The following is a 49,065-nucleotide window of genomic DNA, read 5'->3' as shown; positions in this document are numbered from 1 at the left end:
TTGGGAAGACGTCAGCGCGGCCGTCGGCGTGGACGGCTTGCGTCTCGGGCGGGAGGTGGTGGCGCTCGACTTCGACGCCGACGGCGATCAGGATCTCTTGGTGGTGCCGCACGAGGGCCCACCCGCGCTGCTGCGAAACGACGCGCAGGCTGCGACGGACTGGGTGGACGTCAACGTGCGCGGCTCCGCGCCCGCGCTGGAGGCCATCGGAGCGTTCGTCACGATCACCCCGTCGACTGGTCCGACCCAAGTGCGCGAGGTGGGCACCCGCGCACACTTCACCGGGCACGGACCACGCGCCACGCACTTCGGTCTGGGCGCGGGCTTCTTCGGCGGGGGCGGGACGCTGGACGTGCACGTGGCCTTCCCGGACGGGGGCGAGCTCCTGCACGCGGGGGTCGCGGCCGCGGGCACGGTGACCCTCACACGCGCCGCAGCGTCGCCACCGACACGCACGGCGCTGCCGATCCCACCCGCCGCGGACTGCGACGGTGACGGCTTCCCGGACGTGTGCCAGCCCGACTGTGACGGCAACGACGAGCCGGACGTGTGCCAGCTGGATGCACATCCGGAGCAGGACTGCGACGCGGACCGGCTGATTGACAGCTGCGCCATCGGGCTCGGCTTCGTCCTCGATTGTGACGGCAATGGTGTCCCCGACATGTGCGGCGTGCCTCCCTCGTGTGCGCCGATGGACGCGGGGGTGCGGGATCAAGGGCCACCGGACGCAGGCCCGTCCGACGCGGGCGCGCCCGTCGACGGCGGGTCGGTCGATGGTGCGGTCGACGACGCGGGCGACGCGGCGATGACGGATACGGGCGGCGGCGACGACGCGGCGATGGCCCGCGACATGGGGGCACGGAGCGACGCGGGGCCACCCGGGATGCAGGGCGGCGGGGGCTGCGACGTCAGCGCGCTCGGCACCGTCAGGTCGCGTGAGGCGCACCCGTCGAGCCCGTGGCGCACCGCGCTCACCGCCGCGGGGCTGCTCGCGTTCGCCGCGCTGCGCGTGCGTCGGCGTCGCCGCGTGTGACACGGCCCCTGGAGCACGATCCGGGTTGGGGGAAGCGCTGGCTCGTTCGAAGGCCCGCATGCGGCGTGCTAGTGCGCACAACGACGCCCACTGGCGCGACGAGATCCGTATGATGTGCGCCCCATGGACGACGTCCTCCCTCGCAGCCTGCGCACGCTGATCGCGATCCACGAGGACACGAACGGCGCCTGCGTGGCGTATCCGGTGATGCGCCCCGACTGGGCGGCGTATGGCCTGCGGGACGACTGCGTCGAGGAGCTGCGCCTGTTCCTGGAGGCGCAGCTGCTGGAGCTGTCCGCCCCCGACGTCGCCAAGCTGCACCTGCCGCCGGAGTGCGAGGGGCGCCTCGTGCACGTGCCCATCGCGCGTGAGGACCTCCCGCACGCGCTGCGCCGCGAGCACCAGGTGGTGTTTCCGTGCGCGCTCATCCCGCGTGGGCGCTCGCACTGGGCGGTCATCCTGCCGCTCAACCACGCCTTCCACGTGGAGCACGACGAGCCCCTCGAAGAGACCATCCGCGCCGAGGCGCGGCGCCTGGTGCACGCCCTCGAGCCCACGCCCGCGCAGTGGCTGGACCTGCTTCCGTCGGCCGTGGTGGAGGTCGAGGTGCTCACGCTGACCCTGGCCGAGCGCGGGCAGCAGCGCGGCGCCGTCGCCAACCTCACGCGCAGGCTCACGCAGCAGGCCGAGCGCCGCGCGGCGCGCGAGATGCTCGACCACGTGGGGCGGGCGCTACACGGCGGTCATCGTCCCAGCGCGCCCTTCGTCGGCCGGCGCCAAGAGCTGGCGGGCTTGAGCGCGCTGTTGGCCGCGCCCAGGCGCAGCGGCGTCGTGCTCGTGGGCGCGGAGGGCACCGGCAAGAGCGCGCTGTTCGACGCGTGGCTGCGCGGCGTGGGCGCGCAGGAAGGGCGCCTGGTGTGGGCCACCTCGGGCGCGCAGCTGATCGCCGGGCAGAGCGGGCTGGGCCAGTGGCAGGAGCGCCTGCGGCGCGTGCTCACCGCCGTCGAGAAGCTCGATGCCATCCTGTACTTCGACGACCTGGCCGATCTCTTCGGCGACAAGGCGGGCGGCTTCGTCGACCTCGCGTCCGGGGTGAAGCCCTTCGTGGACGACGGGCGCGTGCGCATCGTGGGCGAGCTGACCAGCGAGGTGTTGGACGAGCTGCGCCAGCGGGACCCGAGCTTCCTCGCGCTGTTCCACGTCATCTCGCTGCCCGCCATGACGCGCGACGAGACGGCCGCGGTGCTCCATGCTCGCGTCGAGCACGACTCGCGCCGAGCGGGGAACGTCGCAGACGCGCCGCTGATGGGCCCCGAGACCGAGCGGGTGATCCTGGCGCTGACGGAGCGCTTCGTGCCCTACCGCGCGTTCCCGGGGAAGGCGCTGCGCCTGTACGAGGAGGTGGTCTCCGCCGCGCGGCGCGTGGATCCCTCGGGCGGGACCTCCATCGACGCGGAGCAGGCGTACCTCACGTTCAGCGCCGTGACGGGCGTGCCGCGCTTCCTGCTGGACCCAGGGCAGGCGCTCGGCGCCGACCGCCTACGCGACCGGCTGCGGGCGCGCGTCATTGGCCAAGAGCCGGCGGTGGAGCGCGTGCTCGAGACCCTCGGGGTGCTCAAGGCGTCCCTCTCGCCCGGCGAGAAGCCGCTGGCCAGCTTCTTGTTCGTGGGACCCACGGGTGTGGGTAAGACCGAGCTGGCGCGCGCGCTGGCGGCCGAGGTGTTCGGCGACGAGGCCCACATCATCCGCTTCGACATGAGCGAGTACGCGGACCCGAGCGCGGCCGAGCGGCTCATCCGCGGCACCGACTCGCGCGAGGGGGCGCTCACGCGCGAGGTGCGCCGCAAGCCCTTCGGCGTGGTGCTGCTGGACGAGCTCGAGAAGGCCGACCCGAGCGTGTTCGACCTGTTGCTGCAGGTGTGCGGCGAGGGGCGGTTGACCGACGCGCGCGGGCGCACGGCCTACTTCCACAACGTGATCCTGATCATGACCAGCAACCTGGGCGCGCAGCATCGCGCGCGGGCGCCGCTGGGGCTCGGTGCGCGGGCGCCGGCTGCCGACGAGCACTACGACGCGGCGGTGGAGGCGCGCTTCAGGCCCGAGTTCGTGAACCGCATCGACCGGGTGGTGCCCTTCGCGTCCCTCGACACCGAGCAGATGCGCGCCGTCACGCGCTTGATGGTGCGCAAGCTGGCGCAGCGGCGCGGCTTCCGCGACGCCCGGGCCACGCTCTGGATCAGCACACGCGCGCTCGAGAGCATGGCCAGCGCGGGGCACGACCCGGCCTACGGCGCGCGGGGCATGCGGCGTTTTCTCGACGAGTCGCTGGCCGCGCCGCTCGCGCGGGTGATCGGCGAGCTGGGCGAGGCCTGGGAGGGCGCCACGCTGTCCATTCGCCTCGAGGACGACAGCGAGCCCGCGAAAGGCGTCGGCGCGAGCGAGCGCATGGTGGCGCACCGTGCTGGCGAGTGGCTGATCGAGGTCTATCGGGGAGACCACGGCGCCGCGCGCCACGACCTGAGCGTGATCGACGCGTTCTCGGCGCTGCGGCGTGAGGCGCACGCGTGGATGGTGTCGCCCGCCATCGAGGCCCTGACGCAACGGCGACGGTTCCTGACGATGCAGCTGGCGCGTCGCTCTTCCCGGCAGGCGACCGCCTCTTCGGCCAGCGTGGCGCGCGACATCGGACGCCTGGAGGCGCCGCTCGCGGAGCTGGAGGCGGCCGCCGAGGAGACCCGCATCTACGAAGAGCTGCTGCTGGGCTCCCTCTGGGCGGGGGAGACGTCCGCGGACATCGACCACGCCCTGGCCCGGGCGCTGCGCGACCGGCTCACGCGCGCGGGTGTCCGCGCCAGCATGACGGACGAGCCGGTGGACCGTGCCTCGGTCTACGTGCAGGAGCGCGACGCGCACTGCGGCGCGGGTTCGTGGCTGCTGGGCCTGCTGCGGGAGACCAAGGAGCGCGGCTGGAGCGTGTGGGGCTTCCCGGCCCGCGCGATGACCGGCGTCGAGGTCACGCAGACGCCCAGCGACTGGGGCGCGCACGCGTTCGCCCCCGCCCACGGTCCCGACGAGCTGCGCGCCCTGGTGGAGCGCGAGCCCCGCGCGCCGCTGTCGCTGGTGCTCAGCCTGAGCGGACCCCTCTCGGGCAGCTACCTGTACGCCGAGCGAGGCCTGCATCGGGTGCTCGCCGACGCCGACGGCCCGCCGCGCCGGCACTTCTCCGTGTCGTTCGTGATCGCGGAGGCGCCCCCCAAGCAGACCACGCTGGCCCGCGTCACCCCGGCGCCCTTCGACCCGCGTGGTGCGCTTCATCTCGAGCAGGCGGCGCGCGTCGTCGACCCGCGGCGGGGGCGCGTGCGCGTGGGCGAGAGCGAGCTCGAGGTGCCGGCGGACGCCTACTGGGAGCACATCGACCGCATCGTCGGCACGGTGCTGCGCGACGCCCAGCGCGCCCGGGCCGCGCGCCGCGAAGCCGAGACGTCCGTGGAGGGGGCCTCGTGAACTTCAGCATCGCCGTCTATCAGCGGCGCCTCGGCGGGGGCACGCTGGAGTGGAACACGCTGGGTCTCGGGGAGGGGCGCGACGTCACGCTGCGCGGTCAGAGCCCCATCAAGCTCGAGTCGCAGCTGCGCGAGCGCCTGCAGGCCATCTTGCTCACCCAGACCCCGCGCGACCTGGCGCGCTTCACGCTGCGCGAAGGCCTGCGCCTCGAGCGGCCGCAGCTGGAGCTCACGCTGCGCGGTGAGCAGCGCGTCAAGACCTCGGGGCGCTTCCCGGTCGTCATCGAGCCGCGTCACCGGGGCCCCGACGCCCTGCTCTACGTGGCCTACCACCCACGGCGCCCGCACGAGTGGTTCGCCCTCGACGGAGACGCCCCGGTGGCCGAGCAGGCCACGCGCTTCTTTCGGCACGCGTGGGCGGGGCTCACGGGTGAGCTCGTCGAGGCGCTCGAGACCGACGGTCAGGACCTCATCCGTGCCGTCGCGTTTCGCGCGCGCGTCCCCAGCTTGATCGATGGGCTCAAGCGGCGCCGCGGCCCCTTCGACGACCTGGACGAGGACCCGGCGCGCCGTGGTGGCAACAAGGCGGAGGAGGGCAAGCGCAAGGGCCTCGGGCTGCTGGGCACGCTCGGCACGGACCTCACGCTGCGCGCGGCCGACGGGCGGCTCCCCAAGGGGCAACCTCGGCCTGTCGTGCGCGACGCGCTCGGGCGCCTGGTGGGGGCGCAACAGCGCCTGCCGTTGGTGGCCCTCGGTCCCAGCGGCGCGGGCAAGACCACGGCGCTGCATCAGCTGGTGTACGACCTGCTCGACGCGGAGGACTACCCTGCGCACGGCAACCTGGACCAGGTCACGCACGTGGTGTCGCTCAGCGGCAAGCGCATCATCGCGGGCATGAGCCGGGTGGGCGAGTGGGAAGAGCGCGTGGTCACGCTCCTGCGCGACGCGCGGCGCAGCCGCGTCATCGTGTGGCTGGAAGACCTGCACACCATGGGCAAGCTCGGTCAGTCGCGCGACAGCACGCGCGCCGTCGCGGACCTCTTGCGTGGCCCCATCGCCCGCGGCGAGCTGTGCGTGATGGGCGAGGCCACCCCCGCGCAGTGGGACAAGCTGCGCGAGGACGCGCCCGCCTTCGCCGACTTGTTCGCCGAGGTGCGCGTGCCCGCCTCGAGCCCGCGCGAGACGCTGGGCATGATGCTCGAGCGGGCGCGCGAGATCGAGGCGTCGACCACCACACGCTTCCACCCGCCCGCCTTCCGCACGCTGCTCGAGCTGGCCCAGACGCTCTTCCACGGGACGGCGCTGCCCGGGGCCGCGCTCAGCTGGATGAGCCGCCTGCCGCGCTACGCCGACGGGGGTGGGGTCATCGACGAGGACTCCGTGGTGGACATGGTCAGCGAGCGCACGGGGCTACCGTCCGAGCTGCTGCGCCCGACGGAGCCGCTCGTCCCCGGGGCCGTGCAGGTGCGCCTCGAGGATCGCGTGGTGGGGCAGCGCGAGGCCGTGAACGCCGTGGTGGACGTGGTCATGCGCATCCACGCCGGGCTGACGGACCCGGCGCGCCCCTACGCCACGTACCTGTTCACGGGGCCGACGGGCACGGGCAAGACCGAGCTGGCCAAGGCCCTGTCCGACTACCTCTACGGCAGCCGTGGGCGCCTGCTGCGCTTCGACATGGGCGAATACAACGCGCCCGACGCGCCGGCGCGTCTGATGGGGGACCGCTTCCGCCCGCGCGGCGCGCTGACCGAGGCGGTGCGGCAGACGCCGTTCTCGGTGGTGCTCTTCGACGAGATCGAGAAGGCGCACCCCAGCGTGCACTACCTGCTGCTCCAGCTGCTGGACGAGGGGCGCCTCTCGGACGCCGAAGGCAACGAAGCCGACTTCACACACGCGGTCATCCTGATGACGTCCAACCTGGGCGCCGAGCCGCGTCCGCAGGTGGGCTTCGGGGGCAGCCGTAGCTCGAGCGAGGGCGTCGCGCGCGAGGTGAAGGACTTCTTCCCGCCCGAGCTCTACAACCGCATCGACCGCGTGGTGCGTTTCCACCCCTTCGACGTGGACGTCGCGGCGAGCGTGGCCGAGAAGGAGCTGGCGCAGCTCCTGGCGCGACGCGGCCTGCTCGAGCGGCAGGTGTTCGTGTTCGCGACGCAGAGCGCCACCGAGCGCATGGTGCGCGAGGCGTTCGACCCGCAGCTGGGCGCCCGCTCGCTCAAGCGCTATCTCGAGCAGAACATCGGGCACGTGCTGGCCGAGGAAGTGGCGGGGCACACGCGCGCCGAGATGCGCATCGTGCGTGTGTACGACGCGGCGGGAGAGTACCGCTTGCACGTGGATACCCTGCGTGAGGCCGAGCCCAGCGGCGGTGAGCTGCGCCTCCTGCCGTTGCTCCAGCGCGGTCCCCACGAGCTGGTGGAGGAGCTCCCCGACGCGCTGCGCATCATCGATGGTCTGCTCGACGGACCGCTCGTGGAGCAGGCCGTGAGCGAGCTGCGACGTCACTTGCCCGAGGCCACCGAGGGCGAACAGGGCTCCGCCGACCACGTGCACCGCGCCGAGCTGGTGCGCGGCGAGCTGCTCGCGTTCCGCGACCGCCTCGAGGCCTGGGTGCGACACGACGACTGGATGGAAGAGGGCCTGCAGGAGCTGGCGCTCGAGACCTACCGCGAGTCGAACACGGACTGGGGGCGACGCGTGCGCCTGCTGCACCCGCGCTACGTGCTGCCCGACGCCCCGCGTCTCTCGCGCAAGGACACGCTGCTGGCGCTGGCCGAGACCTGGTTCCTGGAGCGGGCCACACGCGCTGCGCACGATGCCGCGCAGCACAGCGCCCTGGTGGAGCTGCTGCGCGTGGGGCAGGGGCGCCGCCGCCGCGTTACGGCGCGCGACCAGGACCTGTTCGGATGGCTGATCGAGGCCTATCGTGCTGGGCGCGGTGTGCTGGTGGCCGCAGCGCTCGCGATGTCCGACGGCACACGGCGCGAGCTGGCCTTCGAGGACCTCGACAAGCTGGGCCTGCCCGAGAACCATGGCGCCGCGCGCGTGGTGCTCAAGTTCGTGGGGCTCGGCGTGACCGACTTCTTCGCCGGCGAGGAGGGCTGTCATGTGCGCACCTCCATGCTCAGCGGCTCCGAGGTGGTGCGCGTGCGCGTGCTGCCCGACACGGACGATCTCGCGCCGCTGTGTGTGATCGAGGAGGCCGACCAGGCGCGGGCGCGCTTCGAGGACGCCCTCGAGCGGGGCGAGGAGCCCCTCCCGCCCGACCCGGACGGCCTCCTGCCGTGTGTGCGACGCGTGCGCTTCGACCCGCCGCTGCGCCCGGGTGAGCTGGCGCCGATCGAGATCGAGGACTTCCGCCTGGGCACGTCGGGCACGCACCAGTGTCGCCGCCTGGCGGACGTGCTGCCGCACTACTGGGCGCTGCGGGCCAGCGAGCGCCTGCCGGAGGACGCATGAGCGGCAAGCCCACGCTGCGGGTCTACCTGGTGGCGCACCCCGAGGGGCACTGGTCGGGCTACCTGATGCGCCTGCGCGCCGGTCCGTTCGACGCGCCGCCGCCGTCGGCCTACGGCTTCTCGCGCGAGGAGGTGCTGGGGCTGATCGAGCAAGAACTCACCGAGCGCTTGGCGACGGGCAGCGAGGCCCTCGAGGCCTACCTGTTCACCGAGATGTTCGAGGTGGGGGTGGCGCGCGTCGTGGTGCGCCCAGCCAGCTTGGTGGACAAGCAGGCGGTCGTTGGGGCGCGCACCATCCCGCTGCGCGTCTCCTACGCGTGGTCGAAGCTGCCCACGGGGGGCTACCGCGTCATGCTCCCGCGCTTCGGCTGGTGGATCCTGCTGGAGGAGCTGGAGCTGGCGCCCGACGCGCTGCGCACGGCCATCGGTGCCGCGCTGATGGGCGGTCAGCAGAGCTGGGTGTACGACTTCGACCAGCAGGCGGCCGACAGCGTCGAGGTCTTCGAGCCCGGTGAGTTCGCGCGCAGCCGTGCTGCCGCGAAGGGTCTGTCTGCCGCCGAGCAGCTGCGGCTCGACTTCCCGGTGGCGAGCGCGGTGAGCGAGGAGTGGGTGCAGCGCAGCGCCGAGGGGCGCCTGCCGCGTCGGACCGCGTCCCAGGGAGTGCTCTCCGAACTGATGGCGCTGGTGGACGAGCGCCCGCTGCCCTCGGTGCTGGTCGTGGGCGAACCCGGCGTGGGCAAGACCACGCTGGTGCAGGCCTTCGCCCGCGAGCTGCTGCGCAAGCGGCGCGCGCAGAGCCGGCACGTCCCGCGTCTGTGGGCCACCTCGGCCGACCGCTTGATCGCGGGGATGATCTACCTCGGCCAGTGGCAGGAGCGCTGCCTCGAGCTGATCGACGAGCTGACCGACGAGCGCGACTTCCTCTACGTCGGGGGCCTGGCCTCGTTCCTCAAGGAGCGCTCCGCAGGCTCGTCCGTGGGGGACCTGTTCGCGCCCGCGGTGCTCTCTTCGTCGCTGCCCATCATCGCCGAGTGCACGCCCAGCGAGCGCGAGTGGGCGCGGCGCCATGCGGCAACGCTGCTTGACGCCATGGACGTCGTCGAGCTGCCCGAGATGCCCCGCGCTTCGGTAGCGCGTCTGGTGCTGCAGCGCAGCGGTCGTTCGGCGCAGCGCGAGGGGCGGCCTGGCGCCGTCATCCACCCCGACGCCGTGGAGCGCGTCGTGCATCACCTCTCGGCCTTCCGGCGCGACCAGCGCTTCCCGGGCAAGGCCGTGCACTTCCTCGACTGGCTCGACGCGGACGATGCGCGCCCAGCGCTGCTCTACCCGGCCGACGTGAGTGTGGCCTACTCCCGCTACAGCGGGCTGCCCATCACGGTGATCGCCGACGAGCACCCCGTCACCACGCGCGACGTCGCGCAGGCCCTCAGCGCGGGGGTCATCGGACAGGACTCCGCGTGCGAGGCGTGCGCGCGCGTGGTGGTGCCGTTCAAGGCGGGTGTGCACGACCCCGACAAGCCCCTCGGCAGCCTGTTCTTCGTGGGCCCGACGGGCGTGGGCAAGACCGAGCTCGCCAAGCAGCTGGCGCGCTACCTGTTCGGCGACGCCAAGCGCCTGATCCGCGTGGACATGAGCGAGTACATGGTGCGCGGCGCGGCCCAGCGCCTGCTCGAGGTGGGGGAGGGCGTGACCAGCCTGGCGCAGCGCGTGCGCGCCCAGCCGCTGTGTGTGGTGCTCTTCGACGAGATCGAGAAGGCCCATCGGGAGACCTTCGACCTCCTCCTCGGGCTGCTGGGCGAGGGGCGCCTGACCGACTCACGCGGCAGCCTGGTGGACTTCCGCATGACCATCGTGGTCATGACCAGCAACCTCGGCGTCAGCGAGCGCGCCGCACCCGGGTTCGCGCGGGAGCGCGACAACGACTTCGCGCGCGGTGTGCGCGACCACTTCCGCCCCGAGTTCTGGAACCGCCTGGACCACGTGGTGTCGTTCCGCCACCTGCAGCCGGATGACGTGCGCCGCATCGTGGACCTCGAGATCGCCAAAGTGCGCCAGCGAGAGGGCTTCGTTTCGCGCGCCGCCGAGCTGCAGGTCTCGTCCCGCGCCCGCGACCGGCTGGCCGAGCTGGGCTACGACGAACGGCGCGGTGCACGACCGCTCCAGCGGGTCATCGAAGAGCGCGTGGTCACGCCCATCGCCGTGCGCCTGGCCGAGGCCCCGACGATGGAGGGCGTCACCTTCGCGGTGGTCTGCGAGGGCGAGTCACCTCTGCCGGTTCGCGGCCAGGTGATCGCCGTCCAGCTGTGAGCGCGCACGGCCCATGGTCGCGCGGAGCTCGGCGAGCAGACGACTCGCGGTGTACGGCTTCGCGAGAAAGCGCGCATTCTCCACGTGCGACTGCCGCTCGCTCGCGTCGGTGAAGCCAGAGACGAGCAGCACCGGCAGCGCCGGGTGCGTGGACCAGAGCCGAACCGCGAGTTCGAACCCGTCCATCCCGGGGAGCCGGACGTCCGTCAGTACGACGTCGAAGTCCGACTCTGCCGTCGAGAGCGCTTCCATCGCGAGCTCGGCGGACTCGCACGAGGTCACGCGGTATCCGTGCTGCGTGAGGATGGTCTCGGTCACGGCCCGGAGCCCGGGCTGGTCCTCGACGAGCAGGACCCGCTCCGAGCCCTCCTGGAGCGGCTCGAGCGACTGACGACTGGAGATCGGCTCAGCCCGCTCGGCGAGGCGGAGAAAGATCGACGCCCGCGTGCCGCGACCAGTGACGCTCTCGATCTCGAAGACGCCCTCGACCTGCTGGACGATGGCCTCGACCGTGGACAGACCGAGGCCGGTGCCGCGGCTGCCCTTCGTCGAAAAGAATGGCTCACGTGCGCGTGCGAGGGTCTCGGCGTCCATGCCGACCCCGTCGTCGACGACGCGGACGATGGCGCACGCGCCAACTGCGAGCCCACCGTGTCGCCGCGCGTGCTCCTCGTCGATGTGCGCCACGCCCACCTCGATCGCCAGCGCACCGCCTTCGTTCATGGCGTCTCGTGCGTTCACCACGAGGTTGAGGAGCGCGACCTCGAGCTGGGATGGGTCGGCGTACACGGGTACGGGATCCTCGTCGTAGACGAGCGAGAGGTCGATCCGCGGGCCCACTGCGTGGCGGACCATGCGCTCGTTGGCTCGCACGAGCTGACTCAGATCAAACGCGCGCGGCTGGACGACGTGCTTCCGGCTGAGCGCGAGGAGCTGCCGCGTGAGATCCGCGGACCTGTCGGCTGCCTCTCCGATGGCGAGCACCAGTTGTTCCTGCTGCGCCGCGGACCCCCGCCCTTTTCGCAGCGCGTCGGAGCACGTGCGGATGATGGTCAGGTAATTGTTGAAGTCGTGCGCCACTCCGCCCGCCAGCTGACCGACGACCTGGAGCTTCTGCGACTGCACGAGCTCGGTCTCGAGCCGACGACGCTCGGCCTCCGCGAGCGCGCGCGCGGTGTCGTCGCGCAACGTCAGCTGGATGCGCGTCTGGTGGTCGTGGGTCACCACCTTCGTGACACGAACGCGGAGGGACGTCGCCCGCCGCCCGTCGTCGACTACGAGCGGGAAGTCCGACTCGCCGAACACGCGGCCGGCGATCCGCGTCGTGAGCGTGTCGAGCCCTACGGCGTCGTACCCGGGGAGGTCGAGGATCGACCGACCGACCACGTCGGCCGACGCGCGCAGCATGCCGACGGCGGCCGGGTTCGCGCGGAGGATCGTGCCTTCGACGGACGTCACGACGATTCCGTCCGGGCTCTGATCGACGAGCTCGGCGAGGCGGGCCTCGCTGGCCTCCGCTTCTTCGATCGTCGAGCGCAGCGCCTGCACGGAGGCGTACACGACGCCACCCGTGGCGATGAGGCTGGTCGCGAAGCTCATCCACATCTCGAGCTGCGTGAACCCTTGCGCCGGTGGGACGATCACGCCCCGGCGCTCGAGGAAGGCGATGACGAGGAGCGCCAGCACGAGCACGACGCTGCTCGACAGCGCGGCGCGAGGACCGCCGAGGAAGCCCGCGACGAGGATGGCCGTGGGCATGACCAGCAGCGCGGGGCTCGTGATGCCGCCTGAGTTGACCACCGACGAGATCACGATCGCGATCGCGAGCCAGCTGAAGATCCGCGACGCGAGCTCGACCCGACCACGCACCAGCATCACGAGGATGGGCAGGGTCACCACGACCGACACCGAGTTGACGACGATCGCTTCGACCCAGCGCTCGTAGAAGAATGGATAGACGATCGCGGCCGTCGCGGATCCCACGATGGTGATCCACAGGATGGCGTGCAGCAGGCGGGCGCGCGCGTTGGGTTCCCGTGCGCCGAGCTCGGGCGGCTGCAGCCACGACCGAGAACGGCGTCGCGGCGAAGAACGTGTGCCGTCCGTCGATTCGGTCATGACGAAGGGGCCAGCCTAGCCCGTCTGGCGACCGAAGTGGATCGAAGAACACAGCGCGGCGCAACGGAGACGGCCTCTCGCGTGTCCGTTCATCGCCTCGGCGGATGTCTGCGCATTCAGGCTCGAGTCGTTCACGGTGGATCGGCTGGTCCACGCCGCGCGGTGAGGGCGGACGTGCGGCAGCCATGGCAAACCGACTCGAGCGCGATTTCTCGTGGCGCGCACCGTCTCGGACGGGCTACGCAAGGATGGCCAAGCGGGGGGGGGCCGGATGCGGCGCGGTCGGCTGGTGTACCCGGTGCGTTCGTGTCTAACTCGCCATCCTCCGCAGGAGGTCGAGTGAGTCCAGCATTGGTTCGTAGGGTCTCGGTCACGTCAGGGGTGACCACCATCTTCAGCATCGTGGTGTCCTTCGCGTTCAGCGCGTCTCGGGTAGAGGCGCAGGGCGCGATCCAGTTCAGCGCCGTGGACGCCGCCACCGTGCGTGTCTTCGCCGTGGAGAACGTCGGCACCGAAGAGGTGCAGACGCCGCGGGGCACCCGCTTGGTGGCCATCCCGAACATGGGGCACGGCAGCGGCTTCGCCGTCACGGGCGGCGATCGCCTGATCTTGACCGCAGCGCACGTCGTCGCCAATGCGCTCTACGTGGTCGTGCGCCTCCCCGGCGAGGGCGCGTACTTCCCCGCGCGCGTGGTCTACCGCGACGAGGAGCGCGACGTTGCGGTGCTGGAGATCGCGGGCGACGTGCCGCCGCTCGAGCTTCAGCCCCCCGAACACACGCTCCGCACGCGGCAGAACGTCTTCGCGGTGGGCTACCCCCTCGATGCCAGCCGGCGCCAAGCGCAGTCTTCTCGCGGCATCGTCGGCGGCCTCCGCGACGACGGCGGGGTGCAGCTGGACATGGACGTGAACCCGGGCAACTCCGGCGGCCCCGTCATCGACGAGTCCGACCGCGTCGTCGGCATGGTGGTGTCCCGTGGCGACGTCACCAGCGGCGTGGCCGGGCTGGCCGTCGCCGTCCCGCTCGCCACCCTTCACGACGCCCTCCGCGAAGCGCGCCAGCGCGTGCGCGACGGTCGCGTGCCGGTGCTGCCGACCGATGCCCAGCAGGCTGCGCACGTCATCGACACGCTCTCGCGCGTAGGGCTGATGCGCATCCTGCGCGAGGCCTCGGACGTGACCGAGGGCACTACGGACACCGCCACCATCCAACAGATTCGCGCGCTCGACGTGCCGGGACTCTCGGCCGACATGAAGGTCTTCGTGGCCGCGTTCTTGTGGGACGCCGCGCAGATGCTGATGCACCGCGCCGGCCAGCACGTGTCGCCCAGTAGCATGCCGGAGGGCGCCACGCGTGCGCTCGCCGACGAGCTGCTCCAGCAGGCAAGGGCGCTGTTGCAGGCGGCCGCCGAGGCCGACCCGACGGTGGCCGACCGGTCGCCGTTCGTGCGCGCCACGTCCGGTGGCGCCGCCGTGATGGTGGCCTCCGAGGCTCTCCGGCCCTTCGCGGACGCCTTTCCCGTGGCGAGCGCGGTGCCGCTGCCCGAGGTCCCGGCGGAGAACTGGCATTGGCGCGCCCGTCCGACGTGGGCGCTGCTGGTGGGCTTCGGCGTCGGCACCGGGGGCTTCCTCGGTGGCCGCGATACCGACTACCATTACGGCCTCCGCCCGCTCCCGCCCGGCCCTGCGTTTCGCGTGTTCGCCGAGATTCGGCTGACGCCCTCGCAGGGGTTCTCGTTCGTCGCGGAACTCGACTACCTCGGAGCGTTCCAGTTGGCCACCGGAGAAGACTCCACGCCGGGTGGGTGGGACAGCTTGGGCGAAGAAGTCACGGGGCACGGCGGTGGTCTGACCTTGCTGGGCCGGATTCATCCCGGCGGCTACGGCTTCTTCGCGGCCCCGGCGTTCCGGATTGGCGCCCAGCGCTTCAGCGCGACCGACTATCGCGGCGACACGGAGAGCGCCCGCTTTCGCGTCGTTCAGCCCGGCCTCGAGGCTGGCGTCCAGCTCCAACACGCGGAGCTCTCGCTGCGGGGCTTGTTTGGCATCCCGACCGGCAACAACTCGAACCTGTACACGATCATGTTCAACGTGGCGATCCACCTCGTAGGTGCCCGATGAATCGACTGACACTCCTCGGAACACTCGGCGCGCTGGTCCTCGCGGGCTGCGCGAGCAGCAACCCCTTCACGTTCGCAGGTGGATACCAGGACCGACAGTTCCCCGTGTCGGTCCGGCCCTCCGACGACGGGCGCTTGATCTCCCGCGACTGGCTCGTGGACGGCTGGCAGCTGAACGCCGACGAGCGTCCCGTTCGACGGCAGTACCGCGTCAGTCGGTTCGGTCGCCGCGGGGGACTCGCGTTGCGCCACCGCGTCAACGCTGGACGCATCGCGATGGACGTCCTCCCCCTGGACATCGCCACGCGCGACCAGGATCTGGGGGGCATGGCGCGCGACGCGGCCAGCGGCACGAGCGCGGCGAGCGACAAGTTCCAGGTTGGCATCCGCGACATCCACGTCGTCGGCGAGACACCGGTCGCGCTCGGCGGGCACGCGGGGCACATGGTGCTCCTCGAGGGTGGCTCGGGCGATGGGGCGGCGCGCGGTGCCTTCGTGTTCGTGCGCGCCAACTACAGAGAGGAGCGGGTCCGGAGCTGGCGCGTGGTGCCGGTCCTGGTCATGGCGAGCTATGTGAACCGCGGCGCGGACTTCGAGGCCGGACTTGCGGACTTCCAGACTTTCCTCGCGAGCATTCAGCTCGGGCCCAGTGTGACGGGCGAGTGACCCGCTGACGTCGACCGTGGCCAGCCTTCGTCGCGGTCCTGGAAACGCGCCGGACGCCTTCGGGGTACTCATTGGAGCGCTGTGCGCGGACCGAGGCGAGCCAGGGCGTCCATGATGGAAGATTGCCACAGGGTGTGCGTACCCTGCGCGGAAGCGCGAGGTGCGCACGTGGACCCGCGTGGGTCGGGAGAGGCGATGAGGAACGAAGACAGCAGGACGACGGGACGCGCGACGCTGGTGTTGGGGGCGGTGCGCGCCTTGGCGCTGTGCGCGCTCCCGTGCGCGAGCGCGCTGATGGGGTGCTCCGGAGGCGGGAGCGACGCTGCCGGAGGCGTCGAGGCCACGCCGGCCTCGGCCCAGGCGCCAGCGCGCGCCGCGGCTGCACCCGCGCCTGCTCCGCCCACTGGGGTGACCCCTGCGCCGGGTCCGGGTGTACCCACGGCCGCTGCCGCACCCGTGACACCCGAGACCGGGTCGGTGCGTTGCCGCCTCGAACCGCCGGGCGGCACCATCGTCGTGATGGGGCGGCGCGCGCCGCAGGTCATGGTGGGCACGCAGCACGCCGTCGTGCTGCACGAAGCGTTGCGCGCCCCCGCCCGCTGTCAGGGCGCGCCAGAGGGCATCGTCGTGCCCGTGCCCATTCCCGGAGCGCTGGACGTCCCCGGCGCCGTGCGCGAGTGCGGCGTGTCCGCAGAAGACACCACGGGCCGCCTCGCGCAGCGCGGCCGCCTCGAGCGCGTGTCGGGCGTGCCAGTGTTCCTCGGCTGCGGTTGCAGCCCAGACCCCACCGAGGGCTGTGACTGCCATGCCGTCACCCCGCCCGGGGCGTTTGGCGGGCGCACGTTCTTCATGGGCGCGTCACACACCGAACGCGCGGGGCTCGGGGTGGACTTGGCCGTCGACGGCGACGTCGCCTACCTGGTCGCGGACCTGGACGACACCGGCAACGGGCGGCTCGGCGTCTTCGGCCAGCGCATCCGTCTCTCTCAGCCGCCCGAGGAGCGCCCTCATCTTCGCCTGGTCGCGAACGAGCCGAGCGGCGCAGCCCAGCGGGGTCTTCGCATCGAGGTCGTGGAGAACCTCCCCGAGCGCACCGTGATCCTGTACGGAACGGAGGGCGCGCCCCGCGCCACGCGCGTGGTGATGGGCGAAAGCGGTCTACGCGAAGGAGGCACGGAGACCGTCGACTGGCCAGCCCGCGAGGTTCCCGCGTTCACGGTAATCGAGGAGCGCCAGGGCCGCCGCACACCTCCGCGTATTCGCCTCGTACGTGGCCAGGAACCGGGTGTGCCCATCGCCGGTCTGCCCGACGAACCCGCCGTGTTCAGCCCGAGCGTGGTCACGCTGGGCGGCGTGCACGTGCTGCTGTGGTCGGAGGGCCTCGGCACGACCACCCGCATCTTCGGTGCCGTGTTGGACGTAGAGGGCGCGCGCATCGGCGATCGCTTCGCGGTGACCCGGGGCGACTTCGAGTCCAGCACCGTGCACGCCGACGCGTACGAAGGCAGGGCCGTCGTCACCTGGTCGCAGTACGAAGCGGAGGGTCGCAGCGTGCGCGCCGCCAACCTCGTGTGCCAACGCTGAGGGACGCCACGCGAACCGGTCTCATGTGTGCGACGAAGCGCCGCCGGTGAACGCCACCGCGCCGGTCTGCGAATGTGGGCTGTTCCGTAGGGGAGATGTGACCGGCGGGCACCTGCGGTGTCGCTGACGCCGTGGTCGTGTGCCATCCTTTCGGGCATGCGACCTGGGTGGGCACGGGTGACACTTTCGCTGGCGCTGGCATGCGCCGCGCCCTCCTGCGCTCACGGTCCGGCGGAGGGCGCGCGGCACACCGCGCAAGACGCACACGGCGCCGCGCCCGACTTTCGGGAGTGGACCCCTGCGGCCTTCGCGGAAGCGCGCGAGCAGGGTCGGCTCATTCTCGTGAGTGTGCAGGCTGGCTGGTGCCACTGGTGCCACGTGATGAACCGCGAGACCTTCTCGGACCCGCGCGTGCTGTCGTTGTTGGCCGAGCACTACGTCGTCATCCGCGTCGAAGCGGACGCGCGGCCCGACCTGGCCGAGCGCTACGCCGCGTACGGCTGGCCTGCCACGGCGCTGCTCACGCCCGACGCGCAGCCCATCCTCGCGCTGCGGGGCTTCCGTCCGCCCGACGTGTTCGCGCGCATCCTCGTGCGCGCGGCGGACGATCACGCGCACGGGCGCACGACGGTGGCCGCCGATGTCGACACGGCGGGCGCAGCGGCCGCGCCCGACCTCGAGCAGGCCCGCGCCCACACCCGCGCCCAGCTCGAGCGCCTCTACGAGCCGCGTCTGGGCGGCTGGGGTCGTCGGCAGCGCTACCCGTTCGCGGGGCCGCTGTTGCATGCGTTCGCGCGCGCCCAGACCGAAGACGACCCTGTGTGGGAGGAGCGTGCGCTGTACACGGCCGAGATGTACGCGCAGCTGCTCGACCCCGTGTTCTCGGGCATGTACCAGTACTCCACGCAGGGCGACTGGGAGCACCCACACTTCGAGAAGATCGCGGCGGTTCAAGCGGGCGCCATCCTGTGCTTCGTCAGCGCCTACGGTGTGTCGGGTGACGCGCAGTGGCTCGACCGCGCGCGCTCGGTCGCCGCCTATGTGCGCGCGTTCCTCGAGTCGCCCGAGGGGGGCTACTACGCCAGCCAAGACGCCGACGTGCCCACCACGCGTGGTGTGCTGCCGGGCGGCGAGTACTACGCGCTCCCCGACGCCGAGCGGCGCGCGCTGGGCCTGCCACGCACCGACACCAACGTGTACGCCAACCTGAGCGGCATGCTGATCGACGCGATGGCGCGGCTCGCACAGGTGGACCCCGAGGGTCCCTGGCTCGGGTCGGCGGTGACGGCGGTCGAGCGCCTAGAGCGCACGCATCGGCGCGGAGACGGCTATGCGCATGCAGCGGGCGACGAACCCTCGGCCCTACTGCATCTCGCCGACCAGGCGTACATGGCGCGGGGCCTGATGACCGTGGCGGAGACCACGGGTCAGGCGCGCTTCATGGCGCTGGCCGAGCGCACTGTGGCGTTCGCCGAGCGCGCGCTGAGGGACCAGACGGGCGGGGGGTTCTTCGCGCACACCCCCGATCCCAGCGCCGTCGGTGTGTTCGCCGAGCGCCAGAAGCCCCTGGAGCAGAACGCTGTGCTGGCGGAGCTCATGTTGCAGCTGGCCCAGCGACATGACGACACCGCGCGGCACGAGGGTGCGCTCGCTGCGCTGCGCGACGTCGCCCGGTTGCCCACGATCACCGGGCAGGGGCGCAAGGTGGGAGCCCTCGCGCTCGCCCTCGAGCGAGCCCGCGACGGATACTTCCTGCTCTCGGTGGTGGGCGAGCCGGACGACCCGCGGACCGTGGCGCTCCACCGTGCAGCGCTTGCGCTCCAACGCGCCGACCGGCTGGTGGAGCTGGGCGTCCCGGGTCACAGTCGCTATCCCTATCCAGGGGCGCCTGCGGTCTATCTCTGTAGCCATGATGCGTGCTCCCTGCCGGTCCAGACGCCTACGCAGCTGCCCGCGGCCGTCGCGGGGTTCGCAGCCACATTGCAACATTGATATCCAGGTGAAGCGTGATTTTATGAGAAATTTCCGCCGAGAAAGGTCGCGCTTTTCATTTGTGAAACACGCTGCTACCGATTCCGCATGGCGCGGACGCCTCATCGCGAAACCCCCGTATCGCTGACGGCGGCGCCGCGTGTGCCACAGGCGCTGCGGGTCTCCCAGATCACGCACGCGAGCGTGGCAGAGCGCAGCGCGCGGCGCTTGCTGGCCGACATGATGGGCCTCACCCCGGGGCAGCGCCTGCTCGTCCTCGTCAGCCACGGCGATGGCCTGGCCGAAGCGCAGCGGTTGTTGGAGGACGCGGCCCGTGTACTCAACGCGCGCCTGTCCGTGTTGGACACCCGCACGCTCAGCCTGGCCAGCGAGTCGGAGCGGCGGGCCTGGCGCGAGGCCCTCGAGCGCTGCCAGGCCTGCGTGCTGCTCGGAGGGGAAGGGCGTCCGGCGGCGGCCCGCTTCGAGACCGACGTGCGCGTGCAGACTGGTGGCAAGCCCCTCGCCATCCTGCGCTTCGACCCGGACGCGTTGCTCGCGCACGGGCTCCTGACCCCTTCCGTCCTGCAGCGCGCATACGGTCGCTACCTGCTGTCGCGCCTGACCGACGACGCGCTCGTGAGCGTGCGCTGGCAGGGCGGACCGGCCTTGCAGCTGCTCGTCGGAGGCACCCGAGGCGCGCCGCGGATGCCCGCCGCCCCCGCGGACTTCGAGTATCCACTGGGGCACGTGGCGGTGTCGCTCGCGAGCGCCTCGGGGCACTTGGCTGCACCCACGTCCATCCTCGCGCCGCAGGCGGTGGGCGCGTTGCCTGCGTCCCCCTCGGGCTTCCAGTTCCACGCTGGTGCGTTGCGGGCCGTGTCCGGAGACGAGAGCGCGTGGCTCGGGCGGGTCGCGCGTGCGTTCCCTGGGCTGCGCCTGGGCTCCCTCGGCTTCGGCTTGGTCTCGCCCACTCGCTCGTCCATCGAGCGGGCAGGCGTACGTCTAACCGACGTCGGTTGCAGCCTGACCGTCGTCGACACTCGCCAGCGCGGCAGCAGCGCCAGCGTGGCGGCCCACCGGGGCCTCACGTTCTGCCTCAACGGGCCGGGGCTCGACGTCGACATCGATAGCGTGCCCATCATGCGCGACGGGGTCTTCGTCGAGCCCGTTCCGCACCGGTAGGGCCCCGCCAGCGAGGCGCGCGAAGGCGCGACGCGAACCCTCACGTCGGTTCGCCCGCTCGCGCGAGTCCGCGTGTTCGCGTCAGTCCGCGGCCAAGCCCAGGATGCGGCGGCGCAGGGGCTCCGGCAGCGCGCGACCGAGCGCGATGGCGGTGCGGATGGTCGCGGGGAACATGAAGTGCTCCTCCTCGCGCGCGATGGCCCCCATCATCTCCTTCACGGCGCGCTCGGACGAGATGATGAGCCCCTTCACGGGCACATCGTTCGGGTCGAGCCCCGGCGTGTCCGTGAACCCCGGGTACAGCGCCACGAAGCGAATGCCCGAGTCGGCGAGCTCGATGCGGCACGTGTCGAAGAGCGTCCGCCCGGCCGCTTTGGCCGCGCTGTACGGCCCTGACTTGGGCAGCCCGAAGGTCCCCGCCGGCGAGCCCGTGTAGGCGATGACCCCACCGCGCCCCGGCGCCTTCATGTGCTGAATCATCGGGCACAGGAAGTTCACCATCGTGTCGTAGTTGGTACGCATGATGCGCTTCACCTCCGCCGCGCTGAACTCGGCCATGCTCCCGGCCGTGCCCCCACCCGCGTTGAGGATGGCGAGGTCCAGGTGGCCGAACGCTTCGATCCCTGCATTCACCACCGCCTCGGCGGCGGCCTCGTCGGTCGCGTCCGCGGCGACCGCGATGCACTTCGCGCCGAACCCCTCCGCCTCGCGCGTTACCTCTGCCAGCAGCTCCTCGCGCCGCGCGGTGATGACGAGATCATTGCCAGCGCGGGCCAGCTCGACCGCCAGCCCACGGCCGAGCCCCGACGACGCGCCCGTGATGAGGACCTTCTTGCGTTCCAGTTTCATGCGCGGAGGCTACTGCAACGTGGCCGGCGCGTCTCGGGAGGATGTTCGGACCCCGTTCGTTCTCGGCGCGGACCCTTGGCACCCGACCATGCCTTCCGATGGCGTCACGGAGCTTGATGGACGTCGCGTGATGCGTCCGGCGGGTCGCCGCGGAGGTGTCAACGCGTCGTACGGCGCGAAAGGACGACGCATGGCGGCCAACATCCGAGGCCGCGACGTTTGTGCAGGCTGCGCGCGCGTCTTGCTGATAGCTTTATCGGTGAGGCCGCATCCGACAGGCGTGCAACAAGGAGTACAGCGTTGGTGAGATCGAGACATCCTCGGAGGCGGGCCTGCGCCGGCTATCTCCTTGTTGCGGCGGTGAGCTTGGTCACTCCGAGCGCGGTGGCGCACGCCGAGACCATCTTCGTGACCACCACGGCGCCGGACATCGACGTGGCAGGGGCGGAGTGCGACTCGATTGCGCCGGCGGACTCGGTGACGCTGGCGGGGCTGTGTCCCGACGGCTCGGGTGGGTACCTGAGCCCGTGTGATGCCGAGGGCATCTCCCTCTCGGAGGCGATCTGCGCTGCGAACGCGAACCCCGGCCCCGACGTCATCGTGTTGGCCGACGGGGCCGTCTACACGCTCGCGGCGGCACACAACAGCTGGTACGGGTGGAACGGCTTGCCCATCATCACGAGCGAGATCACCATCGACGGCCGCGGCGCACGCATCGTCCGCGACTCGGTGGAGAACTTCCGCTTCTTCGTGGTTTCGGGCCCGTTCGGCGAAGCGCAGGCCCCCACGGTGGGGCAGTCCGCACCGGCGGGCACGTTGCTTCTGCAAGACCTCACGCTCGTGGGTGGTGCGGCCATCGGGGCGCCTGGCAGGGACGGCGCTGGCGCCAGCGCAGGCTTGGGGGGCGCGGTCTACAACCAGGGCACGCTGGTGCTGAGAGGCGTGACGATTCGTGATGGGGTCGCGCGCGGCGGTGTTGGCAGTGACATCGGGGCGACGTTCACGGGCGGCGCTGGCCTGTCGGCGCCAGCCGTCTGGGGCGGCGGCGGCGGCGGCTTCGGAGCGAACCTCGCCGCTGCCTCGCCGCATGGGGGCGGCTTTGGCGGGGCCACCACAGCGTCCAACGGTGGCTTCGGCGGGGGCGGTGCGGGCGGCTACCACGGCGGCTTCGGCGGCGGTGGCGGTGCCTTTCTCTACTCCTCGGGCACCGGCATTGCCGGTCGCGGTGGCTTCGGCGGCGGCGGCGGCAGTGGAGGCGACTGCGTTGGGTGCGTAGCGGGTGGTGCGGGCGGCTTCGGTGGCGGTGGTGGCGGCGGCGGGGCCGGCTTTGGCGTGGGGGGCTTTGGCGGGGGAAATGGCTCGGTGGCAGGTATCTACTCGCACGGAGGCAGCGGCGCGGGTTTCGGTGGTGCCATCTTCAACCACGGCGGGGAGCTCCGTGTGGTCAGCGCCACGTTCGGTCGAAACGCCGCCCAAGGTGGCCTCCGCGGCATCTCCGCCCAGGCGGGCCGCGGGTACGGCGGGGCCATCTTCAACCTGAATGGGGAGGTGGTGCTGATCCAGGCCACGTTCTACGAGAACTCGGCGTCCACCTTCGGAAGCACGATCGTGGTGAACCCCGATGGGGGCCAGGACGTGTACAACAAGCAGGTGGCGGATGCCGACCTCGTGGGCATCGTGGGCGTCGCTGATGTGTCGCTCTTCGGCTCGCTGCTCGGCAGCGGTACGGGTGGTGTTGCCGCGCTCGTGAATGACGCCGGCTCGTTCAGCGGGTCGTCGAACGTCATCGTCGCGGCAACGCTCTTGCCGGGCAGCATCGCGAACGTTGCGCCTGCGCTCGAGATGCTCGGCGACTACGGGGGCTTCACCGAGACCTACGCCGTGGCCGCCACCGAGGAGCTTGTCAATGACTGCGCCAGCGCGGACGAGCCAGGGTTGGTGGACCAGCGCGGCGTGGGCCGCCCGAGCGACGGCTGCGACCCCGGCGCCTACCAGCGCAGCGTCCCCTGCGAGTCGAGCAGCGTCTGCGCGGCGGAGTGCACGGATGGCTTCTGCTGCGTGCCGGGCTGCGACGTGTGCTCGGAGAGCGCCGGTGGCGACCTAGACGGAGCATGCGCGAGCTACGCGAGCGCACCCATCGACGCGGGGGTCTCGGACGCGGGGACCTCCGACACGGGGGTCGCGGACATGGGAGTCTCGGACATGGGAGTCACGGACACGGGAACCGAGATGGACGCAGCCGTCCCTTCGGACAGCGGCACGCTGCCCCATGACGTGGGTGCGCACGAGGACCTCGGCGACGTGAGCGACGTCGGCGTGGGCACGGACGAGGGAACCGGTGACCTAGGGAGCGCCACGGATGCCGGTGAGCCGGAGATGGGACGGTCGGACACCGGCACCATGGCGGCGGATGCGACGACGGACACGGGTCCCACGCCCGTGGACACGGGTCTCACGCCGATGGACGTAGGTTCCACGCCCGCGACGATGGGCGGTGGATGCACCATCGGCGCGGAAGGAGAGCGCGCCGCGTTCCCGTCGTGGGTGGGGCTCCTCATCGTTGCCATCGCCCGAGGGCGGCGACGCCAACGCAACGCCGCAGGCTCGCGGAAGCCGCGCTGACCTGCTCGATCGCCGCGCTTTGGTGACGCCGTCGAGCCCAGGGCCCGCCGCTTGGTCCGCCGCTTCGTGGCGGTGTGGCCAGCGGGCCTACAGGCGCTCGATGATCGTCACGTTGGCCTGGCCGCCGCCCTCGCACATGGTCTGCAGACCGTAGCGGCCGCCCGTGCGCTCCAGCTCGTGCAAGAGCGTGGTCATCAGGCGCGCGCCGGTGGCTCCCAGCGGGTGGCCGAGGGCGATGGCGCCGCCGTTGACGTTGACCTTGCTCAGGTCGGCCTCGAGGTCCTTGGCCCAGGCCATGACCACGGAGGCGAAGGCCTCGTTGATTTCCACCAGGTCGATGTCCGACAGCTTCATGCCCGTCTTCTTCAGCGCGTGCTGCGTGGCGGGGATGGGTGCGGTGAGCATCCAGATGGGGTCGGCGCCGCGCACGCTCAGGTGGTGGATGCGCGCGCGGGGCTTGAGGCCGTGCTCCTTCACGGCGGCCTCGGACGCGATGAGCAGCGCCGCGGACGCGTCGCTGATCTGGCTGGCCACGCCAGCGGTCAGACGGTCGGCGCCCGGCAGGGTCTTCAGCTCGGCCATCTTCTCGAGGGTGGTGCCGCGGCGCGGGCCCTCGTCGGCGCGCACGTCGCCGTACGGCAGGATCTCACGGTCGAAGCGGCCCTCGTCCTGCGCGCGGATGGCGCGCTCGTGGCTCTCGAGCGAGTAGGCCTCCATGGCGGCGCGGCTCAGGTCCCACTTCTCGGCGATGCGCTGCGCGGAGAGGAACTGGTTGACCTCCACGTTGCCGTAGCGCTCCACCCAGCCCTTGCTGCCGCTGAAGGGGTCGGGCACGCCGAACTGCGTGGCCACCATCATGGCCGCGCTGATGGGGATCTGCGTCATCTGCTGCACGCCGCCGGCGACCACCAGGTCCTGCGTGCCGCTCATCACGGCCTGCGCGGCGAAGTGCACGGCCTGCTGCGAGCTGCCGCACTGACGGTCCACCGTGGTGCCCGGCACCGAGTCCGGCAGGCCCGCCGCCAGCCAGCACGTGCGCGCGATGTCGCCCGCCTGGTGGCCGATGGTGTCGACGCAGCCGAAGATGACGTCGTCCACGGCGGCCGGGTCGATGCCCGAGCGCTCCACCAGGCCCTTGAGGACGTGCGCGCCGAGGTCGGCGGGGTGCTCACCCCCGAGGCCTCCCTTGCGGCGACCCACGGGCGTACGGACGGCTTCGACGATATAGGCTTCGGGCATGGCGGATCCTTCTCTGCTTGGCTCTGCTGGGGTCGGAACGGGGCTCGGGGAGTTACAGGATGTGGGCGCCGATGCGCGCGCGGTGCGCGGCGCTGGTGCCGTAGAAGGGCGCGATGGTCCACACGCGCTTCATGAAGAAGTGCAGGTCGCACTCGATGGTGTAGCCGATGGCGCCGTGCACCTGCAGCGCGATGCGCGCGGCCACGCGGCCCGCTTCTTCGGCGTAGATCTTCGCGGTGGACACGGCCAGCTCGGCCTCGGTGCGCGTCTCGTCGCCGCCGCGGTCGCGGTTGGCCAGCGCCCACGCGGCCCGATACACCACCGGCTGCGCGAAGGCGATGCGCCCGGCCGCGTTGGCGAGGTGGTGCTGCACGGCCTGCTGCGTGCCGATGGGCTTGCCGAACTGCTCGCGGTCCTTCGCGTAGGCCACGGCCATGTCCAGCATGCGCCGGGCCAGGCCCACCAGCACGCACGCGTTGCCCAGCGCGGCCCGCTCGTAGGCCAGCTGGATGGCCGCCTGCGCCGCCGGGCCCTGCGCCACCAGGTGGGCAGCCTGCGGCTCGTAGGCCAGCGTCGCCACGCTCGTCGCGCGGTCCACGGCCACCTGCGGCGCGAGGCCCGCGTCGGCGCGCGGCACCGCGTACAGGGCGTCTCCGCGCGCGACGAGCAGCAGGTCCGCGAGCGGCGCGTGCAGCGCCAGCAGCTGCCCCTCGAAGCACAGCGCGAGGCTCGCCTCACCACCCGCAACGCGCTCGATCCAGCTCGCGTGCGGCCCGCCTGCGCCCAGCGTCTCCAGCAGCGGCAGGCCGGCCAGCGCCGTCTCCACGATGGGCCCGGTGAGCCCCGCGTAACCAGCCTCTTCGAGCACCAGCGCGAGGTCCACCTCGCTCATGCCCATCCCACCGGCGTCCTCCGACGCGGCCATCCCGACGAAGCCGTTCTCCGCCAGGGTGCCCCACACGGGCGCGCGCTCGGCGTTGTCACCGGTCCACACGCGGCGCACGACCTCGGGCGTGCACTCCTTGCTGAGCACGTCGCGCACGGTGTCGCGCAGCAGCGTCTGATCTTCTGAGAATGCAAAGTGCATGGCTCGTCCTCTTGCTCTCGTCGGTCTCGTCGGTCTCGTGCTGGTGGGCCCGCGGGGCTCAGCCGCGCGGCAGGCCCAGCACGCGCTGCGCCGCGATGTTGCGTTGAATCTCGTTGGTGCCGGCGTAGATGGGCCCGGCCAGCGCGAACTGGAAGCCCTTGATCCAGGCCCCCTCGTCGTCCGCCGCGGCGCTGCCCTCGTCCAGGCACGCGCCCTGCTCGAGGATGGCCAGCGCCGTCTCGTGCGTGCGCACGTCCATCTCGGACCAGAACACCTTGTTCAGGCTGGACTCGGCGCCGATGGGCTTGCCGTTCAGCATGTCGGTGACGCTCTTGAACGTGTACCAGCGGTAGGCCTGCGCACCCATCCACGCGTCCACCACCTGGTCGCGCAGCGCGGGGTCGCAGGTCTCGCGGTAGCGGCGGAAGAGGTCCACCAAGCGCGCTGCCGTGGCCATGAAGCGCCCGGGGCTGCGCAGGGACAAACCGCGCTCGCTGCTGGTGGTGGCCATGGCCACCTCCCAGCCCTTGTCGACCTCGCCGATGATGTTCTCGTCCGGCACGAACAGGTCTTCCAGGAACAGCTCCGCGAAGCCCTCGTCGCCGTCCAGGCGGTCGACGCCGCGCACGGTCACGCCCTCGCCCGTGAGCGGGAACAGGAAGTAAGTGAGCCCCTTGTGGCGCGACTTGCTCGGGTCCGTGCGGAACAGGCCGTAGGCCATGTCGCTGAACGCGCCGCGCGTGGACCAGGTCTTCTGCCCCGTCAGCAGCCAGCCGCCCTCGGTGCGCTTGGCGGTGCTCTTGAGGCTCGCCAGGTCGCTGCCCGCGTTGGGCTCGCTCCAGGCCTGCGCGATGCTCAGGTCGCCGCGCGCCATGGGCCGCAGGATGCGCTCCTTCTGCGCCTCGGTGCCGAACTCGAAGATGGTCGGCGCCAGCAGGAAGATGCCGTTCTGCGTGACGCGGCTGGGCGCCTGCACGCGGTAGTACTCCTCCTCGAAGATGAGCCACTCGTACAGCGACGCCTCGCGCCCGCCGTACTGCTTGGGCCACGACACGCACGACCAGCCCGCGTCGAAGAGCTTGCGCTCCCACTCGAGGTGCAGGGCGTAGCCCTCGCGCGTGTCGCCGCTGGGCAGCGAGTGCTTGGGCACGTTAGCCTCGAGCCAGCTGCGGCACTCGGCGCGGAACGCGTTCTCTTGCTCGGTGAAGTCGAGGTTCATCATGGCTCAGTCCACCTGCAGCGCGGCCAGCGCGACCTTGGCCTCGGCCATGATGCGACGGATGAGCTCGGCCACGGTCGGCAGCTCGTCGATCACGCCCACCACCTGCCCCGTGGGGAGGATGCCCGAGTCGCGCCCGTCCACCATGCTGGCCTTGGTCAGCATCGGGGCGTTGGCGGCCATGGCCAGCTGCGACCAGGTGAGGCCCTTGCTCTCCTTCATGGCGCGGCCTTCTTGCACCATGTCCACCAGCTTGGTGTTGGTGAGCTTCATGAGCGTGAGCGCGTTGCGCGCCGCCTTGGGGAAGCGCGTGAGCGGGCTGGCCTGCTCCAGCTCGTCGATCATGGGCGTGCGGATGACGCGCTGTGGGTAGCCGTCGATGGCGCGCGTGACCACGGTGCCGTCGATGGGCGTCTTCACGTACTGCGCCTTGATGTGCTCGGGCACCTGGCTCTCCTGCGTGAGCAGGAAGCGCGTGCCCATGGCGATGCCGCTCGCGCCGCTGGCCATGGCCGAGACCAGACCGCGCCCGTCGCTGAAGCCGCCTGCGCCCAGGAAGGGGAACGACACCACGTCCGCCACCTGCCGCATGAGGATGTGCGTGGGCACGTTGCCCGTGTGGCCGCCGCCCTCGTGACCCTGCGCGATGACGGAGTCCACGCCCCACTCGGCGACCTTCTGCGCGTGACGCTGCGCGCCGATGGTCGGCATGGTCAGCACGCCGGCCTCCTTGAGGCGCGCGATGACGGCCTTGCCAGGCGCCTGCGCGAAGCTGGCCACCTTCACCTTGGCGTCGATCAGCAGCTCGACGCGCTTCATCACGTCGGCTTGATCCGCGCGCAGGTTCACGCCGAAGTTGCGGTCGGTCGTGTCCTTGACGCGCGTGATGGCCTGCTCGAGCTCCTCGAAGGTCATCGTGGCCGCGGCCAGGATGCCGAGGCCGCCGGCCGCCGACGTGGCTGCTGTGAGCTGCGCCCCCGAGACCCAGCCCATGCCGGTCTGCACGATGGGGTAGTCGATGCCGAACAGGTCGCAGATGGGTGTGCGCAGCTTGGCGTCCAGCTTCTGGTCCAGCGTCCGCTCCGCGCCGCCTGTCGGGGCCTTCGCGGCGGGCGCTACGCGCACCCGCTCGGCGCGGGTCGTCTCCACCTCGGGCGCGCTGGCCTCGGGAGTTGCGCTTGGCTTCGCGGCGGCGGCCTTGGGGGCCTCGCTTGGCTTCGCGCCGTTTGCCTTCGGTGCGCTCGCCTGCTTGGGGGCCTCGCTGGGCTTCGCTGCCGCCGCCTTGGGGGCCTCGGTGGGCTTGGCGCCGTTGGTCTTGGGCGCGCTGACCTGCTTGGTGGCCTCGGCGGCCTGCGGCGCCGTGCTCTGCACGTTGCTCTTCGCCTTCGCCTTCGCCTTGGGCTTCTTCGCCTTCGTGGCCGTGCTCTTCTGCGCTTCGCTCATGACTTCACCTCACGCGCCGCGATGCCCTTCGGGTCCAGCTTGCGCAGCCAGGCCAGCTCGTCGGCCGTGGGCTCGCGCGAGACCGGGACGTCGCTCGGGATGACCAGCTCGAAGCCCGTCGCCGCCACCACGTCGTCCACGCTCACGCCCGGGTGCACCGAGCGCAGGCGCATGCGGTTGTCCGGCGTCTCGAAGTCCAGCACGGCCAGGTTGGTGATGACCCGCCGGATCTCGTGCCGCGCGCGGCTGGCCGGGTGCAGCTTCGCCGCGCGGTCGTAGCCGACGCCCGCCACGCAGTCGACCTTGGGCACCAGCACGCGCGGGTTGTGGTCGCCCAGGAAGTAGCTGGTGGTGTGGCAGACCGTGTTGCCCGGCGCGCCGCGCACGCCCAGCAGCTGGGTCTTCGGCTGCTTGAAGGTGCCGCCCAGGTACGCGAGGTTCTGGTTGCCGTACTGGTCCACCTGGCTACCGCCCATCATCACGTGGCGCTTGCCCCAGAAGAGCGTGTCGAACACGAACGGGAACGGCATCCAGCCCTCGATGGTGGCCGTGCTCGGGTCCGTCCCGAGCGGCACGTTCTCCGCCAGGATCATGTTCGCGCCGTCGGTCATGACCATGTCCGGCTCGAACGTGGCCCGCGCCAGCATGGCGCCCAGCTTGGACACCGGGCTCATGGGGCTGCACATGATCTCGCCATCGCCGCGGAAGCACTCCGCCACGGCGACCGCGCACACGTCCGTGCGCGTGACTGCTTGGTTCTCGGAGCTCACTTCGCCACCGCCTTCTGGTACTCGGCCTCGCTCACGTCGAGGTACTTGGCCTTGAACGCCTCCCACGCCGCCGGGTCCTTCGCGGTCGCGGCGTACTCCTTCTGGAACGCCTCGTCGCGCTCGTAGTCCGGCGGGCACTCCGTGAAGTGCGCGCCGCCCGGCGCGTGCACCACGCCCTGCACCATCATGCGGTTGATCTTCAGGGTCTGGAACGAACCCTCGTCCAGCAGGTTGGCCGTGGGGATGATCTTCTCGGCGCTCATGAAGGCCTTGTCCGCGGCCATGCAGAACAGCTCGTCCATGTAGGGGTCGCGCCCCAGGTACTGCCCGTTGCCGGCCGTGTCGGCCCGGTTCATGTGGATGAACGCCACGTCCAGGCGCTGCGCGGGGATGGCCACCAGCTCCTCGCCGTCGTCGTAGGGCGACTTCACCGTGCGCAGCTGCGGCTGGTTGATCATCACGTCCGAGCCCAGGCCCGCGCGCGTGGGCAGGAACGGCAGGCGCCACGCGGCGGCCTGCAGGCCCAGGCGGAACATGCCCTCGTCCAGCGAGACGGCCTCGACGGTCCCGGCCTGACGCGCGTTGCGGAAGTGCGGCTCGAGGGGGATCGAGTCCAGCGAGACGAAGCCGTAGACCACCTTCTTGGCCTGCCCCGTGGCGCACAGGATGCCCACGTCGGGGCCGCCGTAGCTGACGATGGTGAGGTCCTTCACGCCCGAGCGCACCAGCGCCCGCACGAAGGCCATCGGCTTGCGCCGCGAACCCCAGCCGCCGATGCCGACGGTCATGCCGTCGCGCACCTCGGCGACGGCGTCTTCGAGTGTCATCGTCTTGTCTGCCACGTCGCTCTTCTTTCAGGGCGTAGCGGGTGTACCGCGAGTGCGCCCAGGGTGGTTCAGCTGCCGGCCTTGGTGTCCACGTCGCGCTTCTCGACGAAGGCGTCGCGCGCCTCGTCTGCGGCGCCAGCCAGGTTCAGCTGGAAGGTGAAGCCCTGCTCGAAGCGGTAGGAGCGGTTCACGTCCACCGGGTCGATGTTGTTCAGGCACTCCTTGGCGGCGCGCACCACCGCCTTGATCTTCTTCTTGAAGGTGGCCGCCACCTCCATGGCCTTCGCGCGCGTCTGGTCGCGCGGCACCACCGCGTAGACCGAGCCCCACGCCTGCAGCTCCTCGGCCGTGGCGTTCTCGCAGGTGAGCACCATGGCGCGCGCCTTCAGCGGCGGGACCAGGCGCGCCAGATGCGTCGCGGCGCCCAGGGCCCCGCGGTCCACCTCGGGCAGGCCGAACTTGGCGCCCGTGCTGGCGATGATGATGTCCGAGTTGCCGACCAGGCCGATGCCGCCGCCCACGCAGAAGTCGTTCACGACGCTGATGACGGGCACCTCGCACTCGTAAACGGCCTTGAACGCCTCCCAGCAACCCTTGTTGGCCCCGAGCAGCGCCGTGAAGCCCTCCGTGGTCTGCATCTCCTTGATGTCCACGCCGGCGTTGAAGCCCTTGCCCTCGGCGCGCAGGACCACGCAGGCCACCTCGGGGTTCTTGCCGCAGGCCGTGATCTTGGCCGCGAGATCGAACCAGCCGGCGACCGTCAGCGCGTTGACCGGGGGGTTGTTCATGACGACTTCAGCGATGCCGTCGTTGATCTCTACGGAGATGGTCATGCGTGCTCTCGGTGGGGCTCGAGGGGGGAGGCCGCAGCGGGCAATGGGCCTCGCCGCGCGTGGGTCGAAAAGTAGAACACGTTCCACTTTGGTGCAACCCGACGAGCGTGGTCGCGTCGGGCCGAAAAAGCGGCGCCCGCCGACGGTGGGCTCCGTGGCGGGCGTCGGGTCTTGGCGTGGCGCGTGCGTGGTGGGCTCCGTGACGTACGCCCAGCGTCCGACCTGCGTCAGGTACGCGCGACGAAGCTCGTACAGCTCCCCATGGGGTGGACCGCTCCGAGCCCGAGGCTGCAGTCACCACAGGCGGTGGTGGGTGCGTTCGCGGGGAAGAAGTTGCAGTCTTTGCAGAGCTTGGCGGGGTCCGCGCCGGTGTCGGTGTACGACATGGAGCTGCGGAGGTTGGTCTGCGTGGGGTTGAGCCCCGTGGAGCAGGCGAAGCCCGCGGGCTCCTCGCTGCCGCCGCAGCCCAGGAAGGTTGCCGCGAGGGCGGTGCCCCCGATCAGCGCGGTGCCGCGGTGCAGGAAGACGCGCCTGGACATGGCGCGGGGGGCATTGGCCTCGGACTTGGAGTGACTCATGGTTCCATCCTCGTGGTTTGGGGCGAGCGCACCGTCGCCTCAGGCGGCGTCGGTGCTGTTAGGGGAGTGATAGTGCTCTTCCAGCACCTCGGCTAGGTACTCACACACATCCGTCGTCGTCAGGATGCCCGCGAGCTTCCCGTCGCGCAGCACGACGGCCGAGCCGATCTTGCGGGCCCCCATCTCGCGCGCCACCTCGGCGAGCGACGCGCTCCACTCCACGATGTACGGGCCGGTCGACACCAGACCCCCCATGTCGATGTCCGATCGGCCCTCCGCCTGGGCGCGCCACAGATCGCGTTCGCTCACGACACCCAGCACCGTCTCGCCACGGGTGACGGGGATGTGGCGGATGTCGTGCTCCTCCATCATCGCCCAGGCGCTCGCCACGTCGGCGTTGGCGTCGATCGAATAGGGAAAGGGCGTCATCAGACGCGCGACGCGCGCGGCATGGGCTTGGCGGGGCGCAGCATGCCACGTTCGCGCGGGCGCGCGCGCCGGCCCCAGCGCGCGTGGCCGTGGCGGGCGTCGCGGCCGTGTGAGCGTGGCCGCTGCCTGTGGCCGTGCCCACGCTCCGCATTCGCCGTCATCTGTGGTGGTCGGCCTCGGCGACGGATCCACCGTTCAGCGTAAACGGTCCGCGGTGAGCCCCTGCACGTCGCGCTTCCAGCGACTGACCTGAGGCCGTCGAACAGCGCGTACGTACGGCAATGCAGCAGCCATCTGATGAGCGTTTTGGCGAAGCCTGCCACGCCACGAGACCGTGGCTGCCCCGCGTGCGTCGACCGATCCGTGCGCGGCCGTCGTCTCCCGCGCCGAGTTCCGCGGCGTTGACACCCAGCCAGCAAGAACGCGGGTGCCGAAAGCGCTGCGACGACGGCGCGCGAGGGTCGCTGAAGCCTGCGCATGTGAAGCCGAGCGTCGCGAAGGTTAGTTGGTGGCGGGGCCGAGCACGAGTCCGACCAGCACGGCGCCCGCGGAGAGGCCCTTGCTCACGAGCACCGCGGCGAGCGGCGCACCAGCGTGCTCACGCAGAGCGGTACGACACCGCGCTGTCATCAGCAGCAGCACGTCCAGACAGCGCGGCGCAGGCAGCCAGGAGCGTCAGGCGCCAGCGGACGTCCCGCGCAGGCCGCCGCCAGCAGTCCCAATTTATCGTGAACCAGCGATGTGCACGGCTGTCCATTCGGTGCAGCGTTTGCGGAGCCCTGTGCGCCCTTCAATGTCCAGTGGCAGGTTTTGGGGCACGGCGCGGCGCGCCCCGTGGGGGCTACGTCGCAGTGCGCCTACAGTCCGGCACACGCCGCCGCGACGGCGACGCGAGCGCCCTGACGAAGCGCGCCACCAGCAGCCCGGGCCCTAGGGAAGCGTCCCGTCATGAGCAGGCGTCTCGGCCCCCAGCTGGGGGGTCGCGAGGAAGGCCACGACGAAGGCCGTGGCGCGCTGCGCGAGCGGGACTGCGCTGCGTGCCACGGGCAGCACGCCACACGAGCAGAGGGGCAGGAGCGCCCACGACGGCCCCAATGCAGCGCCAGCGTGAGCGGTTCCGTCTCCATGCGCAAAGTCCGCAACGCTATCGCGACCTACCGAAGCCAGCCACCAGCAGGCCCAATGAGCGGCGGAGTGGCGTCCAGCGCGAGGTCCGCGAGCGCGTCGGTCAGCCGCCAGGGCCGAGTCAGCGGTGTCGCTGGTTCTTCGTACTTCGCCGTGCGCGTGCCCGCTCTGCGATACGAGCAGCACACCGGCGACACGGCCAGCACGTCGAGCACACGCGCGAGGCCGTCGCGCGGCCCTCGGGGGGCGTCGTGCGACACCACGTGATCAGTGCGGCCTGCCGCGCAGGCCGTGATGGGCGTGAACGCCACGCGGTGCTGGTGCTGATGGCGCCTGCGAGCGCCATACGCCGCCGATAACGCTGGACAGCGCCATGACCCTCAGCGCTGGCAGGATGCGACGGCCCCAGTGCTGGACGGCGGACCAGTAGCCCGACGACGGCACCCCGTGTGCGCCGCGATGGCCGGTAAACAAGTCGATGTGCATGTGCTCGGTATGGGCACCACTCGCAACGCGCTGAGCGCCGGTCGCCGTCGCCCACTTGATGCAGCATCATCGTGCGAACAGCCAGGAGCAACAGCCCAGCGCGGATGCGCAAAGCGTCGTCGTCGAACCGATCCGGGCTGTGCGTGACCGTGTCCGTGGCCAGGGCCGTGGTGGTGGTGGAAGAGCCGTGGACGAGCATCCCGCCCCGGAAAACGAGGATGACGGACGCCCGCCTGCCCACAGTGCCTCCGGCAGCAGTTGGCCGGAACACGACGCGATCGCCGCCACGAAGGCAAAAGGCGCAGGGGCCCAGACACGGGCCCTGACCCCTGAGAGGTTGAGCACGTGCCCAGCAGGGTGGGACAGAAGAGCGAACGAATAGGCGGTGAGGGTCAGGGGCCGGGCGCGATTATGCCGGAGTGTGCGACGTCTCTGCTAATGAGCGGCTACGCGGGCCTGGGTGTACTGTGTATATCTAAAAAATCAAGTAATTTCGCTATTTTAGAAAATCGGTCCTTGACGATCTAGGCGTGGAACGGTCATTCTGTGTTCATGTCCGAGCGCAGTTACGACCTTGCCGAGCTCTCCTCGTTGCTGAAGTTCTCCTCCGCGTACCTGAAGATGCTCCTGAAGAAGCAGTCGGGTTATCAGCCCGACCAGCCCATTTCTGCGGAGCTCGCCGCCGCGGTGGCCGCCCAGGTCAACCGGCCCTGGCCACCCGCGAACGCGGCCTGATCTTCCCGCACTTGTGGATGCGCTCGAGCGGACGCTCGAGGATGCGCTCGCGTGTACGACCACGTCGCCGGTCGTCGCGCGTCCCGTCGGTGCTTGCAGAGCGGTCGTGTGTCGCCTCAGTCGTCGCTGAGCAGGTCGTCGAACGCTGCGTCCAGCTCGTCGTCGTCCGACGCGTTCGGCTCCGATGCCGCCGCCATGGCGGCCTGCACCTTGCGGATGCGCTGAGAGACGCCGCGGAAGACCGCGTCCCGCTTGCGGACCTTCTCGAAGAAGTACAGCGCCTCGTTGTTGTCGCGGAGCACTTCGTACGCGTTCGCGAGCTCGAAGTAGAGCGCCAGCTCCTCGCGTTCGTTCTTCTCCTCCGCGTGGAGCCCCGCACGGAACGAGTTGATGGCGTCCTGCGTGCGACCTTGCTCCATCCGGCAGAGCCCCACCATCGTGTTGCACGAGCACGCCCGGGCGGGGTTGCGCATGGCCACCTCGAACTCCACCACGGCGTCGTCCAGCAGGCCCATCTCCTTGTAGGCGATGCCCAGGTCGAAGTGCGTGTCGCTGTCGGCCTCGTCGACCTGCTCCTCCACGCCCTTCTTGAACTGCGCGAAGACCTGCTCCACGTCGAGGATGCCGCGCCGGCTGCAGGCGGGTCTTCCGGTGCCCTCGGCGAGCTTTCCTTCGCCAGCGCGAAGCTCTCGTCCTCGAGCTCTTCGCCGGGACCCTCCGAGGCCGCCCGGATCTGAGCGATGCGCCGCCGCAGCGTGGCGGAGTCGGGATACTCGTCCGCGAGGTCTTCCAGACTGGCGAGCGCCGCGTCGTACAGGCCCTGCGCCACGCAAAGAACTCTCGGCCTCCTCGATGCTCCTCCGCCACTTCTTCGACGTCTTCGTCCTCCTGCGCGTCCTGGCAGCGTCCTGGTGTCCTGTGCGCCTTGGGCGTCCTGCGCGCCCTGTGCGTCCAGTGCGCCTTGGGCGTCCTGCGCGCCCCAGGCGTCTCGAATGCCTCAGTGGCGGGGGGGCGGTCGTCGTGGCAGCTCCCCCGCGGTGGCCGGCGTTTGTTCCACGGGCGCGGGCGTGCAGAAAGCCTTCGGGCGAGCTCGGGCGAGCTCGGCGCCGTGTCCGAGGACGGATGGGGCCCCTCCGCCGCGTCCAGTATGTTGCCGTCAGCGCCTCCGGGAGCGCGTCGCGCTGCACGGTCGCGCTGCCGGGGATCTCCGAGTCGGTGGTCGCGTGACGACGCCAGGGACATACTCTCCGAGGGGACGCCCTGTGGTGTGGATGGTGAGCGTCCGGGAACTCGCTCAAGCGTTCCTGGCGGGTAGCTGCTACGGACGGGCTCCGGCGCACCCATCGCGCTCGGGCGGCACGGGACCTGCGGCTGCGCGCGGGTCTGGCGCGGGCACGGGGGCCGCCTCGACACTTGGACGGCGGGGCAGACCCTGGTCGTCCATCTCCAACCGGGGGCGCTTCCGCAGGTTCCTCGGAGGCGACAGGCGCGGCATCATCCGGGACCGATGCGCCTGTCGCGCCAGTGGCCTGGAGCGCGCCTGTCGCTTCGACCAGGACGGCCACTTCGCTCGGGAGCGGCACGCTCACGCGTCCCAGCATGATGCGTGCGTCGATGTTGACGGATCCAGATCGAGCACGGCGTCGAGGTACATCACCGACAGTAATGGCCGCACCTGGCTGGCGAGATGTGAGCGCCATGTCCAGCAAGCCAGCGAATCTGAGTCGTCCATCATGCCGTTCAAGGTAGACGTCGCCGCTGAGCATCTGACGTGCCAGCATGTAGTCCGCGCGCCTGATTGACGATGCCTGAGCTGTCCTGTGCCTGGTCCCAGCAGGCTGAAGCGCAGGAACCACTCGACTTCGACATCAGGCGCTCGATCCGGGCCAGATCGCCGGTCAGACCAGAAGCCCGCGTAGCTCTCGGACGGAGCTTCGGAGGATTCCGGCTCGTACTTTGTGCGGGGCGTCGTCGTTCGCGAGGGAGAGCTCGGCGTAGGCTTCGGTCGATGGGCCGGGGACGGTTCGAGCGCGCCCGTGTGACCCGAGACGGCCTCGGGGCAGCGGGTGGGAGTCGGACTGTCGTCGAGGAAGATGTCGGCCTGAGTCGCTTCGGTCGGCCTGGCATCAGTCTGATGATGATCTCGGCGTCGTCGAAGTCGTCCTCGAGGAGGTCGAGCTCCTGCACGCTGTCGTCGTCGTCGTCCCCGAGAGCGCTCGTGTTCGCGGGCGCAACCGGGGCCTGTTCGATGGTGTGCTTGGGCACGGCGCCCACCGTGCCCGTGTTGGGCCTCGGGGGCGCCATGATGGTGCTGGACTCGAACAGCGAAGAGGCATCCGGCGCTGGGGGCTTGCCGCCAAGCGCGGTCTTGGCCTCTTGATCGTTCGGGTCGAGCTCGAGGATCTTGCGCAGCACGCGCTCGCGCTCGGCGGGCTTCTTGCCGTCCTGATAGATGCGCGCGATCTCGCGGTACACGCTGATGGTCTTCGGGTGCTGCCCGAGCAGGTGGAAGGCGCGCGCCAAGAGCTCGAGCGTGGCGACGTCCTTCGGGTTGGCCTGGAAGCAGACCTGCAGCTTGCTGAGCGCACGCTTCGCGTCGTTGCGCTCGAGGTACATCAGCGCCACCTCGCGCGCCACGGCGACGTCGGGGCGGTGGAACAGCAGGCGCTCGGCGACCTTGATGTAGTCGTCCATGCGGCCCTGCTCGCGCAGCAGGTTCGCGCCCGCCTCGAACTCGGCCGCCGCCTCTTCCATGCGCTCCATCTTGCTGAGCGCTTCGGCGTACTTGATGCGGAATCGATGCCCGGAGTCGCTCACCAGGTCGAGCTGCTCGTACATGTTCGCGAGCTTGAGCTGCGAGTCGAGGCTGCTCGGATCCAGCTTGAGGATCTGCTTGTAGACCGCGACGGCCTTGAGAAAGAAGCCCTGGCTAGCGTACTGCGTCGCGGACCTGGCTGTACGAGTCCACGGCGCTGATCGTGGGCCCCCGTCTTATAGAGGTCGCCGATCTTCAGCAGCAAGTCCGCACGTCGCGGGGATCGTCCGCGACAAGGAGCCGATACTGAACGATCGCCTTGTCGTAGCCAATTCCTTCGCGACGAGTTTCTGGGCACCGAGTACTTCGTTGCGGGTCGACTGCGATCCGTATGGGGTAGGCCAGCATCACGCCGTAATCACACGGCATTTTGCGTCGCCATGATTGTACGTTTCTGCCGTGGGCCGGTCAACAACGGCGCGCACGAGGGACCTGACAGGTGTCGACCAGGGTCGAACGGCCCCGGTTTGACGGCCTACAGACGCTCGGAGAAGCGCGCGGAGAGCGCCCTGGTCCGGAAGTCCTCGTTCTCGAGACGTGCGCAGGTGCAGCGGGATGTTGGGTGCGATGCCCCCACCAGCGGTGTCTTCGCTCCAGCGCGCGCACCATGCGCACGCGCGCCTCTTCCCGGTGCGTCCGTAGGTGATGATTCCCGCCAACAGCGAAAGTCGTACGCAGCTGGCACGCGCCAGCCCCCTGCACACGCGCTCGTCGACGCGCACGCCCGCGCCGCCAGGCGGGTGGTACCAGATGAGCCCGGGCCATTGGGCGCGAAGGTGACGGGGTCCTCTGCGCTGGGACGCGGCACTCGATGGCCCAGCCGCGTGGCTTGAGCTCGCGGTTGGGAACCTACGGGGATGCCTGCGGCCACGCGGATCTGCCGCTGGCGATGAGGTCCACGCCACCAGCTTCTCGGTCACGGTGCTCCACCTGATGCGCGTGTTCATCTCCATGAACGCGAGCTCGCCGCGCTCGTCCAGGTGAACCTGAGCGTGCCTCGCCGACACAGTAGTGCTGTGCTCGGCCAGCAAGCGCCGGTCGGTGCCGCCATGTCGAGGCGCAGCCGTCGGACGGCCACGCCGGCGCTCTCCACCAGCTTCTGATGGCGCTCTCTCTGATGGAGCACCTCGCGCCGCCCAACACGCGCACGTCGCCCTGGCCGTCGGCGATGACCTGAACTCGATGTGGCGTGTTCTTCCACGAAGCGCCTTAATGGCCAGGTCACCGTTCTGAAGCCCGCGATGGCCTCCCTAAGCGCCTGCGCGCGAAGGACGCCGCCAACTCGGCGGTGCGGATGATCCGCGCCGCGCGCCTGCGCCGCCTCCTGAAGCCTTGAGTATCACGGTGGGGGAAGCCCACTCTTGGCTTTCAGGACGGCGTCCTCCGTGTCGGATGACTTCGCTTCCGGCGAGGGGTAGCCTAAGCGCTTGGCCAAGCGGCGCGCTGACCGCCCCACTGGCCTGGCGTTGTTTGGCCATCCGATGAAGTCAGCCCAACATCATCACCGCACAAAGCGCCGCAAAGCTGGCGTTCTCCGACAGGAACCCGTAACCCGGTGCACGGCGTCCGCGCCGCTGATCTCGGCCGCCGCGATCAGCGCAGGGATGTGCAGGTAGCTCTGCTTCGCCACCGCCGGCCCGATGCACACGGCCTCGTCGGCCAGGCGGACGTGCAGGGCGTCGGTGTCGACGTCGCTGTGGACGGCGACGGTGGCGATGCCGAGCTCGCGACAGGCGCGGATGACGCGCACCGCGATCTCTCCGCGGTTGGCGATCAGGACCTTGCGAAACACTACGCGACCTTGATCTTGAAGAGCTTGTCGCCGTACTCGACGGGCTTGCCGTTGACGGCGGCGATCTCGACGATGACGCCGCTCACCTCGGACTCGATCTCGTTCATGAGCTTCATCGCTTCGACGATGCACAGCACGGTGCCGGGCGAGATGCTCTGGCCCGTCTTCACGAACGCGGCGGCGCCGGGGGAGGGCGCGGCGTAGTACGTCCCGACGAAGGGCGACGTGATCCACTGCGTGTTGGCGTCGTCTTCGGCCGGGGCCGCAGCGGCCGGCGCGGCTGTCGCGGCGCTGGCGGGCGCGGGCGAGCTCGGCAGCGCCACGGGGCTCGGCGCCAGCGTGCTGACGCTGACCACGCCGCCGCCACGCTTCAGCGAGATGCGCTCACCGGCCTTCTCGAGCTCGATGTCGCTCATCTGGAACTCAGTCATCGCGCGCATCAGCTCGCGGAGCTGTTCAAGATCGATGTCCATGGCCGCTTGCTAGCACCAAAAGCAAGGCCGCGTCAGCTTTCAACGAACGACGCGCGCGTCTTGTCCCGGTAACGTCCCGGTGGGTCTCAGCCGAGCTTGGCGGCGAGCGCGCGCAGCCCGAGCAGATAGCTGTCTGGGCCGAACCCTGCGATCTGCCCCACGCAGACGGCGGCGCTGTACGAGTGGTGCCGGAACGCCTCGCGCGCGTGGATGTTGCTCAGGTGCACCTCGACCACCGGCAGCCCGCAGGCTGCGATGGCGTCGCGGATGGCGACCGAGGTGTGCGTGTACGCGGCAGGATTGATGAGCACCGCAGCGAAGCCCTCGCGGGACTGCTGGATCCAGTCCACCAGCTGACCCTCGTGGTTGCTCTGCCTGCACTCGACCGAGAGGCCCAGCTCGACGGCCAGTGCCTGCAGCGACGCGTCGATGGAGGCCAGCGTGGCGTGCCCGTAGACCCCGGGTTCACGCACGCCGAGCATGTTCAGGTTCGGCCCGTGCAGCACGAGGACGGCGCGCGCCCCGGCGGTGTCTCGGGCCGCTCGCTCTTGGTCGGACTCGGACATGGCGTCGGGCCCCGCGGCTAGGCCAGGTTCGAGGCCAGCGCGCTCGAGCGCACGCGCATGAGGTAGCGCGCCTTGCCGAAGTTGCCGGCGGGCCGCAGCGCGACCGCGAGGAAGTACTCGTCCGTGACCAGCCGGATGATGGTGGTCATGCGCTCGGCGCGGATGGCGACCTCGTTGGCGCTGCCGATGTCCAACATCTCCGCGGCGTTCTTGATCTGCTTCAAGATGACGCTGTACTCCATGCCGACCGTCTCGACGTCCAGCACGGCGTCGTCGTCGACGTACTGCTCCACCGGGATGCCGTCGTATCCCATGAGGATCGCGGCGACGGCGCCGTCGGTCTTCTCGACCACTTCTTGTAGGACCTCTCTGAACATCGGACCTCCGGAGCGCTCATCAGCGCACGCCGAGCCCCCGAAAGTCAAGTAACTGTGGGCACCTGGGCGCGGGCGGCCCGCCCCCGGTGCCTTTGCGCAGGGCGCGCGCTCGGGGTAAGGCCTCGGCCAACCCGAGGAGCCCCGATGTCGTTCAAGTTCCCTTCCGAAGCATGGACCAAGGCCTATCAAGACGCGGTGAACGCGAACGATGGGTACCGCACGCACGGCAAGCCGTGGACCTTCGGCGCGGTGGCGTTCGTCATCAAGGCGGACCCGAGCCTGGGCATCGACGAAGACGTCGGCATGATCATGGATGTCCACGAGGGCGTCTGCCGCGGCACGAAGTACGTGACGGGCATGGACGCGGTCCAGGAGGCCCCCTTCATCGTCGTCGCCGACTACGCGCGCTGGCGTGCGTGCCTCGAGGGCAAGCTCGACCCCATCAAGTCCATGATGGAGGGCAAGCTGAAGCTCACCAAGGGGCACCTGCCGACCATGCTGCGCTTCGTCGAGTCGTCGCGGCAGCTGGTGGTCAGCGCCACGCGCGTCGACACGGAGTTCCTGGCCTGATGGAGCCCGCCGTCGAGCTCGCGCCAGGCGCGGAAGAGCACGGCTTCGCGCCGATGCTGGCCACCTTGCTTCGGCAGAACCTGGACGACCACGAGGACAAGCGCGCCACGGCCCTGCGCATGCGCGGACGGGTGGCCATGGTCATCACGGACCTCAACATGTCCGTGACGCTCGAGTTCGTGCCGTATGCGGTGCGCGTGCACGCAGGCATCGTCGGCATCCCCGACGTCACGGTGCGGGCCGGCAGCGAGCACATCATGAAGATGTCCATGCTGGAGCTCGGGCGCTTCGGCCTGCCCAACCCGCGCGGCGAGGTGGCCCGCGAGCTCTCCGCGGCCGAGAAGGCTGGCGACATCAAATACTACGGCGCGCTCGCGAACGTGCCCCTCATGCTCCGCCTCACGCGGGTGATGTCGGTGAACCCATGAGCGGGCAGGTGCGCGCCGAGCGCGAGGGGCCCATCGGCTGGCTGGTGTTCGACCACGCCGAGCGCCGCAACGCCATCCACCGCGCCATGTGGGAGGCCATCCCCGAGCGCCTGGCCGAGCTGGACGCGGACGAGTCCGTGCGCGTCGTCGTCATGCGCGGGGCGGGCGACGTGGCGTTCGTCGCAGGGGCGGACATCAGCGAGTTCGAGCAGAGCCGCATCGGGCCAGGCGCCCGCGACTACGACAAGCTCACGGAGCGCGCCTTCGAGGCCCTCGCGCATGTGCGGAAGCCACTCGTCGCGATGATCCACGGCTTCTGCATCGGCGGCGGGAGCGGCATCGCGCTGCACGCGGACATGCGCTACGCGGCGGACGACGCGGTGTTCGCGATTCCCCCCGCGCGCCTCGGGCTCGGGTACAGCGCGACCAACGTCGAGACGCTCGTGGGCGTCGTGGGCCAGGCCTCCGCGCGCGAGATCCTGTTCACCGCGCGCCGCTACGACGCGAGCGCGGCGCTGCGCATGGGGCTCGTGCACGAGGTGCTGCCCAAGGCGCAGCTCGAGTCCTTCGTGCGCAAGCTCGCGCTGCAGGTGGCCGACAACGCGCCGCTCACGCTGCGTGCGGCGAAGCACTGCCTCGGGGAGCTGCGCAAGCCCGCGCCGGCTCGCGCGGACGACGACACGGCGTCGCTCATCCAGGCGTGCTTCGACAGCGAAGACTATGCGGAGGGCGTCGCGGCGTTCCTCGCCAAGCGCCGGCCCGTCTTTCGCGGGCGCTGACCTGCGTCGTGTCGTCCATGGGCTGCGGTTGGGTCGTCAGCGAGCCTGCCGCGATGGACGATCGCGTGCGGCGTCCGCGGAGAGCGCGGACGCGTTCGCCTCCGCGGTGCTGCGAGGAGGGGGAGGGGTGCCCATCACCGCGTCGGGGAGCGAGGGGCGATGCGCGCCTTCGGCCTCGCGGGAAGGCGTCTCGGGCGAGCGGTCGAGCCTGCGCGCGAGGAGCAGACACGCGACGGACACGGTGAAGAACAGCGACCAGGATCCCCATACGGGCATGCGCGCAGCAGACCGCACAAACACGTCCTTGACAACTCTCTCGAACACACTAGATTCGCGCCCTGCTCAGCGGATGTGGCGGAATTGGCAGACGCGCTAGACTAAGGATCTAGTGGAGTAAAATCCGTGAGAGTTCGAGTCTCTCCGTCCGCACCCTCGAAAGCCAGCGCGCACGCGCTGGCTTTTTTTTTGCTCTGGTCGTGGTCCACGCAGCCACCTGCGCCCATCCCACCGGGGAGCTGCCAAGTGGGCAGGCTGGCCATCGGGTGGGCGGCGTGGCCGACACGCTCGAGGTCCCGGGCGGACCACCGACGCGCCGCGTGGGCAACCCGAGGGGCCCGTGCTGGGAGCGCTCGGGCGTCCGCCCCCGCGTGTCACGTGAAAATGATATTGACTTTCAATACGTGTGGATCCACATTGATGCCACCATGCTGGTTTGTCATTGCGAGCGCGTGAACGACAAGGTCATCCGCAAGTGCGCCCGGGAGGGCGCCCGCAACCACTTGGATGTCGCGTTGGCGTGCGGCGCAGGCTCGCGCTGCGGAGGGTGCCGCCCACTCGTGGACGAGATCGTCGCCGAGACCCACGCGGAGCTCCGCGGAGACGGCCTCTTCCCCCTACCGCTCGCGACCGGTTGACGGCGGGAGCGTCACGGCGAGCGCGCCTGCAGGCGCCGGCGCACAATCACCGTGACGGTGAGCGGCGCATGCACTAGCGTGCGAGCTAGCACAGGCGTGTGCCTGCGCCTTCCAACCAGGAGATGTCCCATGAAGGGCGATGCCGAAGTCATCGAGCTGCTCAACGAGGTCCTCACCTCGGAGCTGACCGCCATCAACCAGTACTTCATCCACTACAAGATGTGCGAGGACTGGGGGTTCGTGGCGCTCGCCAAGCAGAAGCGCGGTGAGTCGATCGACGAGATGAAGCACGCGGACGAGGTCATCGGCCGCATTCTCTTGCTGGGGGGGATCCCCAACATGCAGCGGCTCTCGCCGGTGCGCGTCGGCGAAGATCCCATCGAGCAACACAAGCTCGATCTCGCCATCGAATACGACGCACGCGAGCGGCTCAACCGCGGCATCGCCAAGTGCCGCGAGAAGGGCGACGAGGGCACGCGCGCGCTGCTCGACCGGATCCTGTCGGACGAGGAGGGCGGTATCGACTGGCTCGAGGCGCAGCTCCACATCGTCGAGCAGATTGGCCGTGAGAACTACCTCGCCCAGCAGATTCGCTGAACTCGCTCGTGTGGACGGGGTGTGACGCCCGTCGAGCCGCGTCAGGGGGTATCGCAGGGCGAGGGCAGAGCCTGCCCCAGCGCGATGCCCCCGAAGTTCGCAGGGAACGCCTCGAAGGTGATGCCGAGCGAGACGGCGTCGCAGAGGGTCCCTGCGGCGTCCGATGACGGGTCCAAGAGGACGTCTTGCATGCCAGTGAGCGCCGTCTGCAGCGTCCGGTAACGCGGGTCGTCGCGGCACACGCCGACGGACTCGGCCGTCCGCAGCAAGTCGGTGTACACCGGCCCGCGATGGTCACCGTGATGCTCTCGGCACCATCGATCATGAGGGCGCCGAGGTCGGCCGTGGCCACCATCCCTGACAGGCGGACGCGTGTCCCGAGGCCGTCACCCACCAGGAGGATCTCGGTGCCGTCCGGGATGCTGGTAAACAGGATGCCGTCGGTCACGTAAGCGTCTGGATCCACTACCAGAGGGTTGGCGGCGTCGATGTCGGCCGCCTCCGGGTCCAGGAAGGTGTCGTCACGACCCCAGAAAAAGTCGGTGCCGTCCCAGATGGGATCTGGGGCCACGATGGTGTGCGCTTCGTCCGTGTAGGCGGTGCTGCCGTCGATGAAGACGCTCGGTAGAGCGCCGGCGTTGCTCGGTGTGGCGAACACGCTCTGCGTGAGGACGATCTGCACGCGGTTGTCGTTGCGCGTGCCGTTCCAGCCGCGCACGCGGATGAGCGGGTTCCCCAGGCCGCGCAGCTCGGCGGCGATGGCGGTCGCGTCGAGTCCCTCGAACGCCAAGTTCAGTAGCGGGAAGAGGTTGTGCCCGAACGAGTTGTCCACCCCCTCGGTCCCGTCGATCTCGTGCGGTCGACCCTCCACTGGCACGCACTCCGTGGTGGTGGGCGCGTTGGACGCGCTGGTGCAGCGACCGTCGATGTTGTAGCCGATGTCCCGCCAGCGGTCGTTGTCCTGGTTGAGGAGAACGTCCCGCAGCGCCACCCAGAAGTCTGGGACGTCCGTGCCTTCGTCCGGCACGCTGCTCTCGGACACTCGACTGGGCGGCTGCTTGCTGCCGTCCGTGCATCCGATGGACGTGGTGTCGTCCTCGTCTGGGAGCAGCCCCGGATCGAACGGGGTGCAGGCAGGCGCCACCGACAGCCCAGCGCCGAGCGCGGCGGCCAACATCACGGCACGAACCGAACAAGTGTCAGTAAACGGCAGCATACGTCAGGAAGTGTAGCATACAGTCGGCGTTCCAAGCCAAGCGGAATTCGACCCCTCGAAGCGGTCTGCGGGTTCCGCGGGCTCAGAAGGACGCCACGATGGCCGTCACGTTGTCCCGACCGCCGGCGCGCTTCGCGCGGTGAATCAAGCTCTCGACGCAGAAGTGCGTCAGCGATGGGTTCACGCACGCTGCGAGCGTCGCCTGAATCTGCGAGTCCCCCAGCTCGCCGTAGAGTCCGTCCGTACAGAGCAGCAGCCGGTCCCCGGCCTGGAGGTGGAAGTGATGCAGGTCGACGTGCAGCTCGTCTGAGCCGCCACCGAACGCGTTGGTCAGGACGCTCGAGAAGTGTGAGCGGCGACCCTCCTCTTCGTCGAGCACGCCCCGTCGCACCATCGACTGCGCGAGGTTGTGGTCCTTGGTGAGCCGAAACAGCTCCTGTTCGCGCATGAGGTAGCCGCGGCTGTCACCCACGTGGGCCACGAGGCACTCTGGCCAGCGCACGTAGGCCATCGTGAGCGTCGTCCCCAACTCAGGGCTGACGCCCTTGCGGATCGCGACCTCGCGCATGTGCTGCTGCGCTGCTGCCGCGGCGTCCTTGAGTCCCGCCGCCACCGTCGCGGCGTCGCTGCTCGAGCTCGTGCCCAGCCACGGCATGAGCCGGAACGCGTAGTGGGTCATCGCGTCGACGACCACGCTGCTCGCCAGTTCCCCCGCGTCGTGCCCTCCCATTCCGTCGGCCACCATCAGCAGCCACGCTGGCGTGTCCAACAAGCGCTCGCCTGGCGTGATCGGGAATCCGCTCTGCATCAGCACGAGCGCGCGCTCGAGCTCCGCGATGAGGAACTGGTCCTCGTTGTTGTTGCGCACGCAGCCGACGTCGGTGGCTCCGAAGATCGCTGGCCGCGCCATCCCCTGCGCGTCGTCCCGCGTCGCCGAAAGGACCTGATAGGTCTTCCTCGTGCTCATGCTGGCGTCGAGCGTATCAGGCCTGGGCATGAAACAATCAGCGGGAAGCGATGCCCATCTACTTCGACCATCACGCCACCACGCCGGTCGACGAGCGCGTGCTCGACGCGCTGCTGCCGTACCTCCGTACATCCTTCGGGAACGCCGCCAGTCGCGTCCACACCCACGGCGAGGAGGCCCGTGAAGCCGTGGAGCGAGCCCGCGAGCAGGTGGCTCGGCTGCTGGACGGCCGTGCGGACGAGGTGGTGTTCACCTCTGGAGCGACCGAGAGCAACAACATCGCGCTGCTCGGGGCCTTGGTGCAAGCGGACGGCACCGCCAGGGGTCACGTCATCACGCAGGCCACGGAGCACCCAGCCGTGCTCGACACTTGCGCCGAGCTGGAGCGACGCGGCGCCGACGTGACCCGGCTGCCAGTCGATGCATTCGGTCGCGTGAGCGCTGCGCAGCTGAGCGAGGCCATGCGTGACGACACGACCTTGGTGAGCATCATGCGCTGCAACAACGAGGTCGGTACCGTCCACGACATCGACGCCTTGGCGCGCGTGCCCCGCCCGCATGGAGCGCTGTTCCACTGCGACGCCGCGCAGGGCCTGGGCCTGCTGCCCCTGAGCGTGCGCGAGACCCCCATCGATCTCGTGAGTGTGTCTGGCCACAAGCTGTACGCGCCGAAGGGCGTGGGGGCGCTGTGGGTGCGACGCAGCGCGCGGCAACGCTTGCGTCCGAGCGTGTTCGGTGGTGGCCACGAGCAGGGGCTGCGCAGCGGCACGCTCAACGTCCCCGGCATCGTCGGTCTCGGTGCGGCCGCCGAGCTGGCGCACGCCCAAGGCGCCACGGACGCGCGCCGCATCGCTGCGTTGCGGGACCGCTTGTGGGCACACCTGTCCACGCTCGACGAGCTGCGCCGGTTCGGTGACCCCCAGCACGCTCACCCCGGGAACCTCAACGTCGGCTTCGGCTACGTGGACGTGCCTGCGCTCCTGCTCGCCCTCGCGCCGTTCGTCAGCGTGTCGAGCGGCGCGGCCTGCAGCACGCTCAAAGCCAGCCCGAGTCACGTCTTGCTCGCCCTCGGCGCCCCGCCCGAGTGGCTGCGCAGCGGGGTCCGCTTCGGCCTCGGGCGGGGCACCACGGAGGCCGAGGTCGACGAGGTGGCCAAGCGCACGGTGGACGCGGTCCGGGCGCAGCGCGAGCGCTCCCCCGCGTATCGCGCCCGGGGCAAGGTCATCGACTGGTAGCGCGTTCGTCCATGTGGAACCTGGCTGCCGGCCGTGGCACACCTCTGCGGATGACCGCCGCGCGGCCCAGCCCAGCCGAGCCGGCGCCTGACGTGGAGACGTGGGCGTTGCGCTACATCGAGAGCGACGCGCTCGCCTACAAGCAGGCGCCGCCACCGCCGCCCGCCACCTTCTCCGGGACGGTCTCTCGCGTGCCGACGCGCCCCGGACGGCCTCCGGAGCTGCGCGTCGTGCAGCAGGGCCAGAAGCGACGTGGGCTCCGCAACCCGCGCGCGCGTGCCGAGCTGCTGCACACCTTCTGGCATCACGAGCTGCAAGCCGCGGAGCTCATGTGTTGGGCGTTGCTGCGTTTCCCCGAAGCGCCGCTCGAGTTTCGTCGGGGCCTCTTGGGCATCTGCCTCGACGAAGTGCGCCACATGGGTCTCTACGCAGCCCACATCGACGCGCTCGGCGCGGCCCTCGGAGACTTCGGGGTGCGCGACTGGTTCTGGGAGCGCGTGCCGCGCGTCAGCTCGCCTGCGGGCTTCGTCGCGTTCGTGGGGATGGGACTCGAGGCTGGCAACCTCGAACACGCGGGGCGCTTCGCCGCCCGCTTCCGCGACGTGGGCGACGAACCTGGTGCCGCAGTGCAGGAGCGGGTGGGGTCAGAGGAGGTGGCGCACGTGCGCTTCGCCACCCACTGGTTCGAGGTGTTCACGGGACACGGCGACTTCGAGACCTGGCGTGCCCATCTGCCACCGCCCATCAGCCCCGTGCTGCTGCGCGGGCTGCCCCTCGACCGTCACCGTCGCCGCCGCGCCGGGATGGACGACGCCTTCATGGATGCGTTGGAAGCGTTCCAACCCAGCTTGCTCCCGCCCGGGAGCGCGTAGTGTTCGTAGCCGGCGCGCAGCGGCGCGTGTGGTGCCTCAACCTCGACGCGGAGGACGAGCTTCGGCGTGGCCCGGGCTACACCCCGTCGCAGGCCACCGAGGCCGCGGTCGCGGCCGCGCGTCCGCTCGCGTCAGGGCTGGTCGGCGCCAACGACCTGACGGCGCACGACCTACACGCGCCGCTGACTTCCGTCGAACGCCAGCAGTACCGCGGGGAGGCTTGGTGTCCGACGCCGCGCGCGCTGAGAGTCCTCGCGGCGCTCGGTGTCACGCTCCCCGCGGCGCCCCCGTTCGATGCGCTGCGCGCGGTGAACGCGTCGCGCTTCCCCTACGACGTACTCGGGGCGCGCTTGGATGAGTCCCGGGTCTTGCACGCGCGCGAAGAGCTGGAGGCGTTCTTGTGCGCGCGTCCTCCCGCGAGCGCGGCGCTGCTCAAGCGGGCGTACGGCGCCGCGGGGCGCGGAAAGCTGCGGGTCGCCGCAGGCCGCCTGACACCGCCGGCCCGTGCCTTCCTGACGGACGCCGAGCTGGTGTTGGGCGTGGTCGTCGAGCCGTGGGTCCGCATCGTGCTCGAGGTGTCCCAGCACGGGTGGCTCGCGCAGGACGGAGCGCTCACCCTGGGACAGCCCTGCGTGCAGCACGTCGTCGGCGGACGCTTCGTCTCGGTGCGACGCGCGCTGCCCTCCGAGCTCTCCGTGCTGGAGCGGCAGACGCTGGTGGAGGCCGCGCGGACCCTCGCCGCCGCCATGCACGCCAGAGGCTACTTCGGGCCGTTCGGAGTGGACGCGTACCGCTACGAGGATGCGCGCGGCGCGCGGCGCTGGAACCCCTGCGGCGAGCTGAACGCGCGCTACACGATGGGATACGCGGCGGGCATGGAAGGGCTCCCTCGGCCTGACGCGTCTGCGCCCAGCTGCTAGATGCCCGCCATCATGTCGTCGTTCGCCACGCTCCTCGTCTCCTGCCCCGACCGCAAGGGGCTCGTCGCGTCCTTGGCGCAGGTCCTCTACGGCCATGGTGCCAACATCGTCGATGCGGACCAGCACACCGACGCGGTCGCGGGGCAGTTCTTCCAGCGCATCCACTTCGACCTGTCGGATCTGCACACGGACCGCACCAGCCTCGAGAACGGCATCCGCGAGGTGGCGGGGCGGTTCGAGATGAGCTTCCGCCTGGTGCGCTCGGACACGGTGAAGCGCGTGGGCATCTTCGTGTCGAAGTACGACCACTGCCTCTACGACCTGCTCCTGCGGCAGCGCAGCGGCGAGCTGGCCTGCGAGATC

Annotated in this window: 42 protein-coding genes and 1 tRNA gene (1 of these 43 cut by a window edge); 21 read left to right on the top strand and 22 right to left on the bottom strand. The window is 70.4% G+C overall.

Annotation, left to right across the window (positions count from 1 at the left end; all coding sequences use genetic code 11):
- The 4 genes from H6726_26440 to H6726_26425 all read left to right on the top strand — a co-directional run.
- The coding region (locus tag H6726_26440; protein MCB9661215.1) for an ASPIC/UnbV domain-containing protein at window positions 1–1,033 on the top strand (1,033 nt) is incomplete at its 5' end.
- Window positions 1,034–1,156: 123 nt separating this feature from the next.
- Window positions 1,157–4,537: an ATP-dependent Clp protease ATP-binding subunit gene (locus tag H6726_26435; GenBank protein MCB9661214.1), complete on the top strand. Its 3,381-nt coding sequence runs from the start codon at window positions 1,157–1,159 to the stop codon at window positions 4,535–4,537.
- Window positions 4,534–7,992 (top strand): ATP-dependent Clp protease ATP-binding subunit, encoded by a 3,459-nt coding sequence (locus H6726_26430; GenBank protein MCB9661213.1) that lies wholly within the window; start codon window positions 4,534–4,536, stop codon window positions 7,990–7,992. The genes H6726_26435 and H6726_26430 overlap by 4 nt, the downstream gene beginning before the upstream one ends.
- A complete protein-coding gene (locus H6726_26425; GenBank protein ID MCB9661212.1) occupies window positions 7,989–10,298 on the top strand; it encodes an AAA family ATPase in 2,310 nt (769 codons plus the stop codon). The genes H6726_26430 and H6726_26425 overlap by 4 nt, the downstream gene beginning before the upstream one ends.
- Here the strand turns inward: H6726_26425 and H6726_26420 are convergent.
- A complete protein-coding gene (locus H6726_26420) occupies window positions 10,254–12,416 on the bottom strand; it encodes a response regulator (protein ID MCB9661211.1) in 2,163 nt (720 codons plus the stop codon). The genes H6726_26425 and H6726_26420 overlap by 45 nt on opposite strands.
- Window positions 12,417–12,797: 381 nt before the next feature.
- On the opposite strand from H6726_26420, the gene H6726_26415 reads away from it, so the two are divergent.
- The 5 genes from H6726_26415 to H6726_26395 all read left to right on the top strand — a co-directional run bounded on the left by H6726_26415 (window position 12,798) and on the right by H6726_26395 (window position 19,939).
- Window positions 12,798–14,537, top strand: a complete 1,740-nt coding sequence (locus H6726_26415; GenBank protein ID MCB9661210.1) for a trypsin-like peptidase domain-containing protein — start codon at window positions 12,798–12,800, stop codon at window positions 14,535–14,537.
- Window positions 14,534–15,202: a hypothetical protein gene (locus H6726_26410; protein ID MCB9661209.1), complete on the top strand. Its 669-nt coding sequence runs from the start codon at window positions 14,534–14,536 to the stop codon at window positions 15,200–15,202. The genes H6726_26415 and H6726_26410 overlap by 4 nt, the downstream gene beginning before the upstream one ends.
- A 195-nt stretch (window positions 15,203–15,397) precedes the next feature.
- Entirely contained in the window at window positions 15,398–16,786 is a 1,389-nt protein-coding gene (locus tag H6726_26405; GenBank protein ID MCB9661208.1) for a hypothetical protein, read from the top strand.
- 177 nt (window positions 16,787–16,963) lie between these two features.
- Window positions 16,964–18,778: a thioredoxin domain-containing protein gene (locus H6726_26400; protein MCB9661207.1), complete on the top strand. Its 1,815-nt coding sequence runs from the start codon at window positions 16,964–16,966 to the stop codon at window positions 18,776–18,778.
- A gap of 87 nt (window positions 18,779–18,865) precedes the next feature.
- Window positions 18,866–19,939: a hypothetical protein gene (locus H6726_26395; GenBank protein ID MCB9661206.1), complete on the top strand. Its 1,074-nt coding sequence runs from the start codon at window positions 18,866–18,868 to the stop codon at window positions 19,937–19,939.
- An 81-nt stretch (window positions 19,940–20,020) separates the two neighbouring features.
- Here the strand turns inward: H6726_26395 and H6726_26390 are convergent, their stop codons facing one another.
- Complete coding sequence (locus H6726_26390) at window positions 20,021–20,788, bottom strand: SDR family NAD(P)-dependent oxidoreductase (GenBank protein MCB9661205.1); 768 nt, start codon at window positions 20,786–20,788, stop codon at window positions 20,021–20,023.
- Window positions 20,789–21,148: 360 nt separating this feature from the next.
- On the opposite strand from H6726_26390, the gene H6726_26385 reads away from it, so the two are divergent.
- The gene (locus H6726_26385) at window positions 21,149–23,410 is read left to right on the top strand and encodes a hypothetical protein (GenBank protein MCB9661204.1); all 2,262 of its coding nucleotides are present in this window, start codon (window positions 21,149–21,151) and stop codon (window positions 23,408–23,410) included.
- Between the two features lie 87 nt (window positions 23,411–23,497).
- Here the strand turns inward: H6726_26385 and H6726_26380 are convergent, their stop codons facing one another.
- From H6726_26380 to H6726_26335, 10 genes are all read right to left on the bottom strand, one after another.
- Entirely contained in the window at window positions 23,498–24,649 is a 1,152-nt protein-coding gene (locus tag H6726_26380; protein MCB9661203.1) for an acetyl-CoA C-acetyltransferase, read from the bottom strand.
- A gap of 52 nt (window positions 24,650–24,701) precedes the next feature.
- A complete protein-coding gene (locus H6726_26375; GenBank protein MCB9661202.1) occupies window positions 24,702–25,736 on the bottom strand; it encodes an acyl-CoA/acyl-ACP dehydrogenase in 1,035 nt (344 codons plus the stop codon).
- 58 nt (window positions 25,737–25,794) lie between these two features.
- Window positions 25,795–26,955 carry an acyl-CoA dehydrogenase family protein gene (locus tag H6726_26370; GenBank protein ID MCB9661201.1) on the bottom strand — a complete coding sequence of 387 codons (1,161 nt, stop codon included), beginning with the start codon at window positions 26,953–26,955 and terminating at the stop codon, window positions 25,795–25,797.
- Window positions 26,956–26,961: 6 nt separating this feature from the next.
- Window positions 26,962–28,029: a nitronate monooxygenase gene (locus H6726_26365; protein ID MCB9661200.1), complete on the bottom strand. Its 1,068-nt coding sequence runs from the start codon at window positions 28,027–28,029 to the stop codon at window positions 26,962–26,964.
- A gap of 365 nt (window positions 28,030–28,394) precedes the next feature.
- Window positions 28,395–29,084 carry a CoA-transferase gene (locus H6726_26360; protein MCB9661199.1) on the bottom strand — a complete coding sequence of 230 codons (690 nt, stop codon included), beginning with the start codon at window positions 29,082–29,084 and terminating at the stop codon, window positions 28,395–28,397.
- An 80-nt stretch (window positions 29,085–29,164) separates the two neighbouring features.
- Window positions 29,165–30,010, bottom strand: a complete 846-nt coding sequence (locus tag H6726_26355; protein MCB9661198.1) for a CoA transferase subunit A — start codon at window positions 30,008–30,010, stop codon at window positions 29,165–29,167.
- 53 nt (window positions 30,011–30,063) lie between these two features.
- On the bottom strand, window positions 30,064–30,828 hold the full coding sequence (locus tag H6726_26350) for an enoyl-CoA hydratase family protein (protein ID MCB9661197.1): 765 nt from the start codon (window positions 30,826–30,828) through the stop codon (window positions 30,064–30,066).
- A gap of 227 nt (window positions 30,829–31,055) precedes the next feature.
- Window positions 31,056–31,406, bottom strand: coding sequence for a hypothetical protein (locus H6726_26345; protein ID MCB9661196.1), 351 nt, complete (start codon window positions 31,404–31,406; stop codon window positions 31,056–31,058).
- A 39-nt stretch (window positions 31,407–31,445) separates the two neighbouring features.
- The gene (locus tag H6726_26340) at window positions 31,446–31,835 is read right to left on the bottom strand and encodes a CBS domain-containing protein (protein MCB9661195.1); all 390 of its coding nucleotides are present in this window, start codon (window positions 31,833–31,835) and stop codon (window positions 31,446–31,448) included.
- A gap of 1,154 nt (window positions 31,836–32,989) precedes the next feature.
- Window positions 32,990–33,271: a hypothetical protein gene (locus H6726_26335; protein ID MCB9661194.1), complete on the bottom strand. Its 282-nt coding sequence runs from the start codon at window positions 33,269–33,271 to the stop codon at window positions 32,990–32,992.
- Between the two features lie 727 nt (window positions 33,272–33,998).
- Between H6726_26335 and H6726_26330 the strand changes: the two genes are divergently transcribed.
- Window positions 33,999–34,181, top strand: coding sequence for a hypothetical protein (locus H6726_26330; protein ID MCB9661193.1), 183 nt, complete (start codon window positions 33,999–34,001; stop codon window positions 34,179–34,181).
- Window positions 34,182–34,297: 116 nt separating this feature from the next.
- On the opposite strand, the gene H6726_26325 is transcribed toward H6726_26330, so the two are convergent.
- The 7 genes from H6726_26325 to H6726_26295 all read right to left on the bottom strand — a co-directional run bounded on the left by H6726_26325 (window position 34,298) and on the right by H6726_26295 (window position 40,204).
- Window positions 34,298–34,795, bottom strand: coding sequence for a hypothetical protein (locus H6726_26325; protein MCB9661192.1), 498 nt, complete (start codon window positions 34,793–34,795; stop codon window positions 34,298–34,300).
- A 971-nt stretch (window positions 34,796–35,766) separates the two neighbouring features.
- Window positions 35,767–35,916 (bottom strand): hypothetical protein, encoded by a 150-nt coding sequence (locus H6726_26320; GenBank protein MCB9661191.1) that lies wholly within the window; start codon window positions 35,914–35,916, stop codon window positions 35,767–35,769.
- 5 nt (window positions 35,917–35,921) lie between these two features.
- Window positions 35,922–37,019, bottom strand: a complete 1,098-nt coding sequence (locus H6726_26315) for a hypothetical protein (GenBank protein MCB9661190.1) — start codon at window positions 37,017–37,019, stop codon at window positions 35,922–35,924.
- 1,478 nt (window positions 37,020–38,497) lie between these two features.
- On the bottom strand, window positions 38,498–38,788 hold the full coding sequence (locus H6726_26310; protein ID MCB9661189.1) for a hypothetical protein: 291 nt from the start codon (window positions 38,786–38,788) through the stop codon (window positions 38,498–38,500).
- Entirely contained in the window at window positions 38,788–39,261 is a 474-nt protein-coding gene (gene accB / locus H6726_26305; protein MCB9661188.1) for an acetyl-CoA carboxylase biotin carboxyl carrier protein, read from the bottom strand. The genes H6726_26310 and accB overlap by 1 nt, the downstream gene beginning before the upstream one ends.
- An 86-nt stretch (window positions 39,262–39,347) precedes the next feature.
- Complete coding sequence (gene aroQ / locus H6726_26300) at window positions 39,348–39,827, bottom strand: type II 3-dehydroquinate dehydratase (protein ID MCB9661187.1); 480 nt, start codon at window positions 39,825–39,827, stop codon at window positions 39,348–39,350.
- A gap of 17 nt (window positions 39,828–39,844) precedes the next feature.
- The gene (locus H6726_26295; protein MCB9661186.1) at window positions 39,845–40,204 is read right to left on the bottom strand and encodes a hypothetical protein; all 360 of its coding nucleotides are present in this window, start codon (window positions 40,202–40,204) and stop codon (window positions 39,845–39,847) included.
- 144 nt (window positions 40,205–40,348) lie between these two features.
- On the opposite strand from H6726_26295, the gene H6726_26290 reads away from it, so the two are divergent.
- Genes H6726_26290 through H6726_26280 form a run of 3 tightly spaced genes read left to right on the top strand, consistent with a single transcriptional unit; the run spans window position 40,349 to window position 41,981 of the window.
- Window positions 40,349–40,774 carry an SCP2 sterol-binding domain-containing protein gene (locus tag H6726_26290; protein MCB9661185.1) on the top strand — a complete coding sequence of 142 codons (426 nt, stop codon included), beginning with the start codon at window positions 40,349–40,351 and terminating at the stop codon, window positions 40,772–40,774.
- Entirely contained in the window at window positions 40,774–41,202 is a 429-nt protein-coding gene (locus tag H6726_26285) for a hypothetical protein (GenBank protein ID MCB9661184.1), read from the top strand. Before H6726_26290 ends, H6726_26285 begins: the two co-directional genes overlap by 1 nt.
- Window positions 41,199–41,981, top strand: a complete 783-nt coding sequence (locus tag H6726_26280; protein ID MCB9661183.1) for an enoyl-CoA hydratase/isomerase family protein — start codon at window positions 41,199–41,201, stop codon at window positions 41,979–41,981. Before H6726_26285 ends, H6726_26280 begins: the two co-directional genes overlap by 4 nt.
- Window positions 41,982–42,017: 36 nt before the next feature.
- Here the strand turns inward: H6726_26280 and H6726_26275 are convergent, their stop codons facing one another.
- Window positions 42,018–42,257 carry a hypothetical protein gene (locus tag H6726_26275; GenBank protein MCB9661182.1) on the bottom strand — a complete coding sequence of 80 codons (240 nt, stop codon included), beginning with the start codon at window positions 42,255–42,257 and terminating at the stop codon, window positions 42,018–42,020.
- Between the two features lie 69 nt (window positions 42,258–42,326).
- Here H6726_26275 and H6726_26270 point away from each other — a divergent pair.
- From H6726_26270 to bfr, 3 genes are all read left to right on the top strand, one after another.
- Window positions 42,327–42,410, top strand: a tRNA-Leu gene (locus tag H6726_26270).
- A gap of 275 nt (window positions 42,411–42,685) precedes the next feature.
- Window positions 42,686–42,895: a (2Fe-2S)-binding protein gene (locus H6726_26265; protein ID MCB9661181.1), complete on the top strand. Its 210-nt coding sequence runs from the start codon at window positions 42,686–42,688 to the stop codon at window positions 42,893–42,895.
- Between the two features lie 129 nt (window positions 42,896–43,024).
- Window positions 43,025–43,492: a bacterioferritin gene (bfr, locus tag H6726_26260; protein ID MCB9661180.1), complete on the top strand. Its 468-nt coding sequence runs from the start codon at window positions 43,025–43,027 to the stop codon at window positions 43,490–43,492.
- A 41-nt stretch (window positions 43,493–43,533) separates the two neighbouring features.
- On the opposite strand, the gene H6726_26255 is transcribed toward bfr, so the two are convergent.
- A complete protein-coding gene (locus tag H6726_26255; GenBank protein MCB9661179.1) occupies window positions 43,534–43,773 on the bottom strand; it encodes a hypothetical protein in 240 nt (79 codons plus the stop codon).
- A gap of 1,017 nt (window positions 43,774–44,790) precedes the next feature.
- Window positions 44,791–45,675 (bottom strand): serine/threonine-protein phosphatase, encoded by an 885-nt coding sequence (locus H6726_26250; GenBank protein MCB9661178.1) that lies wholly within the window; start codon window positions 45,673–45,675, stop codon window positions 44,791–44,793.
- Window positions 45,676–45,725: 50 nt separating this feature from the next.
- Here H6726_26250 and H6726_26245 point away from each other — a divergent pair, with 50 nt between their 5' ends.
- The 4 genes in view from H6726_26245 to purU are tightly spaced (at most 50 nt apart) and all read left to right on the top strand, a layout consistent with a single transcriptional unit that may run on beyond the window.
- Window positions 45,726–46,910 (top strand): cysteine desulfurase, encoded by a 1,185-nt coding sequence (locus tag H6726_26245; GenBank protein ID MCB9661177.1) that lies wholly within the window; start codon window positions 45,726–45,728, stop codon window positions 46,908–46,910.
- Between the two features lie 50 nt (window positions 46,911–46,960).
- Window positions 46,961–47,782 (top strand): DUF455 family protein, encoded by an 822-nt coding sequence (locus H6726_26240; GenBank protein ID MCB9661176.1) that lies wholly within the window; start codon window positions 46,961–46,963, stop codon window positions 47,780–47,782.
- Window positions 47,782–48,702, top strand: coding sequence for a hypothetical protein (locus tag H6726_26235; GenBank protein MCB9661175.1), 921 nt, complete (start codon window positions 47,782–47,784; stop codon window positions 48,700–48,702). The genes H6726_26240 and H6726_26235 overlap by 1 nt, the downstream gene beginning before the upstream one ends.
- A 12-nt stretch (window positions 48,703–48,714) precedes the next feature.
- On the top strand, window positions 48,715–49,065 hold the start of the coding sequence (gene purU, locus H6726_26230; protein MCB9661174.1) for a formyltetrahydrofolate deformylase. The gene runs 504 nt beyond the window's last position; only the first 351 of its 855 coding nucleotides appear in the window; its start codon is at window positions 48,715–48,717; its stop codon lies beyond the right edge, outside the window.

The sequence above is a fragment of the Sandaracinaceae bacterium genome, assembly GCA_020633055.1.
In the GTDB taxonomy this organism is placed as follows: Bacteria; Myxococcota_A; Polyangia; order Polyangiales; family Houyiibacteriaceae; genus JADJJE01.
The sequence above is the reverse complement of the archived record's forward strand: the minus strand, read 5'-3'. Positions and strand labels throughout refer to the sequence as shown.

Coding starts and splice junctions, on each gene's coding strand:
- H6726_26340 (MCB9661195.1), bottom strand. CDS start 31,835: ATGACGCCCTTTCCCTATTCGATCGACGCCAACGCCGACGTGGCGAGC.
- H6726_26290 (MCB9661185.1), top strand. CDS start 40,349: ATGTCGTTCAAGTTCCCTTCCGAAGCATGGACCAAGGCCTATCAAGAC.
- H6726_26420 (MCB9661211.1), bottom strand. CDS start 12,416: ATGACCGAATCGACGGACGGCACACGTTCTTCGCCGCGACGCCGTTCT.
- H6726_26330 (MCB9661193.1), top strand. CDS start 33,999: ATGTCCGAGCGCAGTTACGACCTTGCCGAGCTCTCCTCGTTGCTGAAG.
- H6726_26315 (MCB9661190.1), bottom strand. CDS start 37,019: ATGTACGAGCAGCTCGACCTGGTGAGCGACTCCGGGCATCGATTCCGC.
- H6726_26350 (MCB9661197.1), bottom strand. CDS start 30,828: ATGACCATCTCCGTAGAGATCAACGACGGCATCGCTGAAGTCGTCATG.
- H6726_26410 (MCB9661209.1), top strand. CDS start 14,534: ATGAATCGACTGACACTCCTCGGAACACTCGGCGCGCTGGTCCTCGCG.
- H6726_26250 (MCB9661178.1), bottom strand. CDS start 45,675: ATGAGCACGAGGAAGACCTATCAGGTCCTTTCGGCGACGCGGGACGAC.
- H6726_26395 (MCB9661206.1), top strand. CDS start 18,866: ATGGCGCGGACGCCTCATCGCGAAACCCCCGTATCGCTGACGGCGGCG.
- H6726_26370 (MCB9661201.1), bottom strand. CDS start 26,955: ATGAACCTCGACTTCACCGAGCAAGAGAACGCGTTCCGCGCCGAGTGC.
- H6726_26425 (MCB9661212.1), top strand. CDS start 7,989: ATGAGCGGCAAGCCCACGCTGCGGGTCTACCTGGTGGCGCACCCCGAG.
- H6726_26285 (MCB9661184.1), top strand. CDS start 40,774: ATGGAGCCCGCCGTCGAGCTCGCGCCAGGCGCGGAAGAGCACGGCTTC.
- H6726_26245 (MCB9661177.1), top strand. CDS start 45,726: ATGCCCATCTACTTCGACCATCACGCCACCACGCCGGTCGACGAGCGC.
- H6726_26345 (MCB9661196.1), bottom strand. CDS start 31,406: ATGAGTCACTCCAAGTCCGAGGCCAATGCCCCCCGCGCCATGTCCAGG.
- H6726_26265 (MCB9661181.1), top strand. CDS start 42,686: ATGCTGGTTTGTCATTGCGAGCGCGTGAACGACAAGGTCATCCGCAAG.
- H6726_26275 (MCB9661182.1), bottom strand. CDS start 42,257: ATGCCCGTATGGGGATCCTGGTCGCTGTTCTTCACCGTGTCCGTCGCG.
- H6726_26380 (MCB9661203.1), bottom strand. CDS start 24,649: ATGCCCGAAGCCTATATCGTCGAAGCCGTCCGTACGCCCGTGGGTCGC.
- H6726_26360 (MCB9661199.1), bottom strand. CDS start 29,084: ATGTGCAGCCCCATGAGCCCGGTGTCCAAGCTGGGCGCCATGCTGGCG.
- H6726_26375 (MCB9661202.1), bottom strand. CDS start 25,736: ATGCACTTTGCATTCTCAGAAGATCAGACGCTGCTGCGCGACACCGTG.
- aroQ (MCB9661187.1), bottom strand. CDS start 39,827: ATGTCCGAGTCCGACCAAGAGCGAGCGGCCCGAGACACCGCCGGGGCG.
- accB (MCB9661188.1), bottom strand. CDS start 39,261: ATGGACATCGATCTTGAACAGCTCCGCGAGCTGATGCGCGCGATGACT.
- H6726_26280 (MCB9661183.1), top strand. CDS start 41,199: ATGAGCGGGCAGGTGCGCGCCGAGCGCGAGGGGCCCATCGGCTGGCTG.
- bfr (MCB9661180.1), top strand. CDS start 43,025: ATGAAGGGCGATGCCGAAGTCATCGAGCTGCTCAACGAGGTCCTCACC.
- H6726_26435 (MCB9661214.1), top strand. CDS start 1,157: ATGGACGACGTCCTCCCTCGCAGCCTGCGCACGCTGATCGCGATCCAC.
- H6726_26390 (MCB9661205.1), bottom strand. CDS start 20,788: ATGAAACTGGAACGCAAGAAGGTCCTCATCACGGGCGCGTCGTCGGGG.
- H6726_26405 (MCB9661208.1), top strand. CDS start 15,398: ATGAGGAACGAAGACAGCAGGACGACGGGACGCGCGACGCTGGTGTTG.
- H6726_26320 (MCB9661191.1), bottom strand. CDS start 35,916: ATGATGGACGACTCAGATTCGCTGGCTTGCTGGACATGGCGCTCACAT.
- H6726_26240 (MCB9661176.1), top strand. CDS start 46,961: ATGACCGCCGCGCGGCCCAGCCCAGCCGAGCCGGCGCCTGACGTGGAG.
- H6726_26295 (MCB9661186.1), bottom strand. CDS start 40,204: ATGTTCAGAGAGGTCCTACAAGAAGTGGTCGAGAAGACCGACGGCGCC.